Source organism: Rhodococcus sp. 05-2254-6, from assembly GCF_002258565.1.
Taxonomy (GTDB): domain Bacteria; phylum Actinomycetota; class Actinomycetes; order Mycobacteriales; family Mycobacteriaceae; genus Rhodococcoides.
This window is the reverse complement of the sequence record NZ_NOZF01000181.1, coordinates 1-57671: the sequence shown is the minus strand read 5'-3', so window position 1 is coordinate 57671 and position 57671 is coordinate 1. Positions and strand designations below refer to the sequence as shown.

At 65.7% G+C, this 57671-nt stretch carries 46 protein-coding genes and 1 pseudogene (1 of these 47 running past the window's edge); 23 read left to right on the top strand and 24 right to left on the bottom strand.

The window, feature by feature from the left end:
* On the top strand, positions 1–1287 hold the 3' portion of the coding sequence (locus CH256_RS24900) for an acyl-CoA dehydrogenase (protein WP_068049178.1). 549 nt of this gene lie to the left of the window's left edge; only the last 1287 of its 1836 coding nucleotides appear in the window; its start codon lies beyond the left edge, outside the window; it ends in the stop codon at positions 1285–1287.
* A gap of 247 nt (positions 1288–1534) precedes the next feature.
* Here CH256_RS24900 and CH256_RS24895 read toward each other — a convergent pair whose 3' ends face one another.
* The 4 genes from CH256_RS24895 to CH256_RS24880 form a co-directional block, all read right to left on the bottom strand.
* The gene (locus CH256_RS24895) at positions 1535–2521 is read right to left on the bottom strand and encodes a hypothetical protein (protein WP_143536670.1); all 987 of its coding nucleotides are present in this window, start codon (positions 2519–2521) and stop codon (positions 1535–1537) included.
* A gap of 519 nt (positions 2522–3040) precedes the next feature.
* Complete coding sequence (locus CH256_RS24890; RefSeq protein ID WP_094671048.1) at positions 3041–3532, bottom strand: flavin reductase family protein; 492 nt, start codon at positions 3530–3532, stop codon at positions 3041–3043.
* A gap of 148 nt (positions 3533–3680) precedes the next feature.
* Entirely contained in the window at positions 3681–5900 is a 2220-nt protein-coding gene (locus tag CH256_RS24885) for a VanW family protein (RefSeq protein WP_256989539.1), read from the bottom strand.
* A gap of 229 nt (positions 5901–6129) precedes the next feature.
* Positions 6130–7380, bottom strand: coding sequence for a PucR family transcriptional regulator (locus CH256_RS24880; RefSeq protein ID WP_256989538.1), 1251 nt, complete (start codon positions 7378–7380; stop codon positions 6130–6132).
* Between the two features lie 202 nt (positions 7381–7582).
* Between CH256_RS24880 and CH256_RS24875 the strand changes: the two genes are divergently transcribed.
* From CH256_RS24875 to CH256_RS24855, 5 genes are read left to right on the top strand one after another with little or no spacing between them, the layout of a single operon-like run.
* Positions 7583–8404 carry an ABC transporter ATP-binding protein gene (locus CH256_RS24875; protein WP_256989537.1) on the top strand — a complete coding sequence of 274 codons (822 nt, stop codon included), beginning with the start codon at positions 7583–7585 and terminating at the stop codon, positions 8402–8404.
* Complete coding sequence (locus tag CH256_RS24870) at positions 8394–9116, top strand: ABC transporter ATP-binding protein (protein ID WP_094671044.1); 723 nt, start codon at positions 8394–8396, stop codon at positions 9114–9116. Before CH256_RS24875 ends, CH256_RS24870 begins: the two co-directional genes overlap by 11 nt.
* Before the next feature lie 22 nt (positions 9117–9138).
* Positions 9139–10017: a branched-chain amino acid ABC transporter permease gene (locus CH256_RS24865; RefSeq protein ID WP_094671042.1), complete on the top strand. Its 879-nt coding sequence runs from the start codon at positions 9139–9141 to the stop codon at positions 10015–10017.
* Position 10018: 1 nt separating this feature from the next.
* A complete protein-coding gene (locus tag CH256_RS24860) occupies positions 10019–11062 on the top strand; it encodes a branched-chain amino acid ABC transporter permease (RefSeq protein WP_068049160.1) in 1044 nt (347 codons plus the stop codon).
* Positions 11059–12378 (top strand): ABC transporter substrate-binding protein, encoded by a 1320-nt coding sequence (locus CH256_RS24855; protein WP_094639204.1) that lies wholly within the window; start codon positions 11059–11061, stop codon positions 12376–12378. The genes CH256_RS24860 and CH256_RS24855 overlap by 4 nt, the downstream gene beginning before the upstream one ends.
* A gap of 130 nt (positions 12379–12508) precedes the next feature.
* Here the strand turns inward: CH256_RS24855 and CH256_RS24850 are convergent, their stop codons facing one another.
* A complete protein-coding gene (locus CH256_RS24850) occupies positions 12509–13852 on the bottom strand; it encodes an acetyl-CoA C-acetyltransferase (RefSeq protein ID WP_094671040.1) in 1344 nt (447 codons plus the stop codon).
* A gap of 83 nt (positions 13853–13935) precedes the next feature.
* Here CH256_RS24850 and CH256_RS24845 point away from each other — a divergent pair, with 83 nt between their 5' ends.
* Both CH256_RS24845 and CH256_RS24840 read left to right on the top strand, forming a co-directional pair.
* On the top strand, positions 13936–15282 hold the full coding sequence (locus tag CH256_RS24845) for a 3-oxoacyl-ACP reductase (protein ID WP_068049203.1): 1347 nt from the start codon (positions 13936–13938) through the stop codon (positions 15280–15282).
* Positions 15279–16136, top strand: coding sequence for a MaoC/PaaZ C-terminal domain-containing protein (locus tag CH256_RS24840; protein ID WP_068049153.1), 858 nt, complete (start codon positions 15279–15281; stop codon positions 16134–16136). Before CH256_RS24845 ends, CH256_RS24840 begins: the two co-directional genes overlap by 4 nt.
* A 71-nt stretch (positions 16137–16207) precedes the next feature.
* Here CH256_RS24840 and CH256_RS24835 read toward each other — a convergent pair whose 3' ends face one another.
* On the bottom strand, positions 16208–16810 hold the full coding sequence (locus tag CH256_RS24835) for a TetR/AcrR family transcriptional regulator (RefSeq protein WP_032396646.1): 603 nt from the start codon (positions 16808–16810) through the stop codon (positions 16208–16210).
* A 62-nt stretch (positions 16811–16872) separates the two neighbouring features.
* Complete coding sequence (locus CH256_RS24830) at positions 16873–18048, bottom strand: glycoside hydrolase family 3 N-terminal domain-containing protein (protein WP_094671038.1); 1176 nt, start codon at positions 18046–18048, stop codon at positions 16873–16875.
* A gap of 155 nt (positions 18049–18203) precedes the next feature.
* On the opposite strand from CH256_RS24830, the gene CH256_RS24825 reads away from it, so the two are divergent.
* From CH256_RS24825 to CH256_RS24815, 3 genes are all read left to right on the top strand, one after another.
* Positions 18204–18671, top strand: a complete 468-nt coding sequence (locus tag CH256_RS24825; RefSeq protein ID WP_094639207.1) for a universal stress protein — start codon at positions 18204–18206, stop codon at positions 18669–18671.
* A 103-nt stretch (positions 18672–18774) separates the two neighbouring features.
* Complete coding sequence (locus tag CH256_RS24820) at positions 18775–18945, top strand: DUF2613 domain-containing protein (protein WP_082073827.1); 171 nt, start codon at positions 18775–18777, stop codon at positions 18943–18945.
* A gap of 22 nt (positions 18946–18967) precedes the next feature.
* Positions 18968–23215, top strand: a complete 4248-nt coding sequence (locus tag CH256_RS24815; protein WP_094671036.1) for an alpha-(1->3)-arabinofuranosyltransferase — start codon at positions 18968–18970, stop codon at positions 23213–23215.
* Here the strand turns inward: CH256_RS24815 and CH256_RS24810 are convergent.
* Positions 23193–24341: an acyltransferase family protein gene (locus tag CH256_RS24810; RefSeq protein ID WP_256989536.1), complete on the bottom strand. Its 1149-nt coding sequence runs from the start codon at positions 24339–24341 to the stop codon at positions 23193–23195. The two genes, CH256_RS24815 and CH256_RS24810, sit on opposite strands and share 23 nt — an antisense overlap.
* Before the next feature lie 166 nt (positions 24342–24507).
* Here CH256_RS24810 and CH256_RS24805 point away from each other — a divergent pair, with 166 nt between their 5' ends.
* Entirely contained in the window at positions 24508–25644 is a 1137-nt protein-coding gene (locus CH256_RS24805; RefSeq protein WP_094639210.1) for a DUF3068 domain-containing protein, read from the top strand.
* 97 nt (positions 25645–25741) lie between these two features.
* On the opposite strand, the gene CH256_RS24800 is transcribed toward CH256_RS24805, so the two are convergent.
* The 3 genes from CH256_RS24800 to CH256_RS24790 all read right to left on the bottom strand — a co-directional run bounded on the left by CH256_RS24800 (position 25742) and on the right by CH256_RS24790 (position 29506).
* On the bottom strand, positions 25742–27460 hold the full coding sequence (locus CH256_RS24800) for a nitrilase-related carbon-nitrogen hydrolase (protein WP_094671032.1): 1719 nt from the start codon (positions 27458–27460) through the stop codon (positions 25742–25744).
* Entirely contained in the window at positions 27457–28899 is a 1443-nt protein-coding gene (locus CH256_RS24795; RefSeq protein WP_094671030.1) for a purine-cytosine permease family protein, read from the bottom strand. The genes CH256_RS24800 and CH256_RS24795 overlap by 4 nt, the downstream gene beginning before the upstream one ends.
* Before the next feature lie 169 nt (positions 28900–29068).
* On the bottom strand, positions 29069–29506 hold the full coding sequence (locus tag CH256_RS24790) for a MarR family winged helix-turn-helix transcriptional regulator (RefSeq protein WP_094635230.1): 438 nt from the start codon (positions 29504–29506) through the stop codon (positions 29069–29071).
* 106 nt (positions 29507–29612) lie between these two features.
* On the opposite strand from CH256_RS24790, the gene CH256_RS24785 reads away from it, so the two are divergent.
* On the top strand, positions 29613–30689 hold the full coding sequence (locus tag CH256_RS24785) for a substrate-binding domain-containing protein (RefSeq protein ID WP_094635229.1): 1077 nt from the start codon (positions 29613–29615) through the stop codon (positions 30687–30689).
* On the opposite strand, the gene CH256_RS24780 is transcribed toward CH256_RS24785, so the two are convergent.
* Entirely contained in the window at positions 30670–31884 is a 1215-nt protein-coding gene (locus CH256_RS24780; RefSeq protein WP_179272217.1) for a polysaccharide biosynthesis protein, read from the bottom strand. The genes CH256_RS24785 and CH256_RS24780 overlap by 20 nt on opposite strands.
* 25 nt (positions 31885–31909) lie before the next feature.
* Between CH256_RS24780 and CH256_RS24775 the strand changes: the two genes are divergently transcribed.
* A complete protein-coding gene (locus CH256_RS24775; protein ID WP_373454875.1) occupies positions 31910–33646 on the top strand; it encodes a hypothetical protein in 1737 nt (578 codons plus the stop codon).
* On the opposite strand, the gene CH256_RS24770 is transcribed toward CH256_RS24775, so the two are convergent.
* On the bottom strand, positions 33593–34813 hold the full coding sequence (locus tag CH256_RS24770) for a glycosyltransferase family 4 protein (protein ID WP_094671062.1): 1221 nt from the start codon (positions 34811–34813) through the stop codon (positions 33593–33595). The genes CH256_RS24775 and CH256_RS24770 overlap by 54 nt on opposite strands.
* 84 nt (positions 34814–34897) lie before the next feature.
* Between CH256_RS24770 and CH256_RS24765 the strand changes: the two genes are divergently transcribed.
* Together CH256_RS24765 and CH256_RS24760 are read left to right on the top strand one after the other, a co-directional pair.
* Positions 34898–35668 carry a class I SAM-dependent methyltransferase gene (locus CH256_RS24765; RefSeq protein ID WP_231893765.1) on the top strand — a complete coding sequence of 257 codons (771 nt, stop codon included), beginning with the start codon at positions 34898–34900 and terminating at the stop codon, positions 35666–35668.
* Between the two features lie 9 nt (positions 35669–35677).
* Positions 35678–36556, top strand: coding sequence for an ROK family protein (locus tag CH256_RS24760; RefSeq protein ID WP_094671025.1), 879 nt, complete (start codon positions 35678–35680; stop codon positions 36554–36556).
* Between the two features lie 67 nt (positions 36557–36623).
* Here the strand turns inward: CH256_RS24760 and CH256_RS24755 are convergent, their stop codons facing one another.
* The 4 genes from CH256_RS24755 to CH256_RS24740 all read right to left on the bottom strand — a co-directional run bounded on the left by CH256_RS24755 (position 36624) and on the right by CH256_RS24740 (position 41642).
* Positions 36624–38453: a phosphoenolpyruvate carboxykinase (GTP) gene (locus tag CH256_RS24755; protein WP_094671023.1), complete on the bottom strand. Its 1830-nt coding sequence runs from the start codon at positions 38451–38453 to the stop codon at positions 36624–36626.
* A 309-nt stretch (positions 38454–38762) separates the two neighbouring features.
* Complete coding sequence (locus tag CH256_RS24750) at positions 38763–39068, bottom strand: DUF6802 family protein (RefSeq protein ID WP_094671021.1); 306 nt, start codon at positions 39066–39068, stop codon at positions 38763–38765.
* Between the two features lie 46 nt (positions 39069–39114).
* Complete coding sequence (locus CH256_RS24745; RefSeq protein WP_094671019.1) at positions 39115–40617, bottom strand: hypothetical protein; 1503 nt, start codon at positions 40615–40617, stop codon at positions 39115–39117.
* Positions 40614–41642 carry a hypothetical protein gene (locus tag CH256_RS24740; RefSeq protein WP_094671017.1) on the bottom strand — a complete coding sequence of 343 codons (1029 nt, stop codon included), beginning with the start codon at positions 41640–41642 and terminating at the stop codon, positions 40614–40616. Before CH256_RS24740 ends, CH256_RS24745 begins: the two co-directional genes overlap by 4 nt.
* A 210-nt stretch (positions 41643–41852) precedes the next feature.
* Here CH256_RS24740 and trmB point away from each other — a divergent pair, with 210 nt between their 5' ends.
* From trmB to CH256_RS24725, 3 genes are read left to right on the top strand one after another with little or no spacing between them, the layout of a single operon-like run.
* On the top strand, positions 41853–42611 hold the full coding sequence (trmB, locus tag CH256_RS24735; RefSeq protein ID WP_094639229.1) for a tRNA (guanosine(46)-N7)-methyltransferase TrmB: 759 nt from the start codon (positions 41853–41855) through the stop codon (positions 42609–42611).
* Entirely contained in the window at positions 42608–43312 is a 705-nt protein-coding gene (locus CH256_RS24730) for an NYN domain-containing protein (RefSeq protein WP_094671015.1), read from the top strand. The genes trmB and CH256_RS24730 overlap by 4 nt, the downstream gene beginning before the upstream one ends.
* Entirely contained in the window at positions 43313–46420 is a 3108-nt protein-coding gene (locus CH256_RS24725; RefSeq protein WP_094671013.1) for an MMPL family transporter, read from the top strand. It begins immediately after the preceding gene.
* Positions 46421–46538: 118 nt separating this feature from the next.
* Here CH256_RS24725 and CH256_RS24720 read toward each other — a convergent pair whose 3' ends face one another.
* The 3 genes from CH256_RS24720 to CH256_RS24710 form a co-directional block, all read right to left on the bottom strand.
* The gene (locus CH256_RS24720) at positions 46539–48431 is read right to left on the bottom strand and encodes a DUF2339 domain-containing protein (RefSeq protein WP_179272216.1); all 1893 of its coding nucleotides are present in this window, start codon (positions 48429–48431) and stop codon (positions 46539–46541) included.
* A gap of 75 nt (positions 48432–48506) precedes the next feature.
* Positions 48507–49157: a DUF1707 SHOCT-like domain-containing protein gene (locus CH256_RS24715; RefSeq protein ID WP_094639220.1), complete on the bottom strand. Its 651-nt coding sequence runs from the start codon at positions 49155–49157 to the stop codon at positions 48507–48509.
* Between the two features lie 21 nt (positions 49158–49178).
* The gene (locus tag CH256_RS24710; protein ID WP_068049066.1) at positions 49179–50291 is read right to left on the bottom strand and encodes a glycosyltransferase; all 1113 of its coding nucleotides are present in this window, start codon (positions 50289–50291) and stop codon (positions 49179–49181) included.
* 110 nt (positions 50292–50401) lie between these two features.
* Here CH256_RS24710 and CH256_RS24705 point away from each other — a divergent pair, with 110 nt between their 5' ends.
* A complete protein-coding gene (locus tag CH256_RS24705) occupies positions 50402–50791 on the top strand; it encodes a MarR family transcriptional regulator (RefSeq protein ID WP_068049094.1) in 390 nt (129 codons plus the stop codon).
* Here CH256_RS24705 and CH256_RS24700 read toward each other — a convergent pair whose 3' ends face one another.
* The 4 genes from CH256_RS24700 to CH256_RS24685 are packed head-to-tail and all read right to left on the bottom strand — an operon-like array spanning position 50792 to position 54041.
* Positions 50792–51013 carry an autophagy-related protein 2 gene (locus tag CH256_RS24700; protein WP_094671011.1) on the bottom strand — a complete coding sequence of 74 codons (222 nt, stop codon included), beginning with the start codon at positions 51011–51013 and terminating at the stop codon, positions 50792–50794.
* 37 nt (positions 51014–51050) lie between these two features.
* Entirely contained in the window at positions 51051–51677 is a 627-nt protein-coding gene (locus tag CH256_RS24695; protein ID WP_179272218.1) for a response regulator, read from the bottom strand.
* Between the two features lie 29 nt (positions 51678–51706).
* Positions 51707–52876 carry a MacS family sensor histidine kinase gene (macS, locus tag CH256_RS24690; protein ID WP_068049057.1) on the bottom strand — a complete coding sequence of 390 codons (1170 nt, stop codon included), beginning with the start codon at positions 52874–52876 and terminating at the stop codon, positions 51707–51709.
* Positions 52863–54041 carry an AI-2E family transporter gene (locus tag CH256_RS24685; protein WP_094639231.1) on the bottom strand — a complete coding sequence of 393 codons (1179 nt, stop codon included), beginning with the start codon at positions 54039–54041 and terminating at the stop codon, positions 52863–52865. The genes macS and CH256_RS24685 overlap by 14 nt, the downstream gene beginning before the upstream one ends.
* A gap of 142 nt (positions 54042–54183) precedes the next feature.
* On the opposite strand from CH256_RS24685, the gene CH256_RS24680 reads away from it, so the two are divergent.
* The 3 genes and pseudogenes from CH256_RS24680 to CH256_RS24670 form a co-directional block, all read left to right on the top strand.
* Positions 54184–55659: an adenylate/guanylate cyclase domain-containing protein gene (locus CH256_RS24680; RefSeq protein WP_068049088.1), complete on the top strand. Its 1476-nt coding sequence runs from the start codon at positions 54184–54186 to the stop codon at positions 55657–55659.
* 9 nt (positions 55660–55668) lie between these two features.
* Complete coding sequence (locus CH256_RS24675) at positions 55669–56823, top strand: TIGR00374 family protein (protein WP_068049054.1); 1155 nt, start codon at positions 55669–55671, stop codon at positions 56821–56823.
* 110 nt (positions 56824–56933) lie between these two features.
* Positions 56934–57425 (top strand): annotated as a pseudogene (locus CH256_RS24670) (YceI family protein); the annotation flags it as partial.
* Positions 57426–57671: the final 246 nt, after the last annotated feature.

Below are 57671 nucleotides of genomic sequence, written 5' to 3'. Positions count from 1 at the left end.
GACGACGGCTCGTGGCACATCGAAGGCGTCAAGCGCTTCATCACCTCGGCAGTGTCCGACGACCTCTTCGAGAACATCTTCCACCTCGTACTCGCCCGCCCCGAAGGTGCCGGACCCGGAACCAAGGGCCTGAGCCTGTTCTTCGTGCCGTCCATCCTCTTCGACTTCGAGAAGGGCGAACTGGGCGAGCGCAACGGAGCCTTCGTCACCGGCGTAGAGCACAAGATGGGCCTCAAGGCCTCCGCCACCTGTGAACTCACCTTCGGTGGCAACGGCATTCCCGCCAAGGGCTGGCTCGTCGGCGAGGTCCACAAGGGCATCGCGCAGATGTTCGACGTCATCGAGCACGCTCGAATGATGGTCGGCACCAAGGCAATCGGCACCCTCTCCACCGGCTACCTCAACGCACTCGAGTACGCCAAGGAGCGCGTCCAGGGCGCAGACCTGACGCAGATGACCGACAAGACCGCTCCCCGCGTCACCATCACCCACCACCCCGACGTGCGCCGCAGCCTCATGATGCAGAAAGCGTACTCGGAAGGCCTGCGTGCGGTGTACCTCTACACCGCCGCACACCAGGATCCGGTCACCGCCAAGCAGGTCTCGGACGCAGACGCCGACATCGCATACCGCGTCAACGACCTCCTGCTGCCCATCGTCAAGGGCGTCGGCTCCGAAATTGCCTACCAGGTACTCGCGGAATCCCTGCAGACCCTCGGCGGCTCCGGATTCCTGCAGGACTACCCCCTCGAGCAGTACATCCGCGACGCCAAGATCGACTCGCTGTACGAAGGAACCACCGCCATCCAGGCGCAGGACTTCTTCTTCCGCAAGATCGCCCGCGACCGCGGCGTAGCACTGGCTCACGTTGCCGGACAGATCAAGTCGTTCATCGACAGCGAAGCAGGAAACGGTCGACTCAAGGCCGAGCGCGCACTGCTCGCCACCGCACTCGAAGACGTGCAGGCCATCGTCACCTCGATGACCCAGCACCTCATGGGTGCACAGGACCAGCCCACCGAGCTGTACAAGGTCGGCTTGGCATCGGTGCGCTTCCTCATGGGCTTCGGAGACCTGCTCATCGGCTGGCTGCTGCTGCGTCAGTCCGAAATCGCCATCGCTGCACTCGACAACGGCGCAGAGGGCAAGGAGAAGGCGTTCTACGAGGGCAAGATCGCAGTGGCCTCGTTCTTCGCCAAGAACATCCTGCCGCAGCTCACGGCGACCCGCGCCATCCTCACCAACATCGACAACGACATCATGGAACTGGACGAAGCAGCATTCTGATTCCCTGAACTCTTCGGCGGCCGCACTCGTTCTCGAGTGCGGCCGTTGTCATATGTACGCCGGGGCGGTGGTGTCGCGGCGGGGCCCGGGTTTGCCGCAAAAGCGCGCGCGTTTGATCGGGAGGCGGGGGTGCGAGCCCCCAGCCGCCGCAAAAGCGCGCGCGTTTGTCAGATGAGCGGGGTTGCAAACCCCCAGCCGCCGCAAAAGCGCGCGCGTTTGTCAGATGCGCGCGAATTCTGCCGAATACTCAGGCAATTTCGAGTGCATTCGGCGAATGCGCGCGCATTTGCGGGCCGCACGAGGTACTCCGCACCGCCCCTCGTGGTGGAGGCAGGGCAGCAGCCCGCTCCACAGCTCGGGCCACGCGCGCCGCCAGCTCCGCCGGATTCGCCAAATCTGCCCACGTCCAGCGCACGACGGGATAGCCGAGATCGCGCACCGCGTCCTCCCGCACCTTCTCTCTGAACACCACGTCGCCGGGGTGCTCATCCTGCCGTAGGTACTTGGTGTACTTGGCTTTACCATCGAACTCGCACACCACGACGCCATTGACCAGCCAATCGATCCGCGCCACCGTCAGCCCGTCCGGATCCAGGATCTCCACCTGCGATTCCACGTCGAATCCGTTCTGACGCAGAATGACTCGACTCTGAGTCTCGCCGGGGTTTTCGCTCCGCCCGTCCATGAGGGACACAGCCCGTCGCGCCTGCGCCACACCTTTCCATCCCCGAGCACGCTGCAACTCCGACTCAAGCTCCTTCGGATCGCAGCGCTTCAGAGCTGAGTCACCTGCGATCACCGCCGACAGAAGCGGCTCGGTACGGGCAAGGTCGACAACCGTCCGCGCCAATGAGGTCACGGGAATTCCGTCGACGGTGGTGCTGGGTACCCACGGCGCACAGTGCACGATCACCGCTGCATTCGCTCGACCTCCGCCGCGGCGGCGTCGGGTGACGTGAACTTTGTCGAACCCGCCCGTGGGCAAGGGTAATTCGTGCAGTAGCGCCGCCGAACGGTGACTCACCGTGCTGCCGTCCGCAATCATCGGAAATACGGCGTCGATCAACAACCGATGCCGCTCCTGCCCCGAAAGGCCGGCCAGCCTCGACGTCGGAACGTAGACTCCGTTCACCAAACGCTCCCAGCCCCCGCGTTCGTACATTGCTCGCAGCTCGTGATCGGCATTGCCATCGGCAAGAGCCTCCGAGCGTCGCACCATTCGGTCATCCCTCATCCTTCGAGTCTCGACCATGCGCGCACCGATCCGAGGACGAAAGTACCTGCCTGTGTACAACTTCGGACCTGTGGATGAATACAGGTACGGGGGTACCAGTTCGCTGCGGCGTCGGAGCCGCAAACGCGCGCGCAGCCGTCAGGTGCGCGCAGAATTGCCCCGATCAGGCCATCATTTCGCGCGCATTCAACAAACGCGCGCGCTTTTGCGAAGACTGGGGAACCAAAGCAGGCGAACGGGAACAGGGAACACAGGAACACGGGAAACGGGGAACAGGCCGACGGTGCATCGTCACGCGGGCCGACCCGACGAAGCGTCGAAGGGCGAAACCAACGCCGGACCCCACAAATGCGCGCGCAGCCGTCAGGTGCGCGCAGAATTGCCCCCGATCGGGCCACCAATTCGCGCGCATTCAACAAACGCGCGCGCTTTTGCGAAGACTGGGGAGGCGGGGGACCTAGGGAGCCGAGAGGACCTGGGGAGGCGGGGGGACCTGGGGAGCCGAACAGGGAACAGCCGCTACTGCTGCAGTTTGCGGAATTTGCTGCCGTGGAACACGATTGGGTTCACTTCACTCTGGACGTCCAGGGAATGTATGCGCAGCAACACTATTGCGTGGTCGCCCGCGGGGATTTGCTGCTCGATGGTGGTGTCGAGCCATGCGGTGGCCCCCACGATGAAGGCTGCTCCCGCGTCGGTGACGGTGAGGTCGAGGCCGGCGAATCGGTCACCGGTCTTGGCTGCCAGGGTACGGACGGCGTCGTTGTGTGCCTCACCGAGAACGCTGACGCCGATGTTGGGTGCCAACTCGAGTTTCGGCCATGTCGTCGACGTGTTCTGGATGCACACCGCGACGAGGGGCGGGTCGATGGACACCGATACGAAGCTGCTGGCCGCCAAGCCCACCAGGACGCCGTCTATCTTCGCGGCGATCGCGACCACTCCGCTCGGGAACTGCGCGTACGCCTCACGAAGCGTCTGCTGATCGAGGACGGTACGTGTGAGCGTCATGGACGAAGCTCCCTTTCGATCTTGTGATGCAACCCCGCGTGGGCACAGTTCCGACGAGCGAACACCCACTGCAAGCAAACACCCGATCGGGCGGCAACGCCACAGTCCGAATCGACGTGATTCGAATGACCCTCTCGCGGTTGCAGCATCACTCGTCTTCTTCCGGTTCCGGAGCCGGGTCCGCCGCGGGTGCCGGGCGATCGGGCTGAACGCATCGAACGATGGGGATCGGGTCGTATTTCACCGTTCGGGTGTTCCGCGAAATTTCCCTGCCCGACGCGGCATCGCTGATCACCCTGGTGTCACTGGCGGTGAATCCTTGGCCTCCACCGGACGCGACGCAGCCTGCGCCTGCGGGCAGTGTCACCGTGTCGGGTGAGGTGAAGTTGGTTCGCGAACCGGTGATCGATTCGACGTCGACCGTCTTGGTTCCCCACAGTCGGACGGTGACGCTGGACGAATCGGCGAACGATTGGATGACCACACCGGTGTCGTTCGGGTTGGTGAACTTCAGGTCGATGGCACCTTCGAAGACCGTCGCTTCGCGCGCCTCGGGGTATCGGCTGATGTAGTAGCTGTGCTCGGTGTGGTCGGTGTCTTCCATACCGGCGAAGTAGGACGCGTTGTAGAGCGTCGTCGCGAACTGGCTGATGCCGCCGCCGACGGCGCGATCGGGTCGACCGTTGTCGATGATCCCCGACTCGACGAAGCCCTGCGCGGTACCTCGCGGACCGGTGTACTCGTTGAGCGAGAACGTTTCTTTCGGCTTCACGAGCGCACCGTTCACGATCTGCGCCGTCAGCCCGATATTGACGCCCGACGCGTACTCGAATCCGCCGGTGGTGTACTCGGCAATCACTTCTCGCACACCGAGATTCTGCGCGGCTTCGGTGGTGAGAGCGGGCGGGGCCGGCTCGTAGATCGCCTCGGTGGTGCGGGGTCCGTCAGCGGACAGCAGGGCAGGCAACTGCTCGAGGGTCTTGCGCCACTCGACCAGCTCGCCCATCTCTCCGGGGACGACGGTCGGTGCACCGCCGGAGAAGGTGAACGACGCGTCCCTCGGCGGTACCTCGGTGCGCACGAGTTGCGGCGCGAGAATGCCTGTGGCGACGTCGGTGTCGTAGATCGGGGTCAGTCCGCCCTGGCCGTCGGGGTCGAAGCGGAGAACCTCGCCCACCCGATCCGTCGGCAGCGTCGCGTCGACGTTCTCGCGACCGGCGACAATCACCGGTGCCTCCACCGCAGGTGCGGCGATGTTCTCCAGCGCCTGGTCGACGGCTTCCTGGGTCACCGTGACGGGAGTGGACTCGTACACCGCTTCCGTTGCGCCCGAGGCCCATTCGGTCTGCAGGTTGCGACGCGTCCCGTCGGCGTCGAGTATCCGACCGGCCAACGGCGCGACGGCAATCGGTGTGCTGCCGTCGAACACGACGTCGCCTTCGACGGGGTCGCGGTCGGTTTCGACCCGCAGGCCATCGACGGCAGCGGTGAGCGCTTGCTCGTCCGTGGTCGACACGACGCCGATCTCGCGGCTGCCGAAGAACGATGTCAGTCGAGTGATCGGGTTGATCGGTTGCGATCCGGCGCGGTCGAGCGTGGCGTTCCAGTCCACACCGAGACCGGCAGCGGCAGGCAGTACCTCGACCTGTCGGTCGCCGACGTCGACCGATACGGGCTGCTCGGCGCGCGCACCGAGCTCCGAGCGCAGGAGTTCTTCGGCGTCGGAGTGGCTCTTGCCGCCGACCTCGATCCCGGCGACGGTCACACCACGGGGTACTCGGTCGCTGGAGGTGATCCAATCCGCCGCATACAGCAGCGTGAGAACCGCAACCACCGCGCCGGTCCCGATCGCGATCTTCCGCCACGGCGGCACGAACCCGGACCCGTCGGCGGCCTGCGGCGCTCCGTCCTCCGGCGGAATCACCGGTGGCTGGACCGGCGACTCGGCCTGGGGAGAAACAACGGTCTGCGCAGGAGCAACGGTCTCAGCAGGAACATCGGCCTCTGCGGGAACAACGGGTTGCGCGATCGTCGGCGATTCGTCGGCTGCGGGCGGCGGTGGAGGGGCCGGGACCGCATCGGGCTTCGCGTCCCCAGCCTCAGCGGCGGCGGTTTCGGTGGTCTCGACATCGTCGACGGCCGGGTCTGCGACAGCGGATTCCGTGTCGTCCAACTCGGTCGCAGCGGCCTCGGATGCCTGCTCGCGCTCCGTTTCCGGGATCTGCTCGGCGTCGGATGCATGTTCGGGACCGGCCGCCTCGTCGCCGATCGCACCGAAGACCTCGGTGGGAGCGTCGTACGGCGGTACGTCGGGTTTCGGTTCGGCACCATTGGGTGCGTCACCCGACCTACTGTTGCCCTCGCTCACGTTCGACCCTTCCAGGACCACCGTTGGTTGTTCGTTCCGCCCTTCTGCACGGCGTACCCCCGGCACGAGCTTACGCAAACCGAACGGTGACGCTCACTCGGAGACCATCGGCGCAGGAACGACAAAGGCTCCGCGCTGCTGCCGGGTCGGGGGTCAGGCAGCAGCACGGAGCCAACTGGAATATATGCAGGCTGTGCCACCTCGTTACAACGACTGCGAAATTGTCTCGTCAATTCATTCGGTTGAATGATCCACGGGTCGTCGAACTGTCCCCTTGCCCGACGGCTCGGGCCCAATGTCCCGTCCTGACCAGCGCGAGGGTGAGCAAGAGCCGATCTCGCGGATCGGTCAGATCGTGCCCGGTCAACTCCTCGATCCGGTGAACCCGGTAGATCACGGTGTTTCGGTGGCAGTAGAGCGCCTTGGCGGCGTTGGTGGGCGAGCCGTCCGACGCGAGCATGTGCGCGAGGGTGTCGAGCAGCGTTCCTCGATGCGGCTCCGGGTGCGTCCACAACTTTCCGAGAGCGTGGCGAACCAGCAACTCCGACGACTGGTCGTCGGCCGCCATGATCACGCGGGGCAGTCGGTCCGTCGCCAAGGCAACGCCGCTGTCCTCGGTGATGGTCTCGGCTGTCAATGCCGCAAGGCGGTACGCCGCCGCGAACGACGACAGACCCTCCGGAGAATGCGCGACCCCCACCGGCCCGACGGCCCGAGCAGCGAGCGCGTCGACGACGGAGTTCCACGATCCGGTTCCGAGTGCGACGAGCGCGAACTGGTGGCCGTCCCTGGTGTTCCAATGCGAGACCGCACCGATCTGATCCAACGCGTCCTCGGGTGCCGGGAGCGGCGGCGACCCTTGATCGTCCAGCGGTCCGACCACACACGCAATTTGTTGCGATGCCGAAAGGCCAAGAGTGGCACGAGCTTCCATGACGAATGCCGGATCGCCACCTCGCCCCGATCGGAGGCCGTCGAGTATCACCAGAACGTTGGCGATATCCCGCTGCTGCATTCGAGCGCTTTCCTGGCGGTATGCCTCGACGAGAGTCTCGTACTGACTGTCGAGCGCACGCCACAACTGTTGACCGGCCACCAGAAGCAGATGCTCGTCGATCCTGGTTCGACGCTGCTCGCGCTCGAGCATCAACTCCTCCCACAGCGTCCGACTCCCGAGCGTGTACGCCTTGAGTACCAACTCCATCGGAATGCCCTGGCGTGCACGCTCCCTGCCGGTACGACGCCATACCTCGCGGGTGTTGTCGTTCGCGGTACGTAGCCCCGACAACGTGCGAAGGCCCTGATTGATGTGCTCACGGGTACTGCGCCTGATCTCGCCGGCGATGTCCGGAGTGGAACTGGCCAGGTAGGCGGGCTCCTGCTCGATCAGCGCCAGCGTGATGGAGTCGGCGATCGCGTCGGCCCGTGGAGTCAACGCGGCCCACGCACTCCGAATTTTCTCCTGGTCGGAGTCAGTCACCGCTCCGCGGGCAGCCGAACGCGCCGATGCGCGTCGACCATCGGGAGCACCCACCTGAACAGTTTTGCGCACTGAGCCCACATGACAGGTCGATTTGACCGTTACTGGTGCCCAGGGACCCAAACATTCTGTGCGCAGCGCCCATATCGCCCGTTGTGCGAAACGCACCATAGTGAACGCAACAGATTGTGAGGTGGATCACTTGAACTCTCTTCGAACGAAGGACCCGGTCCTCACCATGGCGGACATCGAGGTGGCCTTCGGCGGCATCGTCGCGCTGTCCGGAGTCAGTCTCGAGGTGCGACCCGGCGAAGTTCTCGGCGTCATCGGGCCCAACGGTGCGGGCAAGACGACTCTGTTCAACGTCGCGTGCGGACTCGTTCGTCCCCGATCGGGAACACTCGGACGACTCGGCGAACCGTTGACCCGGCTACGACCGCACGACCTTCCCCGGCTCGGCATGAGCCGAACTCTCCAGGGACTCGGGCTGTTCGATCGGATGACCGTGCTGGACAACGTCATGGTCGGTGCCGACCGGACAGCGCACACCGGGATCCTCGCCGGCCTCCTCGGCCTACCGTCGAGCGCCTCCGACGATGCCGCCGTCCGTTCCACCGCGATGGCCACTCTCGAACGCCTGCGCATCGACGGCTATGCGCACCGATTGCCACCGAGCCTGCCGTACGCGGTGCGCAAACGCGTTGCGCTCGCACGCGCCCTGGTGAGCGCACCGACATTGCTCCTGCTGGACGAACCCGCCTCGGGTCTGTCCAGTGACGAAATGAGCGAGCTCGGCGACGAGATCCGATCGCTCGCAACGGCACCCACCGATTCCGAACCGGAACGACCCGCAACATCGGTGATGCTCGTCGAACACCACATGGATCTCGTGATGAGTGTGTGCGACCGAATCTACGTGCTGGATTTCGGCAAGGTCATCGCACAGGGAACGCCCGATCAGATCCGCGAGGACCCTGCCGTACTGGCGGCATATCTCGGAAACGAAGTGGCACATGAAGACTGACGCGGCACACCTGAAAATCACCGATCTGACCGTTCGCTACGGCCCGGTCACCGCCCTCGACTCGGTGTCGATGACCGTCGCGGCCGGAGCTGTCACCGCCGTACTCGGCGCGAACGGAGCAGGAAAGACGACTTTGCTGCGAACCATCTCGGGATTGCTGAAACCGGTATCGGGGAGGATCGAACTCGCCGGGGCCGACATCGTCGGCGTGGCACCGGATCGCATGTCCCGCAAAGGTCTTGCGCACGTTCCCGAGGGACGTGGCGTCATAGCCGAGTTGACCGTCGACGAGAATCTTCGACTCGGTGCGATGGGACGCAACCGAAGTCACGACGCCGTCACCCTCGACCGCATCTACGAAATGTTTCCGCCCCTGACCGGCCGTCGAACGTCCTCCGCACACACCCTGTCCGGCGGAGAGCGGCAGATGCTGGTGATCGGCCGAGCACTGATGGCGACACCGTCGGTGCTTCTGCTCGACGAGCCCTCTCTCGGACTCGCACCCAAAGTCGCCGCACAGATATTCGAGACGTTGCGCGGGCTCGTCGACTCCGAGTCGATGACCGTCGTTCTCGTCGAACAGAACGCTCGCAGCGCGCTGTCGATCGCCGAACACGCCGTCGTCCTGGATCTGGGCAAGGTCGCGGTGGAAGGTCCCGCCGACACCTTGGCCGGGGACGACGCCCTCCGACACGCCTACCTCGGGTTCTAGAGCCGAAAGGACGCCTGCCACAGTGCAACAACTGCTCACCATCCTCATCAACGGCGTGACGACAGGCATGATCTACGCCGCGTTCGCGCTCGCCCTCGTCCTCATCTGGAGATCGACCCGCATCGTCAACTTCGCCCAGGCCCCGATGGCCATGATCACCACCTACGTCGCACTGGTCGTCATCGACGCCGGCTACTCCTACTGGATCGGATTCGCAGTCGCGCTGCTGTGCGGCCTGCTCCTGGGAGCCTTGACGGAGCGACTCGTCATCCGGTTCGTCGACAGCTCGTCGCACATCAACCCGGTCATTCTCACGCTCGGGTTGTTCATCATCATCCACGCCGTGGCCGCCATCATCTTCGGCAACCAATTCCGTTCCTTCCCCGCACCGTTCGGCCTCACCGGGCAGCGGATCGGCGACATGAACGTGGCGTTGACCGGCTACGACATCTTCAAGATCATCGCCGTCCTCCTGGTCCTGGGACTGCTGATCCTGCTCTTCCGGTTCACCGATCTGGGACTGAAGATGCGCGCGAGCGCCTTCGAGCAGGAGGTCGCGAAACTCCTCGGAGTCCGCGTGAGCCGAATGCTCACTCTCGGATGGGCTCTGGCCGCAGTGGTCGGTTCGCTGGCGGGGCTGCTCATTGCAGGTGGCTCGCTGGTACATCCGGGCTACATGGACTCGATCGTCGTATTCGGTTTCGTCGCAGCAGTTCTCGGCGGACTGGACAGCCCGGCAGGCGCAGTGGTCGGCGGACTTTTGATGGGCATCGGGCTCAGTTTCGTCAGCGGCTATCTCGGTCAGGATCTGGTCTCCAGCGCGGCATTGGTGATCCTGATCGTCGTGCTTCTGCTGCGACCGAGCGGGCTCTTCGCCGGCTCCGCGGCCAGGAGGGTATGACATGAACGCGACTCTCACTCGCCTCACCGCAACACCGGTTCGACGCCACTTCCTGGGCGCTGTCATCGGACTCGTCGTCATCGTGCTCGCCCTCGAATCTCTGAGCACCTTCCGTCAGAGCCAACTCACGTCCGTCGCCTACCTGGCGATCGCTGCCGGCGGACTGACGGTGCTGACCGGGTTGAGCGGCCAGCTGTCCCTGGGGCACGGCGCGTTCATGGCGGTCGGTGCGTACACCGCAGCATTGATGTTGCGCGCCAACGATTCGGGATGGTCGGTACCCCTCGTCCTGCTTGCCGCCACCGTGATCTCGGCAGTGGTGGGCATCGTGGTCGGAGTGGCCGCCGCCCGACTGCACGGGCCGTACCTGGCCGGCGCGACGCTGGCGCTCGCCGTCGCCGTACCGGGCCTGGCCCTGTACTTCTCGGACTACCTCGGCGGCGAACAAGGCCTCGTCGTCCCGGCACCGAAAGTGCCGGAGCTGATCGACGACATGATGTTCTTCGTCACCGGAAACGAGCTCAGCGGAACGAAATTCGTCGCGTACGTCAGCTGGATACTGCTCGTGCTGGTGTTCTTCCTGTTGGCCAACATCTCGTCGAGCCGCATCGGACGTCGCTGGCGGGCCGTCCGAGACGACGAGGTCGCCGCCGAGTTGTCCGGTATCGACCTGGGCCGCGCACGCATCCTCGCATTCGTGGTCAGTGCGGCCTGTGCCGGCGCGGGCGGTGCAGTGCTGGCGATGTCGGCCCGAATCGCGGCACCGAGCGGCTTCACCCTCACCCTCTCGCTGACCCTGCTCTCCGCCGTCGTCATCGGTGGACTGGGAACCCTGTCCGGCGCATTGATCGGGGCCGTTCTGCTGACCTACATCCCGCCGGTGGTGACCAACCTCGGACTCGATCTGGGGCTGAGCAGTCTGCAATCGGCCGAACTCGCACCACTGGTGACCGGAATCTTCACCGTCCTCGTCATCCTGTTCGCCCCACTGGGTTTGGTGGGCACGTATCGCAAGTTACGTACAACCAGAAAAGGAATGAAATGAAAAAGTTCGGATCGGTGGCGTTCAGAACGACCGCGCTCGTCGCCGTCGTCTCGTTGGCCGCGGCGTGCGGTGCAGGTGGCCGAGACGAGGCGACGGAGTCCTCGGAAGGATCGACGGTCGGCATCACCGACACGTCGGTCAAGATCGGTGCCCACTTCCCGTTGACCGGGGTCGCGGCTCCCGGCTACAGCGAAATCCCCACGGGCGCACAGGCTTACTTCGATTACGTCAATGCCGCGGGCGGCATCAACGGCAGGCAGATCGAGTACGTGGTTCGAGACGATTCGTACGATCCGACCACCACCACCCAGGTCGTCAACGAACTCGTCCTGCAGGACGAGGTGTTCGCCGTCGTCGGCGGACTCGGCACCGCGACCCACAGCGCTGTCATCGACTTCCTCAACGAGGAGGGTGTGCCGGACCTGTTCGTCTCCTCCGGCGCGATCATGTGGGGCAACGATCCAGAGAAGTACCCCAACACGTTCGGCTGGCAGCCCGACTACCAGGTCGAGGGCAAGATCATCGGCGACTGGGTGACCAAGAACCGGCCCGACGCCAAGGTCGGACTGTTCCTCCAGGACGACGACCTCGGCCGAGACAGTGAGGAAGCGGTTCGCCAGTATCTCGACGACCAGATCGTCGAGGTCGTGCGCTACACCTCGGGCAACACCGATGTCGCACCTCAGATCGCGGCCCTGCAAGGTGCCGGAGCCGATCTGATCCTCGGCTTCAACGTGCCCTCGTACACCGCGCTGAGCCAGCTGACCGCCATGCGGCTCAACTACGACCCCGAGTGGTTCTACAGCTCGATCGGTTCCGACGTCGACCTCGTCGGCTCACTGCTCGGCCGCTTTTCGCAGGGTGCGGTCACCGACGGCGCACAGTCGCTCGAAGGAATGATCTCGCTGGAGTACATCCCGGGCGTCGACTCTCCGGAGAACCCGTGGACCCAACTGTGGCAGAAGGTGTGGGCGGAGAACGGAACCGGTGATCCACTGACGAACTACCGGATCTACGGTCTGAGCCAGGCCTACGCCTTCGTGCAGGCACTCGAGGCGGCAGGCGAGAATCCCACCCGTGAGGGCATCGTCGCAGCCATCCAGGACGGCGGAATGGACTTCGAGGGACCGCAACTGGCTCCGTTCCGGTACTCGGAAGACAGTCACCTCGGTATCTCCGGTGCCAGTGTCTTCCAGATCCGCGGCGGAGTGCCCGAGTACCTGACTCCGGTACTGCAGACGGACATCGGCGATTCGGCTGTGGAGGAATACACCGGCGAAGAATCGACCCCGCCGGAAAGCGGCATACCCGGCTGATCACACGAGAAAGGGGCACGCGTATGCGTGCCCCTTTTTCATGTCGTGGTCGGCAGATCCGAAAACCCCTCGATTACCGGATCCGCCGACCCTGTGTCCCCCGATTCGTGAGCAGCCGAGGCTGCAGTGATCAGCGCTCGATGATCGCGGTGACGCCCTGGCCACCGGCCGCGCAGATCGAGATCAGGCCACGGCCCGAGCCCTTCTCGGCCAACATCTTCGCCAGCGAGGCCACGATGCGTCCGCCGGTCGCGGCGAACGGGTGACCCGCGGCGAGCGAGGAGCCGTTGACGTTGAGCTTGCTGCGATCGATGGAACCGAGCGCGCTGTCGAGGCCGAGCCGCTCCTTGCAGTACTCGTCGCTCTCGAAAGCCTGCAGAGTTGCGAGCACCACCGAAGCGAACGCCTCGTGGATCTCGTAGTAGTCGAAATCCTGCAGCGTCAGGCCGTTGCGCGCGAGCAGACGAGGAATCGCGTAGGTCGGAGCCATCAGCAGGCCGTCCTTGAACGATTCGTTGCCATGGACGTAATCGACTGCGGCGGTTTCGGAATCGACCAGATGCGCGAGCACCGGCAGGTTGCGCTCGGCGGCCCATTCGTCACTCGACAGCAGGGCAGCCGACGCACCGTCGGTCAGCGGCGTGGAGTTTCCGGCCGTCATGGTGGCGTCGCCCAGCTTGGTTCCGAAGACCGGCTTGAGCGTCGCGAGCTTCTCCACGGTCGATCCCGGACGCAGGTTGTCGTCTCGGGTCAGGCCGAGGAACGGCGTCACCAGATCGTCGAAGAAGCCGCGGTCGTAGGCGGCAGCCATGTTCTTGTGGCTCGCTGCGGCCAGTTCGTCCTGGTCCTCGCGGCGGACGCCGAATTCCTTGGCGGTGATGGCGGCGTGGTCACCCATCGACAGGCCGGTACGTGGCTCACCGTTGCGCGGGATCTCGATGCCGAGCATGCCGGGACGGACGTTGCCGAGAAGCTTGATGCGGTCGGTGGTGCTCTTGGCCCGGTTCAGGGAGAGCAGGAACTCGCGCAGTTCGTCGTTGACGCCGATCGGAGCGTCGGAGGTGGTGTCGACACCGCCGCCGATACCGGCATCGATGCGACCCGACGCGATGGCGTCGCCGACGGCGATGATCGACTGAAGGCCGGTGCCGCAGGCCTGCTGGATGTCGAAGGCCGGGGTGTACGGGCTCAGCGCGCTACCGAGGACGACCTCGCGAGTGAGGTTGAAATCGCGTGAATGCTTGAGCACGGCACCGGCGGCGACGAGACCGAGGCGCTCGCCCTGCAGACCGAATCGCGAGACCAGCCCGTCGATGGTCGCGGTGAGCATGTCCTGGTTGGACGCCAGCGCGTACTTCTTGTCCGAGCGCGCGAAAGGAATGCGGTTGCCACCGACGATTGCGACCGGTCGTAGCTGCTTGCTTGTCACTGACGTCTCCAAACATCGTCGAAAAAGGCCCTGGTGGAGTTTCATCTTACTGGCGAGTAAGTTGGTTGTCGACACCCGGTCGTGCGCCTCGCTCCTCGAGCGAGCAGCGCTGAATGAAAGGTACGACAGTGGCAGCCTCCAAGGGAGCCCCAGATCTCTACTCAACGTTCCTCGCGTCCGCGCCGGGAGCCTTCATCGCCAAGCAGGCAGGCCTGCCGCAGCCCGAGAAGCTGCGCCGCTACAAGGCAGGCGAGCCGCCGCTGGCCGGACCGGTCCTGATCGGTGGCAGTGGCCGCCTCGTCGAGCCGCTGCGTGAGCTGCTGTCGGACTACCCGCAGTCGCAGCCGCACGACGACAAGCACGGTGGACTGGTGTTCGACGCCACCGGAATCGGCAATGTCGCCGAGCTCGAGCAGCTCTTCAAGTTCTTCCAGCCGGTCATCCGCAACCTGGCACCGTCCGCTCGCGTCGTCGTCATCGGCACGACGCCGGAGGAGACCTCGAGCGTCGACGAGCACATCGCTCAGCGCGCCCTCGAAGGCTTCACCCGCAGCGTCGGCAAAGAGGTCAAGCGCGGTGCCACGGCGCAGCTCGTCTACATCTCCCCCAAGGCGTCGACCGGCCTGTCCGGCCTCGAATCCACCCTCCGCTTCCTGCTCTCGGCCAAGTCCGCTTTCGTCGACGGCCAGGTCATCACCGTCGGAGACGCCGACTCGCAGGCACCGGCTTCGTGGGACAAGCCGCTCGCAGGCAAGGTAGCCGTCGTCACCGGAGCGGCCCGCGGCATCGGTGCCACCATCGCCGAGGTCCTCGCCCGCGACGGAGCGACCGTCATCGCAGCCGACATTCCCGCTGCCGGAGAAGCACTGTCGCAGACGGCCAACAAGGTCGGCGGCACTTCGCTCGCACTCGACGTCACCTCCCCCGACGCCGGAGAGGTCCTCTCGAAGCACCTGCTCGAGCGCCACGGCGGAGCCGACATCATCGTGCACAACGCAGGCATCACTCGCGACAAGACCCTCGCCAACATGGACGACGCCCGCTGGAACTCGGTCATCGGCGTCAATCTTGCTGCCCCGCAGCGCATCACCGACGAGCTGGTCGCATCCGGCGCACTCAAGGAGGGCGGCCGCGTCGTCGACGTCTCCTCCATCGCAGGCATCGCAGGCAACCGCGGCCAGACCAACTACGGCACCTCCAAGGCCGGAGTCATCGGCCTGGTGCACGCGTCCGCGCCGGTGCTGGCGAAGAAGAACATCACCATCAACGCTGTCGCCCCCGGCTTCATCGAGACCGCGATGACCGCTGCGATCCCGTTCGCCACCCGTGAGGCCGGACGCCGCATGAGCTCGCTGCTGCAGGGCGGCGAGACCGTGGACGTCGCAGAATTGGTCTCGTACTTCGCTTCTCCCGCATCGAACGCCGTCACCGGCCAGGTCGTGCGCGTGTGCGGCCAGAGCCTGCTCGGCGCATGAGCACCGTCACGCTCACCGCGCAGCCGAAGACCTCCGACATCTACACCTCGGCTGCGCTCGGCGCGCTGCCGTTCCTCGGATCCCGGTCGTCGTCGGTGCCGAACACGGTGTACGAACTCAAGGGCCTGCGGGTGGACCCCGACAACCTCGCCGGGTACTGCCGGGCGACGGGGCTGCGATTCGGCGATCAGCTCCCGGTGACCTACCCCTTCACCCTCGTCTTCCCGACGGTGATGAAACTGATGGTGTCCAAGGGCTTTCCGTTCGCGGCCATCGGTTCGGTACACGCCGAGAACGTCATCGAGCAGTTCCGTGGCATCTCCGCGTCCGAACCGCTGGACATCCGAGTGCACGCGGAGAATCTGCGCGAGCATCGCAAGGGTTTGTTGGTGGACCTGATCAGCGAGGTCAAAGTGGGACGGGAACTGGTCTGGAAGCAGACCTCGAGCTTCCTGAGCCTGCAGAAGACGTCGCTGTCCGGTGGACCCCGTGAGGCACCGCCCGCCGACGAGGTCCCGCCGCCCCCGACCCGCACCCTGCGCGTCGATCAGCGGATCATCAGCCGGTACGCGGCCATCTCCGGAGACCGCAACCCGATTCACGTATCCTCGCTCGGCGCAAAGGCATTCGGGTTCCCGAAGACCATCGCGCACGGAATGTGGAGCGCGGCAGCCGTCCTGCAGACCGTCGAGGGTCGAATTCCGGAGGCCGTGAACTACAGCATCCGCTTCGGCAAGCCGATCGTCCTGCCCGCGACGGTCAACGCCTACGCCGATGCCGTCGGCACCGGCTGGGACCTGTCGCTGAAGAACCCGAAGAAGGGCTACCCGCATCTGACGGGCACCCTGCGCTGAGTTAGCTCGAACTCGAAGTTATGGACGGATTTCCTAGGATTTTCGTCCATAACTTCGAGTTCGGCAGGAGCCTAGGTCGTGGCGGTCTTCTTTCCCGCCAGGCCGCGCCAGGCCAGGTTCTCCAACAGGTCCGCTGCGGCGTCGACCTCGATTTCGCCGCCCGCCACGCGGTCGGCCACGGCCTCGCCTGCCCCGACCAACGCGACGGCCATCAGCCCGAAATTCTGCGACTGCTCCGGATCCCTCGTGCTCATGGCGAGCAAACCGGCCGTCAGCTCGATCAGCCGATCCCGGCTGCTCTGCACCTGCGAGGCGAACGCCTGCTGGCCGATCGCCTGACGGTAGAGCACCATCCACGATTTCCGGTTCTCGCCGACGAATCCCAGGAAGCCGATCAGCGCTTTGCGCAGCTGCTCGCGCGGCGTCAGCGTCGGGTCTGCAGCAGGAGTCAGGGCCTCGACGAATTTGACGCCCTCGCGATGAATACACGCCGCGAACAACTCGTCCTTCGACCCGTAGTACAGATAGAGCATCGGCTTGGAGATGGCCGCCTTCTTGGCGATCGAATCCATCGACGTCTCGTGAAAACCGTTGTCGGAGAACACATCCACCGCCGCGTCGAGCATCTGCTGCTCGCGGACGGCGCGGGGCAATCTCTTGGTGCCGCCAGCCATGGACCCTCCAATACGTACGAAGTACTAGACGTTACTCCACAGTAAGGTCCAGTACCGCACAATCAGGCCCCGCACGCCCCCTTGAACCGGGCAACCGTCGCCGCAGCCTCGTCCACCTGCGCCGCGTCGAGGCGTCCCGTCGCCACCGCGTCTTCGAGATTGTCCAACACCGCGGGCACCTGATCGGTGGTGAGCCAGAGCGCCACATCTGCTCCCGCAACCAACGCCGCCTCGACCGCGTCGACGATCCCGAGCCTCGCCGTGATCGCCGCCATGCCGCTGAGGTCGTCGGTGAAGATCGGGCCGTCGAACGGTGCGGCACCGTATCCGACGCCATCGCGCAACAACGCCATCGCGGCCGGGCTGATACTCGCCGGCACACCCGGCTCGGTCAGTCCCGGCACATCGAGGTGCCCGACCATGACGCCGACGCCGGTGTTGTTCAACGCCGCGAACGGCAACAGATCCTTGGCCTTCAACTCGTCGAGCGACGGCGTCGTGACCGCGCCGGTGTGCGAGTCGCCCGATCCCGAACCGTGCCCGGGGAAATGCTTGATGACCGGCTTGACGCCCGAGTCTTCCAGACCTCGCGCGTACGCACCCGCGTACTCGATGACGACCTGCGGATCGTCGGAGAACGACCGATCGCCGATGACCGAATCATCGGGCTGAGCGCTCACGTCGACCACCGGAGCGAAGTCGACGGTGACACCGAGATCCTTCAACCCCTGGCCGCGCGTCAACGCCGCCTGATAGGCCTCGTCCACCGACATCGTCTGAGCCAACACTCGCGCCGACGGTGCCTCTCCCAACAGATCCGCGACTCGCGAGACCCGTCCACCCTCCTCGTCGATGGTGATCATCGGAGCCACCGCGGAGGCGTCGAGCACCTGCGGTACTTCCCGATTTCCGAGCATCGACTCGTCGGTCCAACTCCCGACGAACAGGCCACCGACCTGCTCGGTCGACATGATCTGCACCGCGTCCGCAGTTCCGGTGACTCCGACGGTGAGCAACTGCGCCAGTCGCTGACGCTCGGTGAGGCCGTCGACGAACGTGACGCACTCGTCGACGGGTGGGAGCGGTTGCGGGACCGTCGTCTCGGCCGCGGTCGTCGTCGAGGCAGGTGGTGCCGTCTGCGTCGACGCGACCTGCGTGGACTCACTCGAGCACGAGACCAACAAGCCGACACCGACCGTCATCACCGCAGCGGACCGAACCGAAAACCGAAGTCGCATGGAATACGACGGTAGCCGAGAGGAGGGGTGTTCCTTGCGCGCCCCGGGTCCGGATCAATGTGGCTTTGTTGCACTCCGACCGACTGAAACCCACATTGATCCCGAAGGGGATGGGGGTAATCTGGACGAACGCGACATGAGGAGGACCTCGAACCATGCCCGCAGACCTCATACTCATTGCCTACGACGGCTCCGACAATGCCAAACGCGCCATCGACTATGCCGGACGCTTTCTCACCACATCACGTGCGATCGTCGTCACCGCGTGGGAGCCGATGGTGCGTCAGGCCGCGCGAATGTCCGGCCTCTCCGGCGTCATGCAGCCCGAATGGGTGCCCGACGACGAGGCCGAGGACGTTGCGCTCACCGACGCGAAGGTGACCAACAGCGAAGGCGTCGCGCTGGCCGAGGCCGCGGGCCTGAAGGTGGAGGGCCAGTGCACCGAATGCACCACCGCCATCTGGAGCGCGATCGTGGAGAAGGCCGACGAGATGAACGTCGACATCATCGTCACCGGCACGAGAGGCACCACCGGTCTTCGTGCGCTGCTCCAGAGTTCGGTGGCCGAGCACGTTCTGCGACACAGCCATCGACCCGTCCTGATCGTTCCCCCCGGCAAGTAACGCGTCCACCGGCCTGTTCTGCAGGTACGGGTGATACCGTGATGCCCGCGCGAGGGTCCACCTTGCCCGCTTCCTTCCTGAGCCGACTGACTGGAGAACCGAGATGAAGTTTGCTGTCCCGGGTGTCATTGCCGCCGTCGTCGGAGCCGTACTGGGTGCGGGCGTCGTCTTCGGAGTCACCGCAGCCGCAGCCGACAACTCTCGTCCGGATATCGATCGCTCCGGAAACGCCGACTCGTCCTTGCTGAACCAGGTTGAGTACGGCAGCCGCTGACGCTGGTCGCTCTCGTGAATCGATGATCTCGGCCGAGCCGCTCGGCCGTACATGGCTTTTCGGCGTCTCGATTCTGGCGTTCCTCCTCACTTTTCTTCAGGTCCCCGGCTTCACCGTCGCCGACACCAAGTTCGACCTGGCTCAGAACCCTCTCGGATTTCTCGAACGCGCCTCCCATCAGTGGAACAGCGCAGCCCCACTCGGCCAGGTGCAGAACCAGGCCTACGGCTACTTCTTTCCGCACGGTGCGTTCTTCGCCGGCGGCGACCTGCTGTCGATCCCGCCCTGGATCACTCAGCGCATCTGGTGGGCGCTGCTGCTCATCGCCGGCTTCTGGGGAATCGTCCGGCTCGCCGAAGCCCTCGGTATCGGCAGCCGCAGTTCCCGTCTGATCGCGGCGACGGCCTTCGTTCTCTCTCCGCGAGTGATCACCACCCTCGCGTCGATCTCCTCGGAGACGATGCCGATGATGCTGGCACCGTGGGTGCTGATTCCGATGGTGCGGTATCTCGCTTCCGACTCCGGGAACTACACGGTGAGACGAGCGGCCGCGCAGTCGGCGGTTGCGGTCGCGCTGATGGGCGCAGTCAATGCCGTCGCCACCGCCGCCGCCGTTCTGGTGGCCGTCATCTGGTTGTTGTCGCATCGGCCGAACAAGCGTTGGGTCGTCTTCGGTGCGTGGTGGTCGGGCTTTCTCGTACTCGCGACGCTGTGGTGGATCGTTCCACTGCTGTTGCTGGGCAAGGTCTCTCCACCGTTTCTCGACTACATCGAATCGTCCGGCACCACCACGCAGTGGACGTCACTGACGGAGGTACTGCGCGGCACCGGCAGTTGGACGCCGTTCGTCTCTCCCGAGCGAGTGGCCGGTGCGGTTCTGGTGACTCAGCCGGCGGCCGTCATCGCGACGGGTCTGATCGCGGCTGCTGGAATCGCGGGCCTGGCGATGCGCTCGATGCCCGCGCGCGGGCGATTGACGATCATGTTGTTCGTCGGTCTGGTCGGCCTCGGTGCCGGGTTCGTCGGCGAGCTGGACGGTCCATTCGCGGGTGCCGTCCGGGTGTTCCTCGATTCGGCAGGCGCACCGCTACGCAACATCCACAAACTCGAGCCGGTCATTCGAATACCGTTGGTGCTGGGCCTGGCTCACCTGTTGGCCCGAGTTCCGCTGCCGGGTTCCGCGCCGCGGACGCAGTGGCGATCGGCCGTCGCGCATCCCGAGAAGCATCCGATGATGGCAGTAACCGCGCTGATCCTCGTGGCCTTGACGCTGTCCACCTCGTTGGCATGGACGGGCAAGCTCGCGCCCCGAGGAGCGTACGAGGCCGTTCCGCAGTACTGGCACGACGCCGCGGACTGGCTCACCGAGAATGCCTCGGGATCGAGCCCGGACGGTTCCGACGCGCAGCGAGCCTTGATTGTGCCCGGCGCACCGTTCGCCTTGCAGACCTGGGGATTGACCCGAGACGAACCACTGCAGGCGTTGGCCACCACGCCCTGGGCCGTCCGCGACGCGGTACCGCTCACCCCGCCCGGTGCCATCCGCGCGCTGGACTCCGTGCAACGACTGTTCGCCGACGGTCGGCCGTCGGCCGGGTTGGCCGATACCCTTCTGGGCCAGGGCATCAGCTACGTCGTCGTGCGCAACGACCTCGATCCCGAGGACTCCCGATCCACCCGTCCCGCGTCGGTGCACCAGGTGCTCGACGGTTCGCCGGGCCTCGAGAAGGTCGCCGAATTCGGTGAGGACGTGGCTCCGGGTCAGGTCGACGGCGTCGTACTCGACGGTGATCTTCGACCGCCGTATCCGGCTGTGGAGATCTACGCGGTAGGTGATTCGGCAGGCATTCCCGCGTCCGGTCCCTACACCGTCGATCTCGATCGTGTCCCGGTGGTCCAGGGTGGTCCGGAGTCCATCCTGCGCTCGAACGAACTGCGGAACAACGGGATTCGCAATCCTGTGCCGTCGGGCCCCACTCTGCTGGCCTCGGATGCAGCGGCGGCGGGGATCGCCGTGAACTCGGTGACGGTGACCGACACCCCGATGAATCGCGAGACGGACTTCGGTCAGGTCGACAATCACAGTTCTGCACTGCGGGCCGCCGACGAGCCGCGCCGTTCGCTCAACGAGGTCTCCGATTACCCGGTGTACGGGGCCGAGACCGTGGACGCCGAGTGGGAGGGCGCGACCCTGACGGCGTCGAGCTCGGCGTCGGACGCAACGCAGATCGGCGGCAGCGCCCCGGGTAGCGGTGTCGCCGCCGCGGTGGACGGAGATCTGGCTACCAGCTGGATCAGCAACGGTATCGAACGCGCTGTGGGGCAATGGCTTCAACTGGACTTCGATACTCCGGTGCGCGGCGGGCTGCTGCGCATGCGTACCAGCCCTGGGACGATCGGCGACCCGGTGAAGTGGGTGGAGATCACCACCCCGAACGGCTCGACCGCGGCGCGCGTCGACGAGCCGGGTGAGCCGATGACGGTGTCACTGCCGGGCGGAGAAACCCCGTGGCTGCGCATCACCGCGAAGTCGACGGTCGACGGAACCCGGGGCAGCCAGTTCGGCATCAGCGAGGTGTCGGTGGACGACTATACCGACCGGGACAACCCGACGCAGGTACCGATCGTGCACCGCGCGGTGCTGCCCGCGACTCCCGACGGGGCGAGCGTCGACGCCTGGGAACTGGGCCAGGAATTCCCCGGCCGTTCCGGGTGCCTCGACACCGAGGATCGAATCCGTTGCAGCAGTGGGCTGTCCAAGTCACCCGAGGAACTGGGCCGCTTCTCGCGCACGATCGACGTACCGATGGGCACCGCGGTCATTCCGGACCTGACGGTGCGCACGCGTCAGTCCCCCGAACTCGAAGCGCTGCTGGCGCAGCCCGGGCGGCCGTTGGCCAGCGGGGCGTCGGACGTCGCCGATCTGCACGGTTCGGCATTCGCCGCGACCGACGGTGATCCGCGCACGTCCTGGACCGCGCCGGAGAAGTCGATCACCGATCGAGCCGGCACCAACCCCACCTTGACCATCGAATTGCCTACTCCCACACTGGTGGACGGGCTCGAACTCACCCCCAGCCTCGGCGAACTTCCGGCACACCCCACCCGGGTCGCCGTCAACCTCGGCAACGGCCCGATGGTGCGCGACGTCGACACCGACGGCTCGACGACTCTCGAACTGGCACCGTTCGTGACCGACAGGATCGTGTTGTCGATCGTGGACTGGGACGGCGTCCTGGACCGAAACTCGTTGGGCTTCATCCAGTCTCAACCACCGGGTTTTGCCGAAGTGACACCACTGTCCGGTGGTGAACCGATCGGCGCACCGTACGACGGCGATCGCCGGATCACCGTCGACTGCTTCGACGGCCCCATCGTCTCCATCGCCGGGCAAACGGTGCGCACGTCGGTGACGGCCACCGCGGACCAGTTCCGTTCGGGCGAGCCGCTGAAGGCGTCGGTGTGCGACGCCGACACCCCGCTGAACGAGAATTTCGTCAACCCGGTATCACTGCCCGAGGGACGCCAGGACGTGGTGGTGCAGCCGGGAGCATCGTTCTTCGTCGACGGTATTCGGTTGCGCACCATGCCCATCCCAGCCGATTGGCCGACGAGTTCGGCACCGCAGGCCGCCCGGACCACCGCCTGGAGCGCCGATCACCGCGAGATGACGCTCACCTCCGCGACGGAGGACCGCTTGCTGGTCATCCCGGAGAGCAACAACAGTGGTTGGCGCGCAACAGCTCCCGGGGGCCTCAAGCTGTCCCCGGTAGTGGTCGACGGGTGGCAGCAGGCCTGGATCGTTCCGGCGGGGGCATCGGGCACGATCTCGTTGGATTTCACCACCGACCGCTGGTACCGGCTCGGCATCTTCGGTGGGCTTCTCCTGCTGATCCCGTTGCTGTTCGCAGCGCTGCGTCGGCCGAGAGGTGCGCCTGATGTCGGTCCGTCGCCGCGGCCGTGGCAGAGCGTTCCGGTCGCAGTCGTGGCGCTGCTGGGAGCAACGATCGTGTTGGCCGGCATCGCCGGTGTGGTCACCGTGGCCGTGATCGGCATCGGCGCGGTGTTCCTGGACCGCCGTTACGGTCGCACGGCGTCCTCACGTGTATTGGCCTGCACTGCAGGCGGACTCACGCTGCTGGCACCAGCGCTGCTCTCGCTCGGACCATGGCGATCTCCCGACGGCTACGTCGGCGGTTCCTACTGGGTGCAGCTGGCGTCCCTCATCGGAATCGTCGCGTTGGCGATCACGGCGATACGGAAGCCCTGACCGCCTTCTTGCGGGGGCCGAAGCGTCGTCGAGCAGGATCTTCCACCAGCGCGTAGCTCGCCGCTGCCACCGGAATGGACAGTGCGAGAGTCACCGGCAACACGAACCACATCCCGCCCGAGAACGGGATGATGCCGAACACCGGGAACACAACGGCAAGCACAGCCAGATGCCAGATGAACAGCCCGTACGACCAGCGGCCCAGCGTCAGCATCACCGGATGCTCGAGGAAGCGATGCCGGCTCCCGTCCTCGGCGAGAATCAGCGGGGCGAGCATCGCGAAGGCCAGTATCGCGCCGAGCAGGATCTTGATCTCGAACTGCCAGGCCGCCGGACGCACCAAGCCCTGCGGACCCGCCAGAGGAGTTGCCGATAGAGCGAACGCGGCAACCGCGATGGACGCCATGACACGTCGGCGACGAGCCAACCGATGCACCCAGGTCGTCGGCCCCACCGAGATCTCGGCGAGCAGCATCCCCGCCGCGAACCACGGGAAGTAGCCGGGGAGCCAGTTGTCATGGTGAATACCGTCGGGAGTCGACACCGGGACGAACGCCCACGACAGTGTCAGCACTGCAGCACCCAGAATGACCGGGACACGGCGGGCGGCGGCCGCACCACGCAGGCGCACCATCAGCCACGCGAACACCGGCAGCAGGACATAGAAGGCGATCTCGACCGACAGCGACCACATCTGCGTCAAACCCTGGGTCAGGGTCAGCGGCACGAACACCTGAGTGAACGACAGGTTCGCCAGCCACACGCGGTAGTCACCGCCTGCATCGGGAAGAAACAGCAGGATCAGCACCACGCCGACCCAGTAACCGGGCAGAATCCTCGCGAACCGCGAACGGAAATAGCGGCCGAGCGGCTGGGCACTCCGATGACCGCGGGCTGCCGCCGCGTGCGGGCGCCACAGCAGGAATCCCGACAGCGAGAAGAAGATCGCCACAGTCAGGTCGAATCTGCCCCACACATGACCCAAGATCGGCGAGGTCGCGCCACCGGTCTGAAAGGCCACGTGGGTGACAACGATGCCGATACACGCGACGGCACGCATTCCCTCGAGTGACGGTACGAACCCACGAAGCGGGACAACGCTTGCCGAACGGGTCTGTGTGCTCATGGTGGTCTCAAGTGTGCCGTGTCGAACCGGCGCAGACGAGACCGGTGCCACTGTCGACTGTTACTGTCACCTGCGACGTGTCGTAATAAATCGGGCATCGGGTCGGGGTGAACGTCTTTCCCGCCCGCGGTGTCTTCCATGAAGCGGTCAACTAAGGAGATTCAGCATGGCGGAGCGCTCAGGGCCGAGCCGGATACTTGCCCTCGTACTCATCGGCTTGGGCGCGTTTCTGGTGGTCGCCGCCATTCTCATTCCCACGTACACCATTTCGGCACTCGAGAAGACGCCGCTGGATCTCGAGGTCACCACCGTCTCCACCGGTGAGGGCAGCGTGCTCGATGCGACTTCCCTCGCCGCCGGCCGCGCAGTCGTCGACCAGAACGTTCCCCTCGTCTCGCAGCGATTCGTCACCGTCGAGGATCCCGCCGACGCCGACATCATGACGCTGCAAGCGGGCCAGACTCTGCGTCGCAGCGACAAGCAGGCCGACACCGGACTGCTGACCGCAAGCGTCGACCGCGTCACCATCGACCGCAAGACGTCCATGCCCGTGGAGAACCCGATCGGCACCATCCAGGTGGCCGGCAACGCGCCCGCCGAAGAGGTGGCCCACACCGGTCTGCAGTACAAGTTCCCGTTCAACTCGGAGCAGAAGAGCTACCCGTACTTCGACGTCAACGCGCGTGCGACCAAGGACATCGATTTCGTCGAGGCAACCGAGATCAACGGCACGCCGGTGTACCAGTACCAGCAGACCGTCGGCCCGGTCGACCTGTCGACCGTGGTGAACCTGCCGACCAACAAGGTCACCCTGCCCGCCGACACCTGGGGTGTCGAGGGTGGAGCCGCGCCGGTGACGATGACCCGCTGGTACGAGAACACCCGCACCCTGTGGGTCGAGCCCGAGACCGGCGTCGTCGTCAAGGGCGAAGAGCAGATTCACCAGTACTACGGACGTGAAGCGGGCAACGCCGAGGTCGACGTCCTCAACGCACCGATCACGTTCGACGAGAACACCGTCGAATACCAGATCCAGCAGGCCAAGGACGGCCAGGATCAACTCTCGCTCTTCGGCCGCACCGTCCCGATCATCGCCGGAATTCTCGGTGTCATCTCGCTGATCGCCGGAGTGGTCCTGCTCCTGCGCGGCGGCGGAAACGGCGGACATCGTCAGCCGGCCCGGGCCGACAACGCGCCGCGACCGAACCCCGCAGGCGGAGCAGCACCCGCACCCGCGAGCAACCGCGACTGGACGACGGATCGCACGGAAGAGATTCCGAGGACGAACCTCAACAAGGAGTAGGTGCGCTACGCAGGAGTGGAGCCTGCGGAACGACCCGGTTGGTCAGTGGCGTGGTTAGGTGCCCGTGGGGGCACCTAACCACGCCACTGGTGTTTTCTCAGGCGGTCGAGAGAATCCCGTAGTGGTGGGGTTGCCGCATCAGGACGAGGTCTTTGCGTCGTACGACGTTGGTCGGGTACGGCCCGTCGAGGTTGGTGGTGTCGATTACGCTCGTCGCGTGGCCGGGTTCGGATGCATCGACGATGGCTTCCGTTCGAGGAAATGCGAATGTGTCCGGCCCGAACACTCCGCTGTGTCCGGTGATTCCGCGGTCGAGGTCGACGGCATTCGCGAAGGCGAAGTAGACGTTGTTCTCGCCGGCGCGCACGCGCATATGGTGCCAGTGGGTGGCGTCGGGCCCGGTGAGAACCTCGGCGGCGAGCGGAATCTCGGTTCCGGGGTGCGATCCGACGAAGGTACCCGCCAGTGCGGATGGGCAGACGATCAGATCGCACCCGCGCAGCGCGAGCACTCGGCCCGATTCCGGTAGCAGCGCATCGTTGCCGACGAGGAGACCGACTCGTCCCAGCGGCAGATCGACGACCGCCCAGGTGTCGCCGGCGTCGAACAGCGGCGCATGCTCGGCGGACAGGTGGATCTGTCTGTAGGTTGTGCGGGCTCCGTCGGTTCCGAGCAGGACGGCCGAGTTGTACACCCGTTCGGTATCGGTGTCGCGCTCGGCGATGCCGACGACGATCGACATGCCGTGCCGAACCGCGAGGTCCGCGATCCGTGCGAGCGAGGGCCCGTCGGCGGTCTCGGCGACGTTGCGAGGCGGTCGAGCTGCCGAGACCGGTCCGGTGATCGACAGCTCGGGAAAGACGACGAGATCCGTTGTACCGGAGACCTGTTGGATCCAGGCCTCGATGTCCGCGAGGTTGCTCTGGACCGATGTACCCGGAGTGCTTTGCACCACGGTCACCGCAGACGTCTTGCCTGCGGGCAGCGGCGAGTGGCCGTACAGGGTGAAGAAGTCCAGAGGGTTCCAGGTGTACGTGTTCGTCTGGAGTTCCCGATACAGCTCAGGTCGACGCGCGGGCCCGCACTCGCGGGTACGCCGAATGTCGATCTCGGCGGCGACGATGCCGTTGCCGACGTCGATCCGGCCGGTGACGGTTCCGTCGGGCTCGATGATGCATGTGCCGCCACTGAATTGGACCGTCCGTTCGAGTCCCCATCGATTGCTCTCGATGACGTAGCAGTTGTTCTCGAAGGCTCGACTGATCCAGTAGGGTGCCGGAGTTCGCTCGGCCAGCCAGTTGCTGATGTGGCAGATCACGTCGGCGCCCTGCAGTGCGACCACCCGAGCGGTCTCCACGAAGTGCAGATCCATGCAGATCAGCAGCGCGATTCGGCCGAGCCTGGTCTCGAACACCTGATGGCCCAGGTTCCCCGGAGCTGCCCATTTGGGCTCGGCGATGTACGGGTGTGTCTTGCGATGGGTACCGATGATTCCCTGGGGTCCGATGAGAACTGCGCTGTTGTAGAACAACCCGCTTGTCGGATCGACTTCCGGCATCCCCAGCACGATGTAGCAATCGCGACGGGCCGCGATCTCGACGAACGTATCGGTGGTGGGTCCGGGGACCTGCTCGACGACGGGCGATGCCTCCTCGGGATCATGGAAACAGTAACCGGTGGTGGCCATCTCGGGCGTGGTGATCAATTCGGCCCCGTCGGAAGCGGCCTTGTCGACCAGCTCTGCCAGCGTGGCGACATTCGCGTCCTTGGCGAACAGTGTGGGTTCGAACTGGATGGCCGCTGCGGTGAATGTCATGACGTCACAGTCCTTTCGATTGTCGGAGCTTCGGTGGAGACAGGTGGTTCGTAGTACTTCCCCCGCGTTGCCATCGTCAGTGGGATGTAGATGATGGGCCCGAGGAGCATCGCGATGAACGAGGCGTAGTACGACGGGTAGAGACCGAACACGCCGAGTCCGCCCACGGCCACGCCTGCCGCCATGGCGAAAATGCCACAGGGGTTCCAATTACGCACTCGCCCTTCGCGAAACTCGATGTTGTTCCGCGGTGCGAGGCCGAGCATTCGTCGGCAGACGAAGTAATCGGCGAGCAGAATGAAGATCCAGGTGTTGGTCATGATCCCGGTGACGGCCAGGAACTTGTCGGTGTACTGCAGGATGTTGACCGGGTAGCAGAGCACGCCGACGACGAGTAGCGCGACCATCCACCACTGGCGTCCGACCTTGCGGGGCGAGAGCACGTCCCAGGCGTTGGACAGTGCCAGCGACCCGGAGTACAGGTTCATCACGTTGATGCGCACCTGGGTGACAACGGCGAAGATCACGCCGAGCAGTCCCATCACGACGGCAAAATACAGCCCAGGATCGGTAGCCGAAAGTTCTGGTGCGGCAGTGCTTCCGGTGAAGTGGCGCAACATGGTGAAGCCGAGGAAGACACCGAGGATCATCACCACGACGATCATGAGCAGCTCCGCGAGCATCAGCCCCGCGGTGCCCACGTATCCGACGCTCTTCTTGACGAAACGTCCGTAGTCGGTGGCGATGAGAGCCTGGAACACCACCTGTCCGTTCGCAAGACTGAACGCCTGCCACATCGCGGTTGCGGTGAACCCGCCGGTGGCTTCCCATTGGCCCGGCCCCACCAGGACGTATCCACTGGCCAGCATGTACATGCCGATGGCGAACAGAATCAGGAAGATCGGCATACCGAACCGCTGCAGAATGTTCATCGAGTGCATTCCACGCCAGGAGAAGAACAGCGCAACGAGGGCGACCAGTGCGAACACCACTGTCGCCCAGGCAGAGTTGATGTCGATGCCGGCGAGTTCGCTGAGGCCGTGCGAGACGATGCTGCCCTCGAAGATGAAGTAGAAGACGTAGTTCACGGCGTAGACGAGCGAGGCCACGGCCGATCCTTTGGTGCCGAAGCCGAGTCCGCGGGTGAGCAGTGGCAGCGACAGGCCTTCCTGGCTCGCAATACGCATGATCAGGCTGCCGACCAGCGTTGCGCCGATCACCATGTAGGCGACGGGGATCAGGGACATCGGCCACCCCACCAGGAAGCCGATCTGGCCGCCGAGCGCGAACCAGAACATCGCGGTGACGTTGCCGGTGAGCACCAGCAGGATCGCCGGCCGTCGCCATCGTTGATCGTCGGGCACGCGAGAGGTTGCGTAACTTTCGATCTGGTCGTCGAGGCTGGTCGCTGGCCCCTCGAAGTACTTCTTCATGTTCATGAACTGGTGTCCACTTCGGTTCTCGGTGAGAGCGCTGGCTGCGCTGCATCCGAACAATACTTTCCGTGGACACTATTGCAACGTGAAACATGTTAAAAGGAGATCACGAAAGTTCACGACCAGGCGAGGGACTGCCGAAGTCGAGCCGATGCCGGAACCCGGCAACGATTCACAGGGTGACCGAGGACGCCTTCGCGTTGGTCTCGAGAGAGCGCAGCAAGGATTGCAACTGCTCACGTTCGGATTCGGACGGAAACACCGTGGCCGCGACTGCTTCCATGACCGGAGCCGCCTCGTCGTACTTGGCGCGCCCACGCGCGGTCAGGCGAATGAGCACCTGACGACGATCCACGGTGCCGGTACGACGGTGCACGAGATTGTTGGAGACCAGCCGGTTGACGGCCTTGGTCAGCGTCGGCGGCGCGAGCAGCGCGAACTCCGCGGTTTCGGCCATCGTGTGGCCTTCGCCGTCCGACAGCAACGACAGCACCCGCCACTCCTCGAGATCGAGCTCCCACGGGACGAGTGCACCGCGCAACCGATCCGAGACCGCGCGCTCGACGACGGTGAGCAAACGAGCGGCCGAACCAGCCTCGTCGTGATTCACGCGATCATGCCCCTCTGCTCTTACCTCGCCTGCGGCGCTACAGTCTCCCTCAGCGATTCTAGGGCGAAGCGAGCAGCGAATCGACACGGATCGGACGGACAACACGATGAACAGCGATCGGTTCGACACGTTTCGCGTCGGTCTGATCTTTCCGATGTCCGGACCGTTCGGCCTGGTCGGCCCGTCGAGTGAACTGTCGGCCCAGCTGGCACGGGACGAACTCAATGCCGCCGCCGGTGTACTCGGCCGGCGCGTCGAGCTGATCTCGATCGACGGTGGTCGCGACCCGGCAGCCGTCGCCCACGAGGTCTCGACCCTGCTCGACGCAGGCACCCTCGACGCAGTCGCGGGGATGCACACCTCGGCAGTCCGTCGGGCCGTGATTCCGGTGGCCACGAACCGAATCCCCTACGTCTACACGTCCCTGTACGAGGGCGGTGACCGCTATCCGGGCCTGTTCATCACCGGCGAGACACCCACCAACCAACTCGTCCCGGCACTGGACTTCCTGGTCCGCGAGTTCGGACGCAGACGGTGGGCAATCGTCGGAAACGACTACGTCTGGCCGCGCAAGAGCGCCACCATCGCGGCCGCCCGGCTCCGGGAACTCGGGGCCAGCGTGGTGCACGCCGAGTTCAGGCCGGTCGGCAGCACCGACTTCGCCACCTCCGTCGGCGCGCTCGAACGATCAGGGGCCGACGGTGCCGTCGTTCTGCTCCTCGGCGACGACGCGGTGTACTTCCATCAGCAATTCGCTGCAGCGGGACTCGACGTCCGATGCGTTCGGCTCAGTCCGCTGATGGACGAGAACATGTTGATCGCGGCAGGCGGAGAGAACACACACGGGCTCTATGTCGCCTCGGGATACTTCGAAACACTGGCCACCGAAGACAGTTTGGGATTCTCCGGCCGATTCGCCCGTGCGTTCGGCGTCGACGCGCCGATCGTCGGCGCTCTGGGGCAATCGTGTTACGAGGGCATCAAGCTGCTGGGTGCACTGGTGAACAGGGCCGGCACCACCGATGTGGGCGTCATCGAATCCATCTCCGATTCGGTGTCGTTCACCGGTGCCCGCGGTCGACTGTCCCTGTCCAACGGCCATGTCTCGCAGCCGATCTACTTGGCGCTGGCCGGCGAGGTCGACTTCGAGATCCTGAGTGAGATCAGACCCGCGAAGGACTGACGCGGTTCCCCCACAACACCAACCCACACACCACCACCATTGTCACCGCGGCGGTGACGGCCGCGACGACGACGAACTGCGCGAGTGTCGACGCCACGAACAGCAACAGCAACACCTCGACGGCGAGGGCGAACCAGGCGACGAGAGCGAGGTGGGTGCGTTCGCCCGCGATGGCCCACAGCAGTGCGCTCTGCAGCACGGCCAGGCACGCACCCTGCAGCACGAACAGCCAGACATATTCCTGCACACCGGAATACGTATCGCCCACCACCAACGGCAACAGCGGAGACGCCAGCGCACCGCCGATCACCAGAACGGTACCGAGCCCCGCGACGACGGCCAGCGCCGATCGCACCGCGGACGCAGAATGCAGCGGGTTCGCCATCCGCGGATACAGCACCACGCCGACGGCCTGCGGTAACCAGAACGCCGCCTTCGACGCAACGGCCCCGACGGCGTACAGCCCGGCTTCGTTGGAGCTGAGCAGCGTGCGCGCCAGCACCAGATCCAACGCGGACATCGCGATCAACACCAACTGCACCTGTGACGCCTGCAGCACGGCCAGAACGGTGACCTTGGTTTCCGACACCGAGTTCACCGGTACCCCGGCCGTCCATCGCGCACCGAGTGCCACCACGCCGATACCCGCGGCCGTGGCCAACAGAACCGAACCGGGACCACCGCCGAGCAACAACACCAGCACCGCCGGTGCCACCTTGCCGAATCCTGCTGCGGCAAGCACGACACTGAGGGCTCCGAATCGCCCACGCCCCTGTAGCAACCCCTGCTCGGCAGCCAGCAGCACCAACACCGGCGCAGCGATGACCGCCGACACGGTCGCCGTCATCGAGACGTCCATGGCCGCGGACAGTGCGGGTGCCAGTGCCAGAGCGAGCACCCCCACCACCGCCGCACACCGATATCCCACTGTTCGCAATTCGCGAGAACTGCGCCCGCGCACCACTTCACGCGCAACGACGGACTGCAACGCCAACGCCGGAACCGCGAGAACCAATTGCGCAGCAAGCAGACTCGCGAATTCTCCGTAGCCCTCGACGCCGAGCATCCGGCTCGCAAGTACCTGCAGAAGGTAGGCCGCGACGTTCGCGAACATCGAACCGGCCGTCACCATCCCCATCCCGGCGACCGACGCACCCGCCGTGTGGTCTGCCTCGGACGAGGCGCGGAAAGACATGAGCCCACGGTATAGGGTGCCGATCATGGCGTGGTCGAGGTCGAAGTGGACACCGCCGCTCTACAGCCTGCTGCTCGCCGTGGTGATTGTCGGCCCGCTGCTCGGCCCCGGCTATCTCCTGCTGCGCGACGCCGTCAGCACTCCCCGTTCCTACTTCACCGACTCCGCCTGGGGAATCGCCGACACGGCTGCGCGGGCCGTCCCGCAGGACGCCGCGATCGCCGCGCTGTCGACGGTGTTCGACGGCGGACTCGTGGTCAAGACCATTCTGCTGCTCGCCCTGTGGCTGACCGGGTGGGGTGCGGCGGTCATGACACGAACGGTACTGCCGACAGCCCCACTGCCCGCGCTGCTCGTGGCGTCGACGGTGGCCGTGTGGAACCCGTACGTCGCCGAACGACTGCTGCAGGGACACTGGAGCCTGCTCGTCGGATACGCCACTCTGCCGTGGACGGTGGTCGCTGCACTCGCGGTCAGAGAGGGCCGTTCCTGGTGGGCACTCGCAGTCTGTCTCGCCGCTGCCGGGCTCACCCCCACCGGCGCGTTGCTCGCCGCAACCATTGCCCTGGTGGTCCTCGCCCTCCCCGGGGGTGCCCGACGCGGCCTGCGCGTGGTCGGCGCCCTCGGAATGGCGGCGGTGGCGTCGGCACCGTGGCTGGTGGCGACGGCCGTGTCCGGCAGTGGCGTCGAGCAGGCGGATCCGGCGGGTTGGGCGGCGTTCGCGGCGCGCGCCGAGCCGGGCTTGGGCACCCTCGGCAGCCTCGCCGGTCTGGGCGGAATCTGGAACTCCGATGCGGTACCCGATTCTCGCACAGGGGCTTTCGCGTTCGTGGGCACGGCGCTGCTGCTGACCGTGGTCGCGTTGGGAGTGCGCCCGCTGATCAGGCGTCGAAGAAATCCGGTGATCGTGGGACTCGCTGTCGTCGCGTTGCTTGCCATCGCAGCGCCTGCGCTGGCAGCGACGGGACCAGGGTTGGCGATGGCCCGCGCGCTGGGCGAGACGGTGCCCGGTGCCGGCCTGCTCAGGGACTCACAGAAGTGGGTCGCGCTGGCGATGCCGATCTACGCTCTGGCCGCGGCGGCCGCGTTTTCTCCCCGTCGTCGACCGAATCGGGTGCAGCCAGCCGCGCTGAGCGCGGTCCAACGCACCCGATTCGGCAGTGCCGTGGCAATAGCGGCCCTGCTGATCGCACTACCCGACCTGGGCTGGGGCGTCGGGAACTCGATGCGGCCCGTGGTGTACCCGGAGTCCTGGCAGGCGGTCGCAGCCGAAGTACAGAGCGGCGACGGCGATGTCGCGGTGCTACCGGCCGGGATGTTCCGCCTCTTTCCCTACAGCGGCAGTGCTCCCGTTCTCGATCCCGCGCCGCGCATGCTGCCACTGGATGTGTTGCAGACCGGCGAGCTCATCGTCGCGGGCGGCACGGTGCGCGGTGAGGGGGTGCGCGCGACGGAGGTCCAGAATGCGCTGCTCGCAGGCGAACCCGTGGACATCGTCGCAGAGCTGGGTGTCGGCTGGATACTGGTGGAGAACACCACCCCCGGCGAACTCGGCGAATCCGAGCAAAAACTGAATTCACTGGCCATCGCGTACTCCGACGACCAGCTCACGCTCTACCGAGTACCCGATCCCGTGCTCACCGAAAGCCGGCCAGCGGCAGCCGTCGTCGTTGCCCACCTCGCATGGGCACTGCTACTTCTCGGCGGACTAGCGGTAGGACTGCTGAGCCGAATCCGAGTGCTGCGCACCCACCAGACCTGACGACCACGTGCCACGCGTCGTGGCGTCGAGCACCGAGTACACACCGTCGGCGCATTGCTCCCAGGAGAACTCCCCTGCGCGCACTCGCGCCTTCTCGCCCAGGCGAGTTCGGGCTTCGGCGTCCTGCAGCAGCTCCGAGACGGCAGCGGTCAGACCGGAGACGTCCCGGTCCTCTTCACCATCCGAAAGCCCGCCCACCAGCACGCCGGTGACGCCGTCGATGATGGAATCGGTGAGGCCCTTGGAACTTCGGTAGCCGACGGTCGGCACGCCGTGCTGCGCTGCCTCGACGACCGCGAGCCCCCATCCCTCCTTGCGGGAGGGCATGACGTGCACCCAGGACCGACCGAGCAGCGCGTGCTTGCAGTCCTCGTCCACGTGCCCGTGGAAGGTGACGTACTGCTCGATGCCCAGTTCGCTCACGTAATCGCGGAGGTTCTGCTCCCACCAACCGCCGCCGATGACGTCGAGGTGGATGTTCGGAATTCGGCCGCGCAGCGCAGCAACGGCGTCGAGCGCGTCCTCGATCTGCTTGTGCGGAACCAACCGGGACAGCACGGTCAGCGACGGGTGCGCGGTGCGGGTGCTCTCGTCACCCTCGGGCACCGACCGGGGAATCTCGTCGGCTCCGTTGCGCACCACGGCGATGCGCTCGCGGTCGACGCCCAGTGCGACCAACTCGTCGGCGGACGGCAACGACACCGTCAGGTACTGATTGCGGCGGTGTACCCGCGGAGACACAGTCGATTCGAGCCACCAGCCGAGCTTGGCCATCATCGGCCCCGCGACCGGCCATTGCTCCCGGTGGCAGTGGTGCACCAGCAGCGTCACCGGAACGCCGAACGCAGCACGGGAGAAGAAGGGAATGCCGTTCTGGGTGTCGATCACCGCGTCGGGTGCGATGCCCTTGAGCGGGCCGAAACCCAGCCGCCCGGCCGCGATGGCGGCCAGTGCGCGGGGATACACCGACAGGCGTCCACCACCGCGACTGATGCGAATGCCGTCGACGATCTCCTCGGCGGGAGCTCCGGGGTACGACGCCGTCCTCAGCGTGACGCGGACGCCGCGTCGAGCCAGACCTGCGCCCACCTGCTCGAGGTATCGCTCGCTGCCGCCGCCCTGCGGGTGCCCGGTATCGCGCCAGCACAGCAACAGAACCTCGCGCACAGCCCGCTTCACCCAATTTCCGCATGTTCGTTTCACGACCGCCGTCGATTACCGTTGCAACACTAACCGCTAGGGTTCGTCTTCGTGACTTCCGCCGTGACACGTTTGTTCGCCTCTCGCGCGACACTGCGTCGCTCGGTGAGTCTGCTGAAGGACTTCGGACATGAGCAGAGCGCTCCCGACATCTTCTACGGCGCACTGGCCCGCGATTCCGTGGAGCTGATCGGCGATCTGTATCGGGGCCTGACCGGCACAGACATGTCCGCGGCGACCGTGTTGGACGTAGGCGGCGGGCCCGGATACTTCGCCGAGGTCTTCGGGGCCAGCTGCGCGCGCTACCTGCCCGTCGAGCCCGATGCGTCCGAGATGCATGCGGCGGGACTGCAGATACCCGGTTCGGTGCGCGGCTCCGGGATGGCACTGCCGTTCCGCGACAACAGTGTCGACATCTGCTTCTCGTCGAACGTCGCCGAGCACGTCCGCGAACCGTGGACCATGGCCGAGGAGATGCTGCGGGTCACCAGGCCCGGCGGGTTGACGGTGCTCTCGTACACCATCTGGTTCGGTCCGTTCGGCGGCCACGAGACCCGGCCCTGGCATTACCTCGGCGGCGAGTACGCGGCCCGCCGCTACGCCCGTACCACCGGTCACGAACCGAAGAATCGATTCGGCGAATCCCTGTTCGACATCAGCGCCGCAGACGGATTGCGTTGGGCACGAAGCACTCCCAACGCCACGCTGCTGGCCGCATTCCCCCGCTACCATCCCCGCTGGGCATGGTGGATGATGCGAGTTCCAGTACTACGAGAATTCCTCGGCAGCAACCTCGTCCTCGTTCTGAAACCGAACACCTAGCCTGGAACGATGACGGCACTCGCACTCGACATCGGCGGCACCAAGATGACGGCGGCACTCGTCGGCGACGACGGGCGGCCGGAGAATCCGGTCACGGTGCCGACTCCCGAGTCCGATGTCTGGGACGCCTGTGCCGAACTGCTTCGGAACACGGCCGAACCCGCCACTGTCACCCGGATCGGCGTCGCCTGCTCCGGTCCGGTGAATCTCGAGACCGGGTCGGTTGCACCGATCAACATCGACGAGTGGAAGAACGGCTTCGGGCTGCGCGATCACCTCGCCGAACTCTTCCCCGAAGCCGACATCCGCCTCGCGATGGACGGCAGCGCAGCGGCACTGGGTGAGCACCGCTTCGGTGCCGCCGTAGGAGTTCCGGACGTGCTGAGTCTGGTGGTGTCGACCGGCATCGGCGGTGGGTTGGTGCTGGGCGGGAAGATCGTCGCCGGTGCCAGCGGCAACGCCGGGCACATCGGACACATCGTCGTCCCCGGTTCCACGACGCCCTGCGCGTGTGGCGGAATCGGATGCGTGGAAACCGTCTCGAGTGGTCCGTCGGCGGTGCGGTGGGCGCGCGAGCTGGGGTGGACCGGCAGCACCGGAACCGAATTGGCAGCCGATGCGGCCGCCGGGGAGCCGGTCGCCATCACCTCGTTGCAGCGCGCCGGAGTGGCACTGGGTCAGGCGATCGCGTCGGCCGTCGCCCTGGTGGACGTACGGATGGTGGTGATCGGTGGTGGCTTCGCCCAGGCCGGCCCGCCGCTGTGGAATCCGATTCAGGAGTCGATCGCGCTACATGCGCGTCTGAAATTCCTCGATGGCCTGCAGGTGGTCCCGGCCGCATTGGGTGGACTCGGAACGCTGGCCGGGGCAGCCGCGCTCACCGTCTGAACGGGGCATACCCACACAGCCAGAACGGGGCCCACCCCTCGGTGAGCCCCGTTCTGTGTCGTGAATACTACGCGCCCAGGCGCTGCTTGAGGGCGTCGAATTCGTCCTGAATTCCGGTGGGCAGTTTCTCGCCGACGAAGTCGAACCATTCCTGGATCAACGGGATTTCGGCCTTCCATTCGTCGGTGTTCACCGCGAGCGCCTCGGCCACGTCCTCGACGGTGGTGTCGAGTCCGTCGATGTCGAGTGCCTCGGCGGTGGGGACCACACCGATCGGTGTCTCGACGCCTGCGGCCTTGTGCTCGATGCGCTCGACGATCCACTTGAGCACACGCGAGTTCTCACCGAATCCGGGCCACAGGAAGCGCTTGTCGTCGCCGCGGCGGAACCAGTTGACGTAGAACACCTTCGGCAGCTTCGACTCGTCGGCGTTCTTGCCCAGGTCGATCCAGTGCTGGAAGTAGTCGCCCACGTTGTAGCCGAGGAACGGCAACATGGCCATCGGGTCGCGTCGGACGGTTCCGACGGTGCCCTCGGCAGCAGCGGTCTGCTCGGAGCCGACGGTGGCTCCCATGAACACGCCGTGCTGCCAGTCGCGAGCCTCGGTCACCAGCGGAACGGTGGTCTTGCGACGTCCACCGAACAGGATCGCCGAGATCGGTACGCCCTGCGGGTCGTCCCACTCGGGAGCCATCGACGGGCACTGGGCCATCGGCACGCAGTAGCGCGAGTTCGGGTGCGCGGCATCGGTTCCGGACTCGGGCGTCCAGTCGTTGCCCTTCCAGTCGATGAGGTGATCGGGCTTGCCTTCGAGGCCCTCCCACCACACGTCGCCGTCGTCGGTCATGCCGACGTTGGTGAACACCGAGTTGCCCTGGTCGATGGTCTTCATCGCGTTGGGGTTCGAGTCCCAGTTGGTGCCCGGCGCAACGCCGAAGAAGCCGTATTCGGGGTTGACGGCGTAGAGACGACCGTCCTCACCGAAGCGCATCCACGCGATGTCGTCGCCGATGGTCTCAGCGCGCCAGCCCGGGATGGTCGGCTGAATCATCGCGAGGTTGGTCTTGCCGCACGCGGACGGGAACGCCGCGGCGATGTAGTACGCCTTGTCCTCGGGAGAGATCAGCTTGAGGATCAGCATGTGCTCGGCGAGCCAGCCCTCGTCGTGGGCCATCGCCGATGCGATACGCAGCGAGTAGCACTTCTTGCCCAGCAGAGCGTTGCCGCCGTAGCCGGATCCGTAGCTCCAGATCTCGCGATCCTCGGGGAAGTGCGTGATGTATTTGGTGTCGTTGCACGGCCACGGCACATCGGCCTGGCCCTCGGCGAGCGGAGCGCCGAGCGAGTGCAGCGCCTTGACGTAGAAGCCGTCGTCGCCGATCTTGTCGAGCGCAGCCTGGCCCATGCGGGTCATCACGCGCATCGACACGACCACGTACTCGGAGTCGGTGAGCTCGACGCCCAGCTTGGGGTCGGCCGCGTCGAGCGGGCCCATGCAGAACGGCACCACGTACATGGTGCGTCCACGCATGCAACCGCGGTAGAGATCGGTCATCAGCGTCCGCATCTCGGACGGTTCCATCCAGTTGTTGGTGGGACCGGCGTCGATCTCTTCCTTGGAACAGATGTAGGTGCGTGACTCCACGCGAGCGACGTCCGACGGATCGGAGTTGCCGAGGAACGAGTTGGGCTTCTTCTCCTCGTTGAGACGAGTGAAGGTGCCGGCCTCGACCAGCTTGCCGGTCAGGCGCTCCCATTCGGCGTCGGATCCGTCAGCGAACACCACGGAGTCCGGTTCTGTCAGTTCGGCTACCTGAGCAACCCAGGCAAGCAGTTCTTTGTGTCGAGTCGGCACATTGTCGGTGCCGCTCAAACCGGGAATGGTCGCTGAGGTCATCTAACTCTCCTGGGGTTAGCCGGAACCGGGAAGAATCCGCACGGTCGCTGTGGGCGACTACGCGCGAATGAATCTCGGTTTTCCCCTCTCGGCGGGGCGCTGCTCGGCCGTTCGAGCTGCAGTACACCATGTTACCGCGTACAGCAAGCCGAGGACCGAGCGCCGGATGTCCTGTTCATCAGGTTAACGCCGAGCGACGTGAATCCAGAAACAGGGTGTTGTCCGATTGGTCACAAGACCGATTCAGATAGGGAAAGTTCCGTGCAAGAAGGCCCCCACCAGCGGCGATGCCGGGCCTGTACACACGCGCTAGAGCTCGCCCGAATCGGTCATTTCACCCCGTCCGATACCGTTCGCTTCTCGAAAAATCTCCCAGGTTCGGTATTGCCCGTCACGTCCGAAGGCCGTGAACTTGTCTGTCACACCGTCCCCGTCGACGTCGGTCGCCACCGTCATCCCGGCGTCGGTATGCCGCACGGTGGTCTCGTAGTGGCCGTCGCCGTCGAGATCGAACAGGTCCGTCGAGACCGTGGGCGCGCCCGGATCGTCGACCTCGTGGGGCTCGACCTCCTCGGTGAGGAAATCCCCTGCTGCGAAGCCATCCACCGCGATCATCGACGCTCCTCACTCGACCAACCAACCTGACGAACCGACACTGCACCTACTGACTCCGACGCACCGGCTCGTCGAACGGTTCCCCGTGCGTGGAAGAAAGAGGGACCGATCCACGAAATCGCTCGAGGCCCCGCTCCAGCGCAGACAGATCGCGATCGCAGGCAGACAACAGCGCCGATCGGTGGTCGGCGAGCCGGCGCAGCTCGGCGTCCACCTCGGCCAGTGCGACGTCGATGCGGGCCACTGCGTCCCGGTCCGCACTCGCGACAGCGGCCGCGAGCATCGACTCGGCGTCGAGAATCCGCGAGAGCAACCGCTGCTCCACCGACGATTTCACCCGAGCCACCGTTTCCTGCGTCCATCCGCGCAGGTGGGCGCGGTCGGCCACCAACGACCTCGAGCGCGTGATCCACCAGGCGAGCGCACCACCGAGGACGAGAGTGATCACGGTGTTGGCAACCGCCCAGGCCGGCACCAGCGCCATCGGCGACACCACCAGCCGCCCGAGTCCCACCCCCGCCGACGCGCCGACCACGATCATGACGACATCCTCGACGCCCCGGCGCCGGGACGGCTCCCCGATATCGAGCGGGGCGTCCGCGACCGACTCCGCCTGCCGCGGCGTGAGCCCGAGCTCGGTCTCCACCGCCCGCAATCGGGCCGTGAGCGCCGCGTCGGCTCGATTCCGAGCACCGCGCGCAGACTCGGCGACGTGCGCTGGAAGGTGAGTGAGTTCGGCACGCCCGGCTCCGTCGATCGTGCGCTTGACCTCGGCGGTCAGAGCTCGAAAGTCTTCGGCGGCGGTATGGACGGACTCCACGCGTACTCGTTGAATTCGATTGTGCAGCAGTGCCCGTCGATCACCACCGAGATTGTCCCGTTCGCCGACGAGCTCGGCTCGCCGCGCACGGAGTTCGGCCGTATCACTACCGCCGGTCACCGCGCGCGCTCTCGCCACGATCGACGCTCTGGCTCCGGATGCGCAGTCCTGCACTGCCGCAGCATATTTACGCTCGGTTCCGAGAGCCGCGGTCTGCAGCAGTACAACGCCGAGCCGGTCCGCCACTGCTCCGAGACCCGACTCCGCGGACATCGCAGCGTCACCGCTCTCCCGGCCCATCCGCGCCAACCGAACCGAAATCGGATGGAACGTGCACTCCACCGCCCGTGGGACGCACTCGGCAACGACATCGGTGTCGGCAGAAACCACCTCACGCCAGTGCCGATGCACGTCGATCTTGTTCACCACGAACACGACCGGTGTGGATTCGATGGCTGCTCGCCACTGCTCGACCTCGACGCGACCCACCGGGGCCGACGCGTCGACGACGATCATCACGACCGCCGCATCGGCCACCGAATCCGTGAATTCGATGGCGGAACCGACGAGCCGGGACAGCTCACGGCGCAGTTCGGACTTGCCCGACCCTGCAGTACCGGTGAGGTGAACCCCGGCAGGTCGACTGACCCTGGCGCGCTCGATCTCGTCCAGGGCACTGGAATTCCAGCGTCGTAGAACACTTTTCATGTCCTCCGACAGCGGGATCACCGGCGCAGCATTCGTACGTGGCCTCGGCACAGTGCGAGTGCGGCGCGACGTACGTCGGGATCGACGGCTGCGGCCGCCCGCCTCTTCCACAGCACCGCCTGCTCCGACGCGACCTGCTTCGAACCGGTCTCGATCGGCACTCCCAGACGTAGAGCTGCACAGCGCATTTCGGCAGCCACCGCCTCGTCCGAGGCCAAGTACGACTCGACGGCGGCACGAACACGCCGATGGCCGGCGGAGATCTGTTGCATGCTGCGATGCAGCTCGGCGTCCCGAGCCGCTGCGGCCGCCGACACGGCCGTGGAGACCGCGGCGATCAGGGCGTCGGCACCGGTGGCGTCGGCCAGCATGCGCACCGCATCGCCGTCGGACACGGCGGGTCGCTGCCGCAGTACGTCGACCAGCAGGGCGAGACCACGCAGTTCGATGCATTCGATCAGAGCTTCTCTGCGACGCGTCGACACCTCGATGTCGACGGCGCGAAACCGATCGACGGTCATCAGATCGGTCGGGCGCAGATCGGCCGCCGCAACGGCTCGTACGTCGGCCATGTCCAGAGGCGCGCCGGCTCGGCCCACTCCCCGCATGCCCGCCGCGGTCGCTCCCATCACCGGCAACACCGTCCGCCCCAGCTGCTGCGAGGCCGCTGCTGCGTCTGCTGCGGGATCGTCGAGTGTGTCCGCCTTCGTCAGCACGACGACCGTCCCGTCCAGAACACCCCTCGGCCTCGAACTCAGCAATGCCATGTCGACCGGCGACACCGCTCCCGCGATCACGTGGACGAGCACTTCGCCCTCGCTGTTGTCCGTCCTGCCCTCGCGCCATCGGACATCGAGGCCGTCGGCGTCGAGCGGCACCGACTCGAGAACGGCGAGAACAGCGGATTTCCCGACGCCGGCGCGGCCGGCCACCCGTGCGGTCAGCGGCCGCAGGCGATCGTGGACGGCGTTTTCGACGGCCTCGCGTGCGTCGGTCGACGCGACCCGGTCACGCAACAGGCCCAGACCGGCCTCGGCGACATCCATGATCGATTCCCCCAGAACGATCCCGCCGCCACTTTCCGGACGCGACGCACAGCCCCCTGCTGCGGCACCGATTCTGGCACATGCGGGCGCTCGCGAGCGATCGAAACGAATTGCATCGTTGTAATTAGTCGGGTGCGTCCCACCGCTGATCAGCGGTTGGACGGCAAGTCTCAACTTCAACTCGAGACCCACCTGTCACACGCCCCGTCGATGCGCGACAATGGACCGGTGAACGAGCCCCAGGACACCTCTGTCGACACCGAGGAGAACGCCGTGCAGACCCAGGAACGGGGCTCACGGCTCTACCCACGCGTGACGAGTTTCCGCTCTCGGCGCGGAGCGCTGACCGAGGCGCAGCAGACCACCTGGGACAGCCTGTGGCCGCGCATCGGTCGCGACGTCGCCGACGAGCAGATCGACATCGACGCCTGGTTCGGGCGCAGCGGCCCGGCGATTCTCGAGATCGGCTCGGGTACCGGTACGGCCACCACGGCGATGGCCTCGGCCGAGCCGCACGTCAACCTCATGGCCGTCGAGGTCTACCGCCCCGGCCTGGCGCAGACACTGCAACAGATCGAACGAGAAGGCATCGAGAACGTTCGATTGCTGCGCGGTGACGCGATGGACGTGCTCGAGAACATGCTGTCCTCGCAGTCGCTGACCGGCGTCCGTGTCTTCTTCCCCGACCCGTGGCCCAAGGTTCGGCACCACAAGCGTCGGCTGCTGCAGGGGCCGACTTTCGCGATGATCGCGGATCGGTTGAAGCCCGGTGGCGTTCTGCACGTGGCAACCGATCATGCCGAATACGCTGAGTGGATTGCCGAGGCCGGGAACGCCGAGCCCGGTCTGACCGTTCTCGATTGGGAATCGCCCATGACACACGAGCGACCGGTGACCAAGTTCGAGGGCAAAGCACAGCTGGTCGGTAGCTCGGTGACGGAATTGATCTGGGGAAAGAAGACAGCATGAGCGTCAGTACGGACATGCCCGACACCGTGGTCGACCCCTCAGAACTCGGTGCCATCGGTGAAACGCGCCACAGCAAACGCGTCCTGCTGGTCTGGGATGCCCCGAACCTGGACATGGGACTGGGCGCAATTCTGGGTGGTCGACCCACCGCCGCCTACCGTCCGCGCTTCGATGCCCTGGGCCGATGGCTGCTCAGCCGCACCGCCGAACTCTCCACCTCGGGCACCGCGACGCTCGAACCCGAGGCCACGGTGTTCACCAACATCGCCCCCGGCAGCGCAGATGTGGTCCGACCCTGGGTCGAAGCATTGCGTAACGTGGGATTCGCGGTGTTCGCCAAGCCCAAGGTCGACGAAGACAGTGACGTCGACGCAGACATGCTCGACCACATCGACTTCCGCAACCGTGACGGCGGCCTTGCCGGTGTCATGGTCGCGTCCGCCGACGGTCAAGCGTTCAAGGGGCCGCTGGAGGCCATCGCAGCGACCGGAGTGCCCGTACAGGTACTGGGATTCCGGGAGCACGCAAGCTGGGCTGTCACGTCGGACATCCTGGAATTCCTCGACCTCGAGGACATCCCGGGCGTCTTCCGTGAGCCACTGCCTCGGGTGAGTCTCGATTCGCTCCCCGACGAGGGCGCGTGGCTGCAGCCCTTCCGACCGCTGTCCGCCCTGCTCGTCGGGCGCCAAGGAGTTTCTTAAGTGTTCGCCAGATGGGGAGACATCGTCTACCGGCTGCGGTACACCGTTATCGGTGTCATGGTGGCCGGACTGCTGGGCTTCGCCGCCTACGGTCTCGATCTCAACAGCCATCTCAGTCAGAGCGGTTGGGACGATCCGACGTCGGAATCGGCTGAGGCTGCCCGTCTGGCAGACACGACCTTCGGTCGCGACAAGCAGGGCGACGTCATCGTCCTCTACACCGCTCCCGAGGGCTCGACCATCGATGATCCGGCGTTCCAGTCGGCGATCACCGACAACTTGAACTCTCTGGTTGCCGACCATCCGGACCAGATAGAGAAGATCAACGGCACGTACTTTCCCGGGACGGGCGCGCCCAACCTCGCTGCACTCGGCACCACCGACAAACAGCACGCCATCGCCAGCATCGCCATCGCCGGAGCCAACGACACCGAACTGACCAACAACTTCCAGGCCGTCAAGGATGTCTTCTACATCGACGGCGTGGACGTGCAGGTGACAGGCCTGCAGGCCGTCGCGGGGGCATTGCAGTCGACGATGGCCGGCGACATCCAGCGCATGGAGATCCTCGCCATCCCTGCCGTGGCAGTACTGCTGTTCTTCATCTTCGGCGGCGTCGTGGCCGCCGCTCTTCCGCTGATCATCGGTGGCCTGACGGTCGTCGGTGCCAACGGCATCGTGAAGGTGTTCACCAACTTCACCGAGGTCAACTCGTTCGTCGCGCCCGTGGTCTCGCTCGTCGGCCTCGGCTTGGCGATCGACTACGGATTGTTCATCGTCTCGAGATTCCGAGAAGAACTCGGCGACGGCTACTCGACGCCACAGGCCGTGCGCCGGACCGTCATGACGGCCGGTCGCACCGTGGTGTTCTCGGCGACGATGATCGTCGCGTCCCTCGGTGGTCTGTTGCTGTTCCCGCAGGGCTTCCTCAAATCGGTCGCCTACGGTTCGATCGCCACCGTCGCGCTCGCCGCCCTGACGGCCATCACGATCCTGCCCGCGATGCTCGCCATTCTCGGCCCTCGCGTCGACGCGCTCGGTCTGAAGTTCATGCGCAAGACCAAGTCGAGCGAGGAGATCGAGAACGGCATGTGGGGCCGCCTCACCCGCTGGGTGATGCGCAACCCCGTCAAGGTCACCGTGCCCATCGTGCTCGGCCTGGTGCTCCTGACGCTGCCCGTCGGCAACATCAAGTTCGGCGGTATCAACGAGACCTATCTGCCTCCGGACAACGTGACCCGCGAGGCGCAGGCCGAGTTCGATTCGCTCTTCCCCGGCCAGCGCACCGAGCCGATCAAGCTGGTGATCAGCAACGCACAGGGGCCCAACCTCGCAGCGATCACCAACCAGGCCAACAATGCGCCGGGATTGATCGAGCAGTTCACTCCCAACGGGGCCAGCAAGGACGGCATCATCGTCTTCAAGGCCGGACTGGTCGATCGCAACGACTCCAAGCCCGCCATCGACTTCCTGCGCAGTATCGACGTGCCAGAGGGAGCGTCGGTTCTCGTCGGCGGTACGCCTGCCATCGAGCAGGACTCCATCAGTGCACTCATCGACAAGCTGCCGTTGATGGCCGTGCTCGTGGTGTTCATCGTGACGCTGTTGATGTTCCTGACGTTCGGATCGTTGGTGTTGCCGATCAAGGCGGTGCTCATGACCGTCCTGGGCCTCGGTGCCACCATGGGCATATTGACGTGGATATTCATCGACGGCAACGGGGCGGGGCTGATGAATTTCACCCCTGGTCCGATCATGGCTCCGGTGCTGGTGCTGATCATCTCGATTGTGTTCGGCTTGTCCACGGACTACGAGGTGTTCCTGCTCTCCCGGATGGTCGAAGCACGCGAAAAGGGTGCCAGCACAAGCGAAGCCATCCGCATCGGAACCTCGCATACCGGACGCATCATCACCGCCGCGGCCCTGATCCTCATCGTCGTCACCGGAGCGTTCGCGTTCTCCGACCTGGTGATGATGAAGTACATCGCCTACGGCATGATCGCCGCCCTCATCATCGACGCCACCCTCATCCGCATGTTCCTCGTGCCCGCCACGATGAAACTGCTCGGCGACGACTGCTGGTGGGCCCCGCAGTGGATGAAGCGAATCCAGCAGAAACTCGGACTCGGCGAGACCATCCTCGAGGACGAGCTTCTCCCCATGGAAGACGTGCCCGAGCTCGCGCTCGCAGGCGGTGCACCGTCGAGTACCGTCGCGCCGCCGATGCGCCCGGCACCGCGCCGCAACGAGCCGCTCACCGAGCCCATTCCGGTGGTCGCACCGCATGGTGGGGGTCCCATTCGGGCGACCCACGCCGCGAAGGAAGAATCCCGACGCAGTGTGACGGGACGTCCGGCAACCCCACCGGAGCCGACCCGTGCGGCACCGACCACACCTCCGGCACCGGCTGCGCGCCCGACTCCTCCCCAGGGCCAGACTCCTACCCAGGCCCAGACTCCTCCCCGGGCCCAGGCTGCTCCGCAGGACCGACCCGCTGCTCGGCCCGCCCCGAGCCGGCCGGTGGCACCGCGCCCGACCGTCGAGCCGGAGCCGACCCAGGCAGCAGAGATCGTCCGGCCCGCACCGCCGGTCAACCCGGTGGCTGCTCCCCCGTCGGCGGAGCCGCCTCGTGCACCGAGCGCACCGCGTCCGACCGTCGAGCCGCCGAGCCGAACCCGTGCTGCTCGCGCACCTCGCGCGGAGGAACCGGATTCGCGTTCCATCGAGAGCTGGCTCGCCGACCTGCGAGCACCCAGCGCATCACCGCCCCCGAGCACACCGCGCAACGGCTCGACCGCGAACGGTACGAACCACAACGGTACGAACCACAACGGTTCGACCGCGAACGGCTCGGACCACAGCGGTGACGACGAGAACAGCTCGCCGCAGAACGGTTCCGAACGCAACGGCGAGTCCGAACGCAACGGCACCGAACGCAACGGCAGCAACGGGTCCGCGTCGAGCGAGACACCGTCCGAGAAGCCGTCGGGCCGTCGGGCCGCACCGACCACCGAGGGCGGCGACAGCGGTCGTCATCGCGGCGGGGAGAGCGGACACGTTCTCAGCGTCAGTGAACTACTCGCGCGCGAGCGCAACCGTTCACGCTGACCCCGATGTGATTGGGGCGAAACAACTCCCGAGAACTCCTGACCCCACCCCCGCACCGCGTCAATGAACCACTGCACCGTCGAGACGCATGCAGTGGTCCATTGACGCAGCAGGGGGATCAGCGGGAAACTGCCGCACTTTCTCGGTCCGCGAACACCTTTGCGTATCGGGTACCGGCGATCAAGAGCAGCAATCCCACGGCGATGAAGGCGATGACTCGGAAGAGTCCGTCCAGAGCGACGAGGTCGAACAGAAACAGTTTCGCGATGGCTGCGGCGGTCAAGGACAGTCCGGCCAGCAGGGCCAGATGAGCGTGGGTGACGCTGCGCAGCCCGAAGGCCAGTAGCGCGAAGGCTGCGATCATCCACTCGATGGTTGCCGCGGTGTGGCCTGCGGTGAATCCTGTTGTTTCGCCGCCGATTCCGATGCCGAGGGTCACCGTTGCCGTCGTCAAGCCGTACAGGGCAAGTACGCCGGAGACGATGCCGAGGGTCTGCAGTCCGTCGTCGACCAGTTTCAGTTCGGCCAGCACGTAGACGAAAGCGAGTGCCGTTGCAGCGAGGAGGATTCCACCGAGAGAGATACCGACACTGCCGACGGCTAGATCGGAGTCGAGCAGCGCCTGCGGCGGGCTGACCGAGACGAACATCAACGTACCGATCACGCCGAATCCGCTGCCGATCGAGTATGCGAGAGTCGAGCGGGTGCTGTGGGCCACCGCGATCAGAGCCGAGGCGACTGCGAACATCACGACCGGGCGAATCTCGAGGGTCGTCGACTCGACTGCGGCCTGCAGCGTCGCCAGGGCTCCGACCACCGCGACGGTGATGCGAGCGTGCCCCGGCAACCAGTTCACCAGAATCACGATCGCCAGAGCCGCAGCAGCAAGAACCAACTGGAGGGCGACGGTGGCCCCGCGATCGAAAACGTCGGCGGAGACCAGCACGGGCAGAGACGTGAGAGCGATCATCACGGTGGCGACCACATCGGAGACGTTGCGGCGCAACAACTCCAATGACGTGCCGATGCCGAGGAGGGCCACCGCCACGACGACCAGGAACAGCCGGAGGTCGCCGGTGGATCCGGACAGATCGGCACTCGCGATGGCAGCCAGTACCGCGCCGACGAGCGGTACGGTCCGAACGGCCTGCAGAAGTTGCCAATTCCGACCGATCTGCGCCGGGAAACTCGAGACGTAGGTGGCGACGAGGAACGCGATCAAGGTCAGGGTCAGGCCGTCGGTCAGCACCGGTCCGCACACTGCGACACCGGCGAGGATCAGCACCGCCATCGGCTGCGACTTCCACTGCACTGCGAGTGCCGTTCCGGCTGCGGCAATTCCGAATGCGGTGATCAGACCGAGCACGGGATCGAGCCAGCCGTACAGGACGGATGTCGCGAGTACATCGAGATACAGGCCCGCGATGCCGGTGGCGGCCACGGCGATCCCGCCGATCCGTCCGCCCGAGCGACCGAACACACGGACGCCCGCACCGATCAGCGCGAGTGAGAACACTGCGCCCGCCGCGACCCGCAGCGGAGGGCCGAACCACCCGGCCTGGGCGGCGAGAACGAGCAGCATCACGACACCGACGAGAGTGACGCCTGCGCCGGCGACAGCCAGCAGGCGGCTGATGACACCGTCACGCTGCCACCATGGTTCCCGCGGTGGAGCCGGGGGCCTGGGTGCGACGATCGGTCCCCTCGGCGGCGTGGGGTAGGGCGGGGCAGGCTGGGGCCGAACCATCTGCTGTCCCATCGGCTGACGGACAGCTTGGCCGAACGGCTGACCGTAGGGCTGCGGGGGCAACGACGGTGGTGCCACCGGCGGCGGAACGGCAGGGGCTGGAGCAGGGGCCTGACGAGGAGCGGCACCCGCGGCACCGAACTGCGACTGCAGTGTCTGCAGATCGACGGCCACCTGGCGCATGTGGTCGCCCAGGGAATCGAAGCGGCTGGACAGTCGCGCGACGAGTTGCGGATCCAGCCCGGAGTTCTGGGAAGAAGTCATGGGTTCGATCCTGCGACCGTCGCGGCCGAAAAGCGTGAGTAGTGCTACTCGGATTCCTCGAGTAGAAGCGCCTCTCTAGCCGAACATGCGGCGGAACGAGCTACCGAACGGATGCTTGGCGGTCACCGAGCCCAGGCGGACCTTGCCCGAGACCACGAGGTGCAGTGGCCCGTACGGCGGGCCGGTGCGGACCTTGTTGGTGGCGCTGCCCGCCACCGTGTCGACACCGTTGAGATCGACGGTCGCCTCGGTCGGCACGATCAGGGTCACGGTGCTGCAGTAGTCGTCGACGTGTATTTCGACCACCTGGGTGGACATGACTGCCTGGGTGAAGTCGAGTGTCACCGTGGACATGCGGGTGGCGAGGCGCAGGTTCGACGGCACGTTCCACGGGCCCTTGCGGGTGATGGTGGACATGGTGCCGCGCAGTGTGTCCGACGCGCCGCTGCCGTGCCCCCAGTGCTCCTGAACGACGCGGCGCGGGGTCGGTTGCGGGGTGGGCGCGGCGAAGGATCTCGGTGCCGGGCGATGTTCCTCGGCGATCTGCATCCCGGGCAGGTCGGCGAGAACAGAGTTCAGTTCACCGCGGGTCTTCGACGCCAATGCGGTGTCCATTCGCTCGGTGAACTCACCGAGCGAGAGCATGCCCTGGCCCACGGCGCGCTGCAGCAGCTCTCCGACGTGCTCGCGTTCGGCATCGGACACTCGTAGATCCCTTGCCTCCATGTGATCAGGGTAGCGAAGATCTCACGCTGCGCGACCGCCCAGGACGGAGAGCATTCCGGACACCGACGCGGGCCATCCGAACTGTTCGGCGCGCAACCTGGCGGCGATGCGGCGGCCGTCGACCGGCAATTCGAGTACTCGTTCTATCTCGGCGGCGAATCCGTCTGCGGTGTTCTCGGAGGATCCACCGCAGTGCGGGGTGACGATCTGCGCCAGCGCCGAGGTCTCGGAGACGACGACGGGCGTACCTGCGGCGAGCGATTCCAACGCGGCGAGCCCGAATGTCTCGTGCGGTCCCGGCGCGAGAGCGATGTCCGCGGAAGCCAGCAGGGCTGCGACGGCCGCTCTGCCGTCGACGAACCCGAGGAATTCGACGGGTAGACCGCGGGCGCGTCGTTCGAGGCCGGCTCGGCGGGGGCCGTCGCCGGCGATGACGAGCCGTGCCCGCATTCCCGAATCACAGAGTGCAGCAAGCGAATCGATGCTTCTCTCGACGTGTTTCTCCACCGACAGTCGGCCGCAGTGCACGAGCAGCCGGTCGGCGCTGCCCAGCCATGCGGACCGTTCGCCGGCAATGCGGCGACGCGGATGGAAGAGGTCGAGATCCACACCGAGCGGTACCCGTTGCACGTTCCGAACGCCGATGCGCTCGAACTCCTGTTGCGCGAACTCGGTGGTGCACACGACGGCGTCGTACTGTTCGGCGGTACGCCGGTTGGCCAGATCGGCCAACGGACGGGCGCAGCGCATCGGCATCGTCTGGGCGAGCAGTCGGTCCAGGCGTTCGTGGGAGATCATCACGCTCCGTACGTCTCGACGCGCTGCCCAGCCGCCCATGCCGCGCAGCGTCAGACGGTCCGATACCTCGATCACGTCGGGCCGCAGTCCGGCTGCCACCGAGGACACCCGGCGCGGGTCGGCCACTCGATACCCACCGGTGAGCGGGATCTGCGGTGCAGGCACCTCGATGCGCACCACTCCCGACGGCAGAAGCGTCTCGCTCCGTCGATCTCCCGGCACGATCAGAATCACCTCGTGGCCGCTCGCGACGTACCCCGATCCGAGCTGGTCGACGGCCGTCCGCAATCCCCCGGACCTCGGTCCGTAGAAGTTGGCGAGTTGGACGATGCGCACTCGACCAGTCTTCCCAGCGACAAGTCCGCCCGACGGCGCGGCGATGGATGGTGACCGAACCTTCGCGGAATTTCTGTGTGGGGATCGCTACCAACGGGTAGGTGGAACAGATGCGAGTGACACTGCAATCCACCGGTAACGCCCCCGCCGCCGAGGTCTGGGAGCGCTACATGGAACCGACGGCCTGGAGAACCTGGGCACCGCAGATCATCGGCGTCGAGTACCGCGGCGAGCGGCTGGACGCCGACACCACCGGCCGAGTACTGGGGCCGTTGGGCGTGCCGATCGACTTCCGGGTGCATTCGGTCGACGAGCAGTCGTGGACGTGGGCGTGGTCGGCGTGGTTCCAGAACCAGGCCATCGGGGTCGACCTGACGCACGGCGTGGTCTCACGCCCCAGCGGCACCAGGGCGTGGCTGACGATCGACGGCCCACTGCCGCTGGTTCTGCCGTACGTGCCGGTCGCCAAGTTCGCGCTCGGCAGGTTGTGCGCCCAGTAGCTACTCGGACCGTGTGACGGTCTTCTCATGCGACTTGTCGGCGACGTCGGTCGGCTCGGGCGTCGGTAGCGAAGAATCCTCACCCGACCCGTCCAGATGGCCGTCGAATTCGTCGATCGCCTCGTCACGCTCGTCGCCGGTCTGATCGAGATCGGCGTCGACACCCTTCGAGTGCTTCGCCGGGTCGACGGTGGTGTCCACTGATTTTTCGTTGTCGGTCATGGGATGCAGAGTGCCCCTGAGCTACCGACGCAAACCCTCACAGCCCTTTTTCGATGACGTATCGGGTCAGTTCGACGCGGTTGGCCAGTTGCAATTTTCGCAGGGTCGCCTGGACGTGATTTTCGACGGTGCGATGGCTCAGCGTCAGTCGGGTCGCAATCTGCTTGGCGCTCAGACCCTTTGCGACCAGGCGTAGCACTTCGGTTTCGCGGTCGGTCAGCGTCGGACGGGTGTCGGATTCCGGTTGCGGCGACGACGACATCCGCCGGAACTCTCCGAGCACCAGGCCCGCGAGGCCGGGAGTGAACACCGCCTGCCCGGCCGACGTGGCGCGGACCGCGTCGAACAGTTCCTCGGCCGATGCACTCTTGACCAGGTAACCAGTCGCTCCCGCCTTGATGGCGTCGAGCACGTCGTTGCGTTCCGCGGACGCCGAGAGCACGAGGATTCTCGTCTGCGGCGATGCCTCCAGGACGGCGACGGTGGCGTCGGCTCCGTTGCCGTCCGGCAGATGCATGTCCATCAGCACGACGTCGGGAGTGGTGGCTCGCGCGCGGCGGCCGGCAGCGGCGACACCGTCTGCCGTGGCGACAACCCTGAATCCGGCAGCGTCGAGATCTCGGGCGACGCCGTCGCGCCACATCGGGTGATCGTCGACGACCATCACCGCGATGTCGGCATTCGTGTCCTCGGTCATCGAAGTCCCTTCGTTCGAGGAATGCGGATCTCCCATTCGGTTCCCTCGCCCTCCTCGGTGTCGAGTATCGCAGTACCACCGAGAGATTCGACGCGGCCGAGTATCGATTTCGAGACGCCCATCCGGCCTTCCGCTTCGGCGGCGGCGAGCCGTCCGGCCGGGATTCCGCGGCCGTCGTCGCGAATGCTGACGATCAATTCCCCGTCGACGTCCTCGAGCAGCACGTAGGCCTTCGCATCGGCACCGGCGTGCAGCTCGACGTTGGACAGTGCGGTCGCCACGACAGCGGCGAGCTCCTCGGCGACGTCGGAGTCGACGAGCACCGGATCGGCCGGAGTCGAGACAGCCACTGAGGAACCCGCCTGAGTTCGCAGCAGCGCCCGCACATCGACGATCGAATCGGCGTGATCGCCACGCGGAGCCGCCTGTTCCGAGATCAGCACCCGCAGAGCGACCTCCTGCTCGCCGGCCAGCTCGGCGAGTTCGGCTGCCGGCCCGCCTATTTCGAGCCCGCGCCGTCGCACCAGAGCCAGTACCTGCAACACTCCGTCGTGCACCTGCCGCGCCAGCCGTTCCCGCTCTTCGGTGATCGCCGCCGACCGTGCTGCCCGACGCAGTTCTTCGTGGGCCCGCCGGGCGGTGTTCGACGCCATCCCCAGCGCCAGTCCGGCCGAGAGCAGCACCGGGGCGGTGGCGTCGGACCAGAGGTCGGAGTCGAAGCGGTCGCGGACGAGTGCGCTGACCACCGACATCGCCACTCCCGACGCGATCCCGCCCTTGGGGCCCAACAGGATTGCGGCGGAGATGACCGCGTTGGTGGCCCACAGTGTGGTCGGCAATGTTTGCCGGGTGCTGTACCAGTCGTAATCGGCCACCAGCCGTGTCGACGCCATCAGGGCGACGACGATGATCTGATCGGCGAGTACCACCTGCCAGCGCGGAAGCGATGCGCGCGCGAGCATCAGAGCCGACGCCCCCGACCACACGGCCATCGACGCCACCAACATCCAGCTCAACCGCGGATTGGTGTAGTTGTCGACGGTGGCCACCTGGTAGCCGACGGCGTAGACGAGGGTGACCAGCCGAAAGACCTGGGAGGCACGCCACAGCGGGGTGTCGGGATCGGACGAGGTGAGCGTGGTCCCGACCCGATCAGCCGTCTGCATCGGTCTTCTTGTTCGGAGTCTTCAACTCTCGCTTGGGGAGTCGCTCCGGCTCGTCGCTTCCGGGAGGAGTGTGCGGGTCGCTCGGCTCGGCGGAGTACAGCGGGTCGGGCACCTCGAGTTCCTCGTAGACCTCGTCCGGGTCGGCGGCCAGCAGCGACCGCACAGCGGTGTTGAGGACGGCGACGATCGGTACGGCCAGCAGGCCTCCGACGATGCCCGCGAGCAGAATGCCGACGGTGATGGACAGGACTACCGCCAGCGGGTGCAGCCGCACGGCACGGCCCAGCAGGAGTGGTTGCAGCACATGGCCTTCGAGCTGCATGACGGCCACCACGATGCCGAGGGTGATGACCGCGGTGATCAGGCCCTTGGTGACGAGTGCGATGAACACCGCGACGAATCCGGTCAACACCGCACCGATGATCGGTATGAACGCGCCGATGAACACCAACGAGGCCAACGGAAGTGCCAGTGGTACACCGAGAATGGCCAGCCCGGCTCCGATGCCGATGGCATCGGCGGCCGCGACGGCAACCGTCGCCCGGACGTATCCCACCAGCGACCCGAAGCCCTGGATGCCCGCGGTGCGGATTTTTCTGCGGGCCGCGGTCGGTGCCAGCCGGGTGACGAACTGCCAGATCTGATCTCCGCCGTACAGGAAGAAGATGAGGACGAAGAGTGTGAGCAACGCGCCGGTGAGTATCTCGCCGATCACCGCCGCAGTTGTCAGCGCTCCGCTGGTGACGGCCTCCTGATTGTCCTGAACGACCTTCACGAGGCTGTCCGTGGCCTGCCTGATCTGATCCTCGCTGATGTGCAGCGGGCCGTTGCTGAGCCATTCCTCGATGCCGTTGATGGACTGGGTGAACTGATCACCCACCTGCGGTAGGCCCTCGATGAACTGCTCGACGATGAAGGTCATGATGCCGGCGACGACACCGATGCTGGCGATGATCACGACGATCACCGCGACGGCGCGTGGCACTCCGCGTCGGTGCATCCAATCGACGACGGGAACGAGCATCGCCGACGCCAGGAGCGCAAGACCGAGCGGAATGACGACGGTGCTGAGTTTGGCCACCACCAGGCAGAACGTGATGAATCCGGCAAACAGGACAAGCAGTCGCCATGTCCATTCCGCGCCGACCCGCACCAGCGGATGCACCGAATCCGCAGCCGAACCGGGGCCCGGGGACGCCCCCGTACCTTGCGCCCGCAACTCGTCGGTGCTCACCCGCTAAATTTAACCCGTGCTGGCATCTTTCCGAGCGGTCTCGCTCACCCTGAAGAGTCGCTGGCCGCTCTATATGCTCTCGATGCTCATCGCCAACGTCTTCGGTGCGGTGCTCGTGTTCGCCTTCGTGCGATACGGCCTGCCCATCCCCGAATCGCAATCGATCGTCGCCGACCGCGTCCGCAACGTGTACATCTTCGGGGCGTACCTCCTGGTGGCCTTGGTCGTCAGCCTGATCTACGCGTACTTCCTCCTGCGCTCGGTGATCCGGTGGCAGCTCCGCGGTGGCCCACCCACCCGCAAGGAGCAGATGACGACGCTGCACGCGCCGCTGCGTCAGGCGATCGTTCACCTCATTCTGTGGATCATCGGCGGCATCATCTTCGTGCTGTTGACCATCGCGGAGATGCCGTCGTTGTCCATCGCCGTCATCGTCACCGTCGGTATGGCGGCCACCGTGACGTTCGGATTCACCTACATGCTCGGCGAGCGCATCCTGCGTCCGGTCGCGGCCCTGGCGTTGAGCGAGGGCAGATTCGACCGCACGATGACCCCCGGCGTCGGTACCCGCATGGCGATGACCTGGGGCCTGGGCACCTTGATGCCCGTCATCGGCATCATTCTGCTGTGCGCCACGCAGCTGACCACCGATCTGGTGTTCTCCCCCAACGCGCTCGCCGTGGCCATCATCCTGCTCAGCGTGCTGGCCATCGTGCAGGCATTCGTACTCTCGATGCTGACCGCGAGCCAGATCTCCGACCCGATCAGTCAGCTGCACAGCGCCATCGAGCGAGTTCAGCGCGGCGAGACCGATGTCGAGGTCGACGTGTTCGACGGTTCCGAGATCGGACGCCTACAGGTGGGCTTCAACCGCATGATGGAGGAATCGGCAGAACGACGCGTCCTACGAGAGTTGTTCGGCCAGCACGTCGGTGAGGACGTGGCGCGTCGGGCATTGCAGTTCGGAACCGAGCTCGGCGGCGAGACACGATTCGTCGCAGTGCTGTTCGTCGACATGGTCGGCTCCACCGCCACCGCCTCCGAGCGCCCACCGAGCGAGGTCGTGGTGTTGCTCAACGAGTTCTTCCGGGTGGTCGTCGACGTCGTCGGACGTCATCACGGGTTCGTCAACAAATTCATGGGCGACGCGGCCCTCGCGATCTTCGGTGCCCCACTGGATCGTCCCGACGCGCCGACCGCCGCGCTCGCCGCCGCGCGTGAACTGCGGTTCGCGTTGGACGAGATCACCGGCCTCGACATCGGCATCGGCGTATCGGCAGGACTGGCCGTCGCAGGCAACATCGGTGCGTCGGAGCGCTTCGAGTACACGGTCATCGGAGACCCGGTCAACGAGGCGTCGCGACTGACCGAGCTGGCAAAACTGCGTCCCGGACGCGTCCTGGCGTCGACCTCGGCCCTGTACTTCGCCGACGACGAGGAACAGGAACAGTGGGAGCTGGGAGACCAGGTACAACTACGTGGTCGACGACGTGCCACCCATCTGGCCTGGCCGGTGGAGTATCCCGACTCCTCTTCCAGCGACGGTTAGTCTGACAGGGTGCCCGACCCCAGCTCCACCAGCGGACCCGCAGTACGGCGTCCGCGCAACCGACTCCGGTGGGTCAAGTGGATCGCCGGAATCGCCCTGGTGGCCCTGCTGGTGGGCGAGGCGATCTATCTCTGGCCGCGGCTGCACGAATCCTGGACCGCCGTCCGCGAAATCCACTGGGGTTGGCTGGCGGCCTGCGTCTTCGCCCAGGCCGTGTCGCTGAGTGCATTCGGCCGAGTGCAGAAGCAACTGCTCGACGCAGGCGGTGTGAAGGTACGCCAACGCAAGTCCGTGTCCGTCATCTACGGCAGCACCGCAATGGCGCTCACCCTCCCCGCAGGCCAGGTGTTCTCCACCGCGTTCACCTACCGCGAGACCCGCCGCTGGGGTGCGAGCCCGGTCGTCGCGTCGTGGCAACTGGCCATCTCGGGCGTGATCGCCGCTGCCGGTCTTGCCGTCCTCGGCGTGGCAGGCGGACTGGTGGTCGGAAGTTCGTTCAACACCTTCACGCTGGTTCTGCCGATCGCCGGTGTCATCGCGATCGTCGTCGCCGTTCGCTACATCTCGAACCATCCGCAGTCGATCAAGAACATCGCGCGCTGGGGACTGCGTCGATACAACGCGTTCCGCAACCACGAGCTCGACGCCGGTGCCGAGGGCATCGACAAGATCATCGGTCAGATCCAGTCCGTCCAACTCGGCAAGCGCGACGGCGCGCTCACTCTGTCGTGGTCCGCCGTGCATCGACTCGCCGACGTCGCCTGCCTGGCGTTCGCATGCTTCGCCGTCGGCGCGGATCCCCGGTTGTCGGGATTGCTGATCGCGTTCGCTGCGGGCAAGGCCGTGGGATCGGTTCCTCTCGCACCCGGCGGCCTGGTGGTGGTCGACGCGACCCTCATCGCGTTCCTCACCAGTGCTGCCTCGATCAGCGCATCGCAGGCCGTGGCCTCGGCGTTGGTGTATCGCGGCGTGAGCTTCATTCTCGTCGCCATCGTCGGATGGATCGTGTTCCTCGTGCTGTTCCGGGGGCATCAGCACGCCGATCTGGAATTCGACATCGCGCTGGAACAGCAGGAGACCGCAGCGCTCGAGCAGCAGGAGACCGCCGAGCTGCGGCGCACCGAGGGCATCCGCGACACCAAGGGCGATCCGGAACCCGCGTAGCTACCCCGCGCGGTATGGCGTCCGTCACTTCCTGCTCATCCGGAATATATACGGACCCCGGTCCGCTTGTGTACTATGAGTTTGAACCTTCAACCCATCTAGGAGTCCTCATGACCACCGCCATCGCACTTCCCGAGCTCACCGCAGGCACCTGGGCCATCGACGCAACCCACTCCACCGTCGGATTCACCGTCCGCCACCTTGTCGTCAGCAAGGTCCGTGGCCGCTTCCAGAACTTCAGCGGCACCATCACCGTCGACGCCGACGGCACCCCGTCCGTCGACGCCGAGATCGACGTCGCGTCCATCACCACCGACAACGCGCAGCGCGACGGCCACCTCAAGACCGCCGACTTCTTCGAGGTCGAGAAGTTCCCCACCGCGACGTTCAAGTCCACCTCGGTCAAGGCCGACGGCGGAGACTTCGTCGTCACCGGCGACTTCACCCTCCACGGCGTCACCAACTCCATCGACCTGAAGCTCGAGTTCAACGGCGTCAACGCCGGCATGGGCAACGGACCGGTCGCCGGCTTCGAGGCCAGCACCGTCATCAACCGCAAGGACTTCGGCATCAGCATCGACATGCCCCTCGAGGGTGGCGGCAACTACAGGAGAACGAAACTTCACGCGTACCACTGTAGACACCGACGGCGAAAGACCCGCACCGACGATTGCGATGCGGGCCTTTCGCGGGTCCACCCAGGGCGGATCCATGTGGGTTTCAGTCAGTTGGACTGCAACAAAGCCGCATTGTTCCCGGCGGGGGTCTGCGGGAAAGCTACCGCGACCTACCGCTGCGGTGCCTGGGTGGGCACGATCGGCGACGGCAGTGCGGTCGCACCCTGCAGG

What these genes read in the sequence shown, in the direction of transcription:
- CH256_RS24895 (WP_143536670.1), bottom strand. Translation starts at nt 2,521, where the DNA reads ATGAGGGATGACCGAATGGTGCGACGCTCGGAGGCTCTTGCCGATGGC.
- CH256_RS24890 (WP_094671048.1), bottom strand. Translation starts at nt 3,532, where the DNA reads ATGACGCTCACACGTACCGTCCTCGATCAGCAGACGCTTCGTGAGGCG.
- CH256_RS24870 (WP_094671044.1), top strand. Translation starts at nt 8,394, where the DNA reads ATGAAGACTGACGCGGCACACCTGAAAATCACCGATCTGACCGTTCGC.
- CH256_RS24860 (WP_068049160.1), top strand. Translation starts at nt 10,019, where the DNA reads ATGAACGCGACTCTCACTCGCCTCACCGCAACACCGGTTCGACGCCAC.
- CH256_RS24855 (WP_094639204.1), top strand. Translation starts at nt 11,059, where the DNA reads ATGAAAAAGTTCGGATCGGTGGCGTTCAGAACGACCGCGCTCGTCGCC.
- CH256_RS24850 (WP_094671040.1), bottom strand. Translation starts at nt 13,852, where the DNA reads ATGAAACTCCACCAGGGCCTTTTTCGACGATGTTTGGAGACGTCAGTG.
- CH256_RS24840 (WP_068049153.1), top strand. Translation starts at nt 15,279, where the DNA reads ATGAGCACCGTCACGCTCACCGCGCAGCCGAAGACCTCCGACATCTAC.
- CH256_RS24835 (WP_032396646.1), bottom strand. Translation starts at nt 16,810, where the DNA reads ATGGCTGGCGGCACCAAGAGATTGCCCCGCGCCGTCCGCGAGCAGCAG.
- CH256_RS24830 (WP_094671038.1), bottom strand. Translation starts at nt 18,048, where the DNA reads ATGCGACTTCGGTTTTCGGTTCGGTCCGCTGCGGTGATGACGGTCGGT.
- CH256_RS24825 (WP_094639207.1), top strand. Translation starts at nt 18,204, where the DNA reads ATGCCCGCAGACCTCATACTCATTGCCTACGACGGCTCCGACAATGCC.
- CH256_RS24820 (WP_082073827.1), top strand. Translation starts at nt 18,775, where the DNA reads ATGAAGTTTGCTGTCCCGGGTGTCATTGCCGCCGTCGTCGGAGCCGTA.
- CH256_RS24815 (WP_094671036.1), top strand. Translation starts at nt 18,968, where the DNA reads ATGATCTCGGCCGAGCCGCTCGGCCGTACATGGCTTTTCGGCGTCTCG.
- CH256_RS24810 (WP_256989536.1), bottom strand. Translation starts at nt 24,341, where the DNA reads ATGAGCACACAGACCCGTTCGGCAAGCGTTGTCCCGCTTCGTGGGTTC.
- CH256_RS24805 (WP_094639210.1), top strand. Translation starts at nt 24,508, where the DNA reads ATGGCGGAGCGCTCAGGGCCGAGCCGGATACTTGCCCTCGTACTCATC.
- CH256_RS24800 (WP_094671032.1), bottom strand. Translation starts at nt 27,460, where the DNA reads ATGACATTCACCGCAGCGGCCATCCAGTTCGAACCCACACTGTTCGCC.
- CH256_RS24795 (WP_094671030.1), bottom strand. Translation starts at nt 28,899, where the DNA reads ATGAACATGAAGAAGTACTTCGAGGGGCCAGCGACCAGCCTCGACGAC.
- CH256_RS24785 (WP_094635229.1), top strand. Translation starts at nt 29,613, where the DNA reads ATGAACAGCGATCGGTTCGACACGTTTCGCGTCGGTCTGATCTTTCCG.
- CH256_RS24780 (WP_179272217.1), bottom strand. Translation starts at nt 31,884, where the DNA reads ATGTCTTTCCGCGCCTCGTCCGAGGCAGACCACACGGCGGGTGCGTCG.
- CH256_RS24775 (WP_373454875.1), top strand. Translation starts at nt 31,910, where the DNA reads ATGGCGTGGTCGAGGTCGAAGTGGACACCGCCGCTCTACAGCCTGCTG.
- CH256_RS24760 (WP_094671025.1), top strand. Translation starts at nt 35,678, where the DNA reads ATGACGGCACTCGCACTCGACATCGGCGGCACCAAGATGACGGCGGCA.
- CH256_RS24755 (WP_094671023.1), bottom strand. Translation starts at nt 38,453, where the DNA reads ATGACCTCAGCGACCATTCCCGGTTTGAGCGGCACCGACAATGTGCCG.
- CH256_RS24750 (WP_094671021.1), bottom strand. Translation starts at nt 39,068, where the DNA reads ATGATCGCGGTGGATGGCTTCGCAGCAGGGGATTTCCTCACCGAGGAG.
- CH256_RS24740 (WP_094671017.1), bottom strand. Translation starts at nt 41,642, where the DNA reads ATGGATGTCGCCGAGGCCGGTCTGGGCCTGTTGCGTGACCGGGTCGCG.
- trmB (WP_094639229.1), top strand. Translation starts at nt 41,853, where the DNA reads ATGCGCGACAATGGACCGGTGAACGAGCCCCAGGACACCTCTGTCGAC.
- CH256_RS24730 (WP_094671015.1), top strand. Translation starts at nt 42,608, where the DNA reads ATGAGCGTCAGTACGGACATGCCCGACACCGTGGTCGACCCCTCAGAA.
- CH256_RS24720 (WP_179272216.1), bottom strand. Translation starts at nt 48,431, where the DNA reads ATGACTTCTTCCCAGAACTCCGGGCTGGATCCGCAACTCGTCGCGCGA.
- CH256_RS24715 (WP_094639220.1), bottom strand. Translation starts at nt 49,157, where the DNA reads ATGGAGGCAAGGGATCTACGAGTGTCCGATGCCGAACGCGAGCACGTC.
- CH256_RS24705 (WP_068049094.1), top strand. Translation starts at nt 50,402, where the DNA reads ATGCGAGTGACACTGCAATCCACCGGTAACGCCCCCGCCGCCGAGGTC.
- CH256_RS24700 (WP_094671011.1), bottom strand. Translation starts at nt 51,013, where the DNA reads ATGACCGACAACGAAAAATCAGTGGACACCACCGTCGACCCGGCGAAG.
- CH256_RS24695 (WP_179272218.1), bottom strand. Translation starts at nt 51,677, where the DNA reads ATGGTCGTCGACGATCACCCGATGTGGCGCGACGGCGTCGCCCGAGAT.
- macS (WP_068049057.1), bottom strand. Translation starts at nt 52,876, where the DNA reads ATGCAGACGGCTGATCGGGTCGGGACCACGCTCACCTCGTCCGATCCC.
- CH256_RS24680 (WP_068049088.1), top strand. Translation starts at nt 54,184, where the DNA reads ATGCTCTCGATGCTCATCGCCAACGTCTTCGGTGCGGTGCTCGTGTTC.